The organism is Thalassotalea sp. PLHSN55 (assembly GCF_052030545.1).
Classification (GTDB): Bacteria; Pseudomonadota; Gammaproteobacteria; order Enterobacterales; family Alteromonadaceae; genus CANMXU01.
Genome location: NZ_JBPDIH010000003.1, coordinates 346,030 through 403,700, shown reverse-complemented (window position 1 = coordinate 403,700; position 57,671 = coordinate 346,030). Strand labels below are relative to the sequence as shown.

Annotated in this window: 33 protein-coding genes (2 of these 33 only partly in view); 20 read left to right on the top strand and 13 right to left on the bottom strand. The window is 39.5% G+C overall.

What is annotated here, in order from left to right; genetic code table 11:
- On the bottom strand, positions 1-507 hold the 5' portion of the coding sequence (gene queG, locus ACRRSQ_RS07575; RefSeq protein WP_440875107.1) for a tRNA epoxyqueuosine(34) reductase QueG. 657 nt of this gene lie to the left of the window's left edge; the window shows 507 of its 1,164 coding nt (coding positions 1-507); its start codon is at positions 505-507; its stop codon lies beyond the left edge, outside the window.
- Between the two features lie 11 nt (positions 508-518).
- Here queG and ACRRSQ_RS07570 point away from each other — a divergent pair, with 11 nt between their 5' ends.
- The 9 genes from ACRRSQ_RS07570 (at position 519) to hflC (ending at position 10,558) form a co-directional block, all read left to right on the top strand.
- Positions 519-2,045, top strand: a complete 1,527-nt coding sequence (locus tag ACRRSQ_RS07570; RefSeq protein WP_440875106.1) for an NAD(P)H-hydrate dehydratase — start codon at positions 519-521, stop codon at positions 2,043-2,045.
- Positions 2,046-2,531: a tRNA (adenosine(37)-N6)-threonylcarbamoyltransferase complex ATPase subunit type 1 TsaE gene (gene tsaE / locus ACRRSQ_RS07565; protein ID WP_440875105.1), complete on the top strand. Its 486-nt coding sequence runs from the start codon at positions 2,046-2,048 to the stop codon at positions 2,529-2,531.
- Positions 2,532-2,538: 7 nt separating this feature from the next.
- On the top strand, positions 2,539-3,855 hold the full coding sequence (locus tag ACRRSQ_RS07560; protein WP_440875104.1) for an N-acetylmuramoyl-L-alanine amidase: 1,317 nt from the start codon (positions 2,539-2,541) through the stop codon (positions 3,853-3,855).
- Between the two features lie 35 nt (positions 3,856-3,890).
- Positions 3,891-5,798 carry a DNA mismatch repair endonuclease MutL gene (mutL, locus tag ACRRSQ_RS07555; protein ID WP_440875103.1) on the top strand — a complete coding sequence of 636 codons (1,908 nt, stop codon included), beginning with the start codon at positions 3,891-3,893 and terminating at the stop codon, positions 5,796-5,798.
- Positions 5,799-5,822: 24 nt separating this feature from the next.
- A complete protein-coding gene (miaA, locus tag ACRRSQ_RS07550) occupies positions 5,823-6,758 on the top strand; it encodes a tRNA (adenosine(37)-N6)-dimethylallyltransferase MiaA (protein WP_440875102.1) in 936 nt (311 codons plus the stop codon).
- Between the two features lie 91 nt (positions 6,759-6,849).
- A complete protein-coding gene (hfq, locus tag ACRRSQ_RS07545; RefSeq protein ID WP_440875101.1) occupies positions 6,850-7,110 on the top strand; it encodes an RNA chaperone Hfq in 261 nt (86 codons plus the stop codon).
- A gap of 33 nt (positions 7,111-7,143) precedes the next feature.
- Positions 7,144-8,430: a ribosome rescue GTPase HflX gene (gene hflX, locus ACRRSQ_RS07540; RefSeq protein WP_440875100.1), complete on the top strand. Its 1,287-nt coding sequence runs from the start codon at positions 7,144-7,146 to the stop codon at positions 8,428-8,430.
- An 88-nt stretch (positions 8,431-8,518) separates the two neighbouring features.
- Positions 8,519-9,670: an FtsH protease activity modulator HflK gene (hflK, locus tag ACRRSQ_RS07535; RefSeq protein WP_440875099.1), complete on the top strand. Its 1,152-nt coding sequence runs from the start codon at positions 8,519-8,521 to the stop codon at positions 9,668-9,670.
- A gap of 3 nt (positions 9,671-9,673) precedes the next feature.
- Positions 9,674-10,558, top strand: a complete 885-nt coding sequence (hflC, locus tag ACRRSQ_RS07530) for a protease modulator HflC (protein ID WP_440875098.1) — start codon at positions 9,674-9,676, stop codon at positions 10,556-10,558.
- Positions 10,559-10,980: 422 nt separating this feature from the next.
- Here hflC and ACRRSQ_RS07525 read toward each other — a convergent pair whose 3' ends face one another.
- The 3 genes from ACRRSQ_RS07525 to ACRRSQ_RS07515 form a co-directional block, all read right to left on the bottom strand.
- Positions 10,981-13,329 carry an agarase gene (locus ACRRSQ_RS07525; RefSeq protein ID WP_440875097.1) on the bottom strand — a complete coding sequence of 783 codons (2,349 nt, stop codon included), beginning with the start codon at positions 13,327-13,329 and terminating at the stop codon, positions 10,981-10,983.
- Between the two features lie 131 nt (positions 13,330-13,460).
- Positions 13,461-15,830, bottom strand: coding sequence for an alkaline phosphatase D family protein (locus tag ACRRSQ_RS07520; RefSeq protein WP_440875096.1), 2,370 nt, complete (start codon positions 15,828-15,830; stop codon positions 13,461-13,463).
- A 420-nt stretch (positions 15,831-16,250) separates the two neighbouring features.
- Positions 16,251-17,744 carry a sulfatase family protein gene (locus ACRRSQ_RS07515; protein ID WP_440875315.1) on the bottom strand — a complete coding sequence of 498 codons (1,494 nt, stop codon included), beginning with the start codon at positions 17,742-17,744 and terminating at the stop codon, positions 16,251-16,253.
- A gap of 486 nt (positions 17,745-18,230) precedes the next feature.
- On the opposite strand from ACRRSQ_RS07515, the gene ACRRSQ_RS07510 reads away from it, so the two are divergent.
- The 4 genes from ACRRSQ_RS07510 (at position 18,231) to ACRRSQ_RS07495 (ending at position 24,399) form a co-directional block, all read left to right on the top strand.
- A complete protein-coding gene (locus ACRRSQ_RS07510; protein WP_440875095.1) occupies positions 18,231-18,959 on the top strand; it encodes a 3-keto-disaccharide hydrolase in 729 nt (242 codons plus the stop codon).
- Position 18,960: 1 nt separating this feature from the next.
- Positions 18,961-20,307, top strand: coding sequence for a c-type cytochrome (locus ACRRSQ_RS07505; RefSeq protein ID WP_440875094.1), 1,347 nt, complete (start codon positions 18,961-18,963; stop codon positions 20,305-20,307).
- 11 nt (positions 20,308-20,318) lie between these two features.
- Positions 20,319-21,770 (top strand): DUF7133 domain-containing protein, encoded by a 1,452-nt coding sequence (locus tag ACRRSQ_RS07500; protein WP_440875093.1) that lies wholly within the window; start codon positions 20,319-20,321, stop codon positions 21,768-21,770.
- A 334-nt stretch (positions 21,771-22,104) separates the two neighbouring features.
- The gene (locus ACRRSQ_RS07495) at positions 22,105-24,399 is read left to right on the top strand and encodes a CRTAC1 family protein (protein ID WP_440875092.1); all 2,295 of its coding nucleotides are present in this window, start codon (positions 22,105-22,107) and stop codon (positions 24,397-24,399) included.
- 644 nt (positions 24,400-25,043) lie between these two features.
- Here the strand turns inward: ACRRSQ_RS07495 and ACRRSQ_RS07490 are convergent.
- Positions 25,044-27,581: a hypothetical protein gene (locus tag ACRRSQ_RS07490; RefSeq protein ID WP_440875091.1), complete on the bottom strand. Its 2,538-nt coding sequence runs from the start codon at positions 27,579-27,581 to the stop codon at positions 25,044-25,046.
- A 12-nt stretch (positions 27,582-27,593) separates the two neighbouring features.
- Positions 27,594-31,172, bottom strand: coding sequence for a TonB-dependent receptor (locus ACRRSQ_RS07485; protein WP_440875090.1), 3,579 nt, complete (start codon positions 31,170-31,172; stop codon positions 27,594-27,596).
- Positions 31,173-31,949: 777 nt separating this feature from the next.
- On the opposite strand from ACRRSQ_RS07485, the gene ACRRSQ_RS07480 reads away from it, so the two are divergent.
- From ACRRSQ_RS07480 to ACRRSQ_RS07470, 3 genes are all read left to right on the top strand, one after another.
- Positions 31,950-33,767, top strand: a complete 1,818-nt coding sequence (locus ACRRSQ_RS07480; RefSeq protein ID WP_440875314.1) for a sulfatase-like hydrolase/transferase — start codon at positions 31,950-31,952, stop codon at positions 33,765-33,767.
- Positions 33,768-33,930: 163 nt separating this feature from the next.
- On the top strand, positions 33,931-35,853 hold the full coding sequence (locus ACRRSQ_RS07475) for a sulfatase-like hydrolase/transferase (protein WP_440875089.1): 1,923 nt from the start codon (positions 33,931-33,933) through the stop codon (positions 35,851-35,853).
- A 110-nt stretch (positions 35,854-35,963) separates the two neighbouring features.
- Positions 35,964-37,586, top strand: a complete 1,623-nt coding sequence (locus ACRRSQ_RS07470) for an alpha-L-fucosidase (RefSeq protein WP_440875088.1) — start codon at positions 35,964-35,966, stop codon at positions 37,584-37,586.
- A 140-nt stretch (positions 37,587-37,726) separates the two neighbouring features.
- Here ACRRSQ_RS07470 and ACRRSQ_RS07465 read toward each other — a convergent pair whose 3' ends face one another.
- Positions 37,727-38,668, bottom strand: coding sequence for a glycosyl hydrolase (locus ACRRSQ_RS07465; protein ID WP_440875087.1), 942 nt, complete (start codon positions 38,666-38,668; stop codon positions 37,727-37,729).
- A 234-nt stretch (positions 38,669-38,902) separates the two neighbouring features.
- On the opposite strand from ACRRSQ_RS07465, the gene ACRRSQ_RS07460 reads away from it, so the two are divergent.
- Complete coding sequence (locus ACRRSQ_RS07460; RefSeq protein ID WP_440875086.1) at positions 38,903-41,434, top strand: glycoside hydrolase family 2 TIM barrel-domain containing protein; 2,532 nt, start codon at positions 38,903-38,905, stop codon at positions 41,432-41,434.
- Between the two features lie 290 nt (positions 41,435-41,724).
- Here the strand turns inward: ACRRSQ_RS07460 and ACRRSQ_RS07455 are convergent, their stop codons facing one another.
- From ACRRSQ_RS07455 to ACRRSQ_RS07445, 3 genes are all read right to left on the bottom strand, one after another.
- The gene (locus tag ACRRSQ_RS07455) at positions 41,725-42,330 is read right to left on the bottom strand and encodes a GntR family transcriptional regulator (RefSeq protein ID WP_440875085.1); all 606 of its coding nucleotides are present in this window, start codon (positions 42,328-42,330) and stop codon (positions 41,725-41,727) included.
- A gap of 210 nt (positions 42,331-42,540) precedes the next feature.
- On the bottom strand, positions 42,541-44,157 hold the full coding sequence (locus ACRRSQ_RS07450; protein WP_440875084.1) for an apiosidase-like domain-containing protein: 1,617 nt from the start codon (positions 44,155-44,157) through the stop codon (positions 42,541-42,543).
- 100 nt (positions 44,158-44,257) lie between these two features.
- On the bottom strand, positions 44,258-46,183 hold the full coding sequence (locus ACRRSQ_RS07445) for a sulfatase-like hydrolase/transferase (RefSeq protein ID WP_440875083.1): 1,926 nt from the start codon (positions 46,181-46,183) through the stop codon (positions 44,258-44,260).
- 344 nt (positions 46,184-46,527) lie between these two features.
- On the opposite strand from ACRRSQ_RS07445, the gene ACRRSQ_RS07440 reads away from it, so the two are divergent.
- Together ACRRSQ_RS07440 and ACRRSQ_RS07435 are read left to right on the top strand one after the other, a co-directional pair.
- Positions 46,528-48,321: a sulfatase-like hydrolase/transferase gene (locus ACRRSQ_RS07440; protein ID WP_440875082.1), complete on the top strand. Its 1,794-nt coding sequence runs from the start codon at positions 46,528-46,530 to the stop codon at positions 48,319-48,321.
- Between the two features lie 34 nt (positions 48,322-48,355).
- A complete protein-coding gene (locus ACRRSQ_RS07435; protein WP_440875081.1) occupies positions 48,356-49,855 on the top strand; it encodes a sulfatase family protein in 1,500 nt (499 codons plus the stop codon).
- Between the two features lie 157 nt (positions 49,856-50,012).
- On the opposite strand, the gene ACRRSQ_RS07430 is transcribed toward ACRRSQ_RS07435, so the two are convergent.
- The 3 genes from ACRRSQ_RS07430 to ACRRSQ_RS07420 form a co-directional block, all read right to left on the bottom strand.
- On the bottom strand, positions 50,013-50,561 hold the full coding sequence (locus ACRRSQ_RS07430) for a PEP-CTERM sorting domain-containing protein (protein WP_440875080.1): 549 nt from the start codon (positions 50,559-50,561) through the stop codon (positions 50,013-50,015).
- A 33-nt stretch (positions 50,562-50,594) separates the two neighbouring features.
- Complete coding sequence (locus ACRRSQ_RS07425) at positions 50,595-53,114, bottom strand: right-handed parallel beta-helix repeat-containing protein (protein ID WP_440875079.1); 2,520 nt, start codon at positions 53,112-53,114, stop codon at positions 50,595-50,597.
- 576 nt (positions 53,115-53,690) lie between these two features.
- Positions 53,691-56,024: a beta-galactosidase gene (locus ACRRSQ_RS07420; RefSeq protein ID WP_440875078.1), complete on the bottom strand. Its 2,334-nt coding sequence runs from the start codon at positions 56,022-56,024 to the stop codon at positions 53,691-53,693.
- A 944-nt stretch (positions 56,025-56,968) separates the two neighbouring features.
- Here ACRRSQ_RS07420 and ACRRSQ_RS07415 point away from each other — a divergent pair.
- Positions 56,969-57,671, top strand: partial view of a hypothetical protein gene (locus ACRRSQ_RS07415; protein WP_440875077.1) — the 5' portion only. The gene runs 233 nt beyond the window's last position; 703 of the gene's 936 nt are visible here — the first part of the coding sequence; it begins with the start codon at positions 56,969-56,971; its stop codon lies off the right edge, out of view.

Here is a 57,671-nt window from a genome sequence, read left to right as displayed (position 1 = left end):
TTGTTTGTTGATCACTAAAGAATGTTTACCTACCCAGCCCAAACCGGCTTTTTCAGCCAGTGGTCGTTCAAGAATTGGCGCGGAATCAACAAAAGGGCGGAAGTTAAAGTCTTGGCAATGCTGATGAATTTTTTCACCGAGTTGCTTTAAGCGCTTACGCATGAGTTTGTGATAATCACGCCCTAAGGCATAACGACTAATGTATGCATGTTCGGGTTGTTTGAGGGTTTTGGCAAATTTTGCATCAGTGGGCAAATAATCTAACCGCACGCTAATGGCACGTAAGGTGCCTGCTACTAATTCTTTGGCGCGAGCACGCATTAACCCGTGCTTTGCCATGTAATCCATATCACCATGATAATTTTTTTCTAACCAACTGGCTAACGCTGCTTCATGCGCAGATAAGTCAACATCTGAAATGCCCACTTGAGAAAAGCCAAGTTCTTGTCCCCAAGACTTGATTTTTTCTGATAATTCTAGATAGTTGATAGTAGGAGTTTTAACCATGGAATATTTGCATGACGGTGACATTTTTAGCGAGTTTACCACAGCCTGCTTTTGACGCTAAGCAAGTTCAGCAAAATGAGGCACAAGTTGCGCAGCAACAAGACATTCGTATGTATGATTTGATGGAGCATGCTGGCGCTGCTGCATTTTCAGTCTTGCAGCAAGAGTTTGCATCGCTTCGCAAAATAATCGTTATTTGCGGCAAGGGCAATAATGGCGGCGATGGTTATATTTTAGCGCGCTTAGCACAGCATGCTGGCTTGAAAGTAACCGTATTTGTACTTGCTGAAAAAGAAGCCATTGTCGGTGATGCATCAACCGCGTTAAAACTCGCCAAACAAGCCGGTGTTGATATTAGTTTCCATCCCAATATTTCTTCGTGTTTACATTTTATTGAAAATACGAAAACCGAGGTGATTGTCGATAGTATTTTTGGCATTGGTTTTAGTGGTGTATTAGCTGAGCCTATGCAGCAGCTGATTGAAAAAATAAATGCTAACGTTGCGAAAAAATTCAGTATCGATGTGCCGTCTGGTTTGTGTGCAAATACAGGGCATGTTGACAGTGTCGCCGTACAGGCAAATGTCACGGTGAGCTTTATCGCCACCAAAAAAGGCTTACTTACAGGCCAAGCGCCAAACCATGTTGGTAAATTAGTTTTAGCCGACTTACATTTAGGGCAGCGATTTGCTCAAAGCGTTATAGCAAGTGCCGAGGTGCAAACCGAGTACAATTTACCTAAACTAGCTCCGCGTAAAGTAAGTGCACATAAAGGCGATATTGGTTTATTGATTGCTATTGGTTCAAATAATGGCATGCCGGGTGCGATACGTATGTCGGCAGAAGCTGCACTGCGCTGTGGGGCATCGTTAGTTTCCGTCGCCTGCCATGCTGACAATCACGGTTTAGTGATCGCTGGACGGCCTGAATTAATGTTAGCGCCAAGCAATGCTGAGCAATTACTGTTATTTCCACGCTTAGCAAAAGCTAAAGCACTAATTATTGGCCCAGGGCTTGGGCAAGATGCTTGGGCATTAGCACATTTTAATTTGGCAATGAGTTTAACTCAGCCGTTAGTGGTTGACGCTGATGCGTTAGTATTATTAAGCAAAGCTCAATATAAAAAAGATAACTGGGTATTAACGCCACACCCGGGAGAGGCGGCAAAGCTACTTGGTTGTGATATTGAAACCATCGAGCAAGACCGTTTTGGCGCGGTGAAAAAAATTGCGTCGCAGTATGGTGGGATCTGTATTTTAAAAGGTGCCGGCAGTTTAATTTCTGATGGAAAATCGGTTTGGATAAATACCAGTGGTAATTCAGGTATGGCTTCGGGTGGCATGGGGGATGTATTATCAGGCATAATAGCGGCTTTGATAGTGCAAATGCCGAATATCTATGCTGCCGCACGCTTAGCTGTGTTTATTCATGGGCAAGCGGCAGATATAATTGCTAAGCAAAATGGTTCGCGAGGCATATTAGCCAGCGATTTATTTTTGCCATTGCAACAGTTAGTCAACAGAGACAGTAACGAATAAATGAAAGAGCTTGATTATTTTTTGGCTGATGAAGCCGCAACAGTAAGTATTGGTAGCGCATTAGCTGATGTGATTAAACATCAAATAAAACAAGGAATGGTGGTTTACCTAAACGGTGATTTAGGCGCGGGGAAAACCACTTTAAGTCGCGGTTTTGTTCAAGGTATGGGCCATACTGGACATGTTAAAAGCCCAACTTATACCTTAGTTGAGCCCTACGATTTAGGGCAGTGGCGCGTATTTCATTTTGATTTATATCGCTTAGCTGATCCTGAAGAATTAGAGTATATGGGCATTCGCGATTATTTCGATGATCGCAGTTGTTGTTTTATTGAATGGCCGGAAAAAGGTACTGGACTCTTGGCTAATGCTGATCTTACTATTAACATAGCCTATAAAGAACAACAAAGAACTATTCACTTACTTGCTGAGTCGGTGTTAGGTGAACAAATTTTGTTGGCATTATCACACGTAGTAAAAGGTTAATTTATTCATGTTTGCTGGTTTTTTTGCACGATTTACATTGTTAGGGTTTTTACTGGTTAGTTTCAGCTTTGCTGCACATGCCGCGAACTCTATTGATAGTATTCGTGTTTGGCCTGCACCTGAAAATACCCGCGTAGTGTTTGATTTAAAGCAAAAGCCTGATTACAAATACTTTTCGTTAAATAATCCAGAGCGTTTAGTGATCGACTTTAAAAACAGTCGAAATGCTACGCAGCTGTCGCAACTGGCAAAAAATGACAAGCGTATCGCTAAAATTCGAACCAGCACCTCTAAGTCGAAAGGCACCACGCGTGTGGTACTCGACTTAGCGACGTCATTTCAAGTGGCTGTTTTCCCTCTTGCCCCCGCCGGGCAATATGGCAACCGATTGGTGGTTGATCTTTATGACAAAAACCGCCCGGTTATTGCCAAAGCAACACCTAAAAACAATTTGCGCGATATTGTGATTGGCATTGATGCGGGGCATGGTGGTGAAGATCCCGGCTCTATTGGTGGTAAAGGTACATACGAAAAACGAGTCACTTTAGCTATTGCTAAGCGTTTGAAGAAACTGATTGATAGCGAAAAAGGCATGAAAGCGGTGTTGATCCGCACTGGCGATTATTACATTCCAGTTGGCCGTCGCAGTGAAATTGCACGACAAAAACAAGTGGATTTTTTAGTCTCTATTCATGCTGATGCATTTCGCACACCTCAGCCAAGTGGCGCTTCGGTTTGGGTGGTATCAAACCGCAGAGTTGAGTCAGAAATGGCAAAATGGTTGCGTAATCGTGAGAAAAACTCAGAGTTACTTGGTGGTGGCGGTGGTGTTATTAAAAACACTCAAGACGATAATTTAGCTATCACGCTCGCGGATATGAACAAAGAGCATTCGCTTGAAACAAGTATGACCATGGCAAGCAATGTTATTAGCCAGTTACGCCGCATCACCAAAATGCATAAAAAAGAGCCGCAGCATGGTAATTTTGGCGTATTAAAATCGTCAGATATTCCGTCAATATTGGTTGAAACGGGTTTTATTTCTAACCATAACGAAGAGCGCAATTTAAATTCGAGTACGCATCAACAAAAATTAGCCAATGCTATTTATTCTGGCGTGAAAAGCTACTTTTTAGAGCGTCCGTTAATGGGCACTTATTTTGCCTCTATTGGTTATCGCAAACATAAAGTGGTCAGTGGCGAGTCACTGTCGGTGGTTGCTCAGCGTTATAAAGTCTCTGTTAGCCAAATAAAGTCGGCTAATAACCTTACCTCGAATGTCGTTCGTATTGGACAAACCTTAAAAATTCCTCGTGCTGGCTAAGGCCAGCTTTTTGTTAATCAGCCAAAAGCCATATTATGAGCATTGAAATATTACCTGCCCGTCTTGCTAACCAAATTGCGGCAGGTGAAGTGGTTGAACGCCCCGCTTCTGTTATTAAAGAATTAGTTGAAAATAGCTTAGATGCTGGCGCAACGCATATTCAAATTGATATCGAAAAAGGCGGTGCTAAACGTATTCGCATTATCGATAATGGCAGCGGCATTGCAAAAGACGAATTAACCTTAGCTTTAAGTCGACACGCAACCAGTAAAATTAAAGACCTAAATGATTTAGAAGCGATCAGCTCGTTAGGTTTTCGTGGTGAAGCGCTGGCGAGTATTAGCTCGGTGGCGCGATTAACCTTAACCTCTAAACCTGCAGTTCAAGAAAATGCGTGGCAAGCGTTTGCCGAAGGGCGCGACATGCAAGTGGTTGTGCAACCGGCCGCTCACCCTAACGGCACCACTATAGACGTTGAAGATTTGTTTTTTAATACGCCTGCACGGAAAAAATTTCTGCGTACCGAAAAAACCGAATTTAGCCATATTGAAGAAGTGATCAAGCGCATTGCGTTAGCGCGTTTTGATGTGACTTTTGTCTTAAATCACAACCATAAACTGGTACGCCAATATCGCGCTGCCAAAGATAAAAGCCAATACAGCAAACGCATTGCACAAATATGTGGTCAACGCTTTATCGACAACGCAATAGAAGTTGATTGCCAACATGATAATTTACACTTATCTGGCTGGTTGGCGGCGGCCAGTTTTTATCGTAATCAAAACGACCTTTGCTACAGTTACGTTAATGGTCGCATGATGCGTGATAAGTTAATTAACCATGCGATCCGCCAAGCGTATGCCGACTTATTGCCGCGCGACACTTACCCGGCCTTTGTATTATTCCTTGAACTCGATTTTCATGATGTTGATGTAAATGTGCATCCAGCAAAACACGAAGTTAGGTTTCATCAAGGCAGGTATGTCCATGACTTTATTTTTTCGGTCTGTGATAAAGCGCTGCAATCGTCACTTAATATTGAAACGCCAGCAATTGAAGGCGAAGAACAAAATGAATCTTCGCTAAGTTCATATCAGCAAAACCCAGCTGTTTTTGCGCCAAAGCCACAAGACTCTTATCAGCAGCCAAGTTATATCAAACCGCTGCAGAGTCGCCAGAATAATTCTGGTCAATATGCGCCGTCTAGCTCGCATTACTCTCATAAAATTAATGAGCGTGCGGCAAGTGCCTATCAAGACTTGATGACGCCCGTTGTCGACCCTGCCGCGGTTAATGGCGATACCGCCACGCAATGTGTTGAACAAAAACAGCCACTTGCACAGCAAGCACCCGATAAAAATCAGTTAAACGCTCAGCCATTAAAAGTGACGAAAAATTTTGGCAGCTTTATTGCGCCATCTTATATGGCAGTGCCAATAGGTGATGAATTACGATTGTTAGCGCTTGCTCAGTTAGAACAAAGTTGCAATGCCTTGTTTTTGCAGCAGCAGTGGCAACAAGGTTTGGTCAGTCAGCCGTTACTATTGCCAATAAAAATCAAGGTGACTAATGAGCAGCTTAGTTTTTTCAATCAGCAAAGCGAAACACTGAGTAAATGTGGTGTCGTATTTAAGGTGCTGTCGAGCAGCAGTATTCAAATTCGTCAGTTTCCTGCAGTGCTGCGCGATAAAGATATTCATGCCAGTATCATTGAACTTTACCATCAGCTGTCACTCAAAGATGAGCAAGTAAGTTTGACTGAGCAAGATTGGCAACAAGCAATCGCAGCGTTGATGACTACTGCACAATTTAATCAAGAATTGGCCAATAAACTGTTATTGCAGGCACAATCTTTATTTAGTGAGCAATTAGTAGAACAATTACTCTTGAATTCTGTTGCCATCGACCTTACATCAGAGATACATCAGTTAACTAACCTTTAATACAGGCGCGGGTTTTAGAAAATTATGTTATCAACGCACTCTCAGCCGCCGGTAATTTGTTTAATGGGGCCAACAGCCTCGGGCAAAACTGCGCTGGCAATGGAATTGTTTGATAACTTACCCTGCGACATTATTAGTGTTGATTCTGCATTAGTGTATCGCGATATGGATATTGGTACTGCTAAGCCAACATTGGCTGAACAAGCACAATATCCGCACCGATTGATAAATATAAAAGATGCTACTGAAAGTTATTCAGCTGCAGATTTTTGTGCTGATGCACTAAAAGAGATTGCTGATATTCGTGCTCAAAACCGTATTCCGGTATTGGTCGGTGGCACGATGATGTATTTTAAAAGCTTGATTGATGGCATCTCACCACTGCCTGCTGCTGATAAAACGATTCGCGCAAGTATTGCAGAGCAAGCTGAGCAACATGGCTGGGAATATATGCACCAGCAGTTAGCTAAGATAGATCCGCAGTCGGCGCAGCGCATACATCAAAATGATCCACAGCGGTTGACCCGAGCATTAGAAGTCTTCCAAATAAGTGGACACACTTTGTCACAATTAACTGAAATAAAAGGTGATAGAGTCGAAGGAGATGTTTTACAATTTGCTATCGCTCCGAAGGAGCGGTCGACCTTGCATGAGCGCATTGCGCTTAGATTTGATCAAATGATTGAGCAAGGGTTTGAGCAAGAAGTTGTGAACCTAAAACAACGTTCTGATTTACATGCTGATTTACCCTCTATTCGCTGTGTGGGTTATCGTCAGATGTGGCAATATTTAGACGGTGAAATAGATCACAATGAAATGGTATTTAGAGGCGTTTGCGCAACTCGACAGTTGGCAAAACGTCAATTAACTTGGCTAAGAAGTTGGCCAAATCTTCGTTGGTTAGAAATGGAAGATAAACAAAATTTGCAACATGTGCTGGCTGCGTTAAGCAATCTGTAAACATTGGTGTATAATTAAGTTTGTTACCAAGTAACCGATTAAAAATGAAAAGATTTATTTTTAACTAAAAATAACAAAAAGGAGCCAACTAATGGCTAAAGGGCAATCTTTACAAGACCCATTTTTGAATGCTTTACGTCGTGATCGCATTCCAGTAGCGATTTACTTAGTGAATGGTATTAAACTACAAGGACAAGTAGAATCATTTGATCAGTTCGTTATTTTGCTAAAAAATACGGTAAGCCAAATGGTTTACAAGCACGCAATTTCAACGGTTGTACCTGCAAGAGCTGTTTCAACTATGCCAGCTCCTAACAGTCAATCTGATTTCTCATCGGATCAACAAGATTAATGAATAATAGCTTAACTGTTTGGTATTGCTCATTTGTTTGACCGTTATCAAGCTGGTGAGCAGGCGATACTTGTTCATATAGATTTTCCTGATGAAAATGCTCGTGAAGACTTACAAGAATTTGAAATGCTTGTAAGTTCAGCGGGCATTAATGCGCTTAACGTATTAACAGGAAAGCGTAATACTCCACATACAAAATTTTTTGTTGGTAGTGGTAAAGCTCAAGAAATAGCAGAAGCGGTGAATTTATACCAAGCCGATGTTATTTTATTTAACCATAGCCTGTCTCCGTCACAAGAAAAGAACATTGAAGCTTTGTGTCAATGTCGCGTGGTTGACCGAACCACATTAATCCTCGACATATTTGCACAGCGTGCCCGAACTCACGAAGGTAAACTTCAAGTTGAACTTGCCCAATTACGGCATGTAAGTACTCGCCTGATCCGTGGTTGGACGCATTTAGAAAGGCAAAAAGGTGGTATTGGCCTACGTGGTCCAGGTGAAACCCAGTTAGAAACCGATCGTCGTTTAATTCGTGAACGCATGGTTAATATTCGTAAACGCTTAGAAAAAGTTGAGCGTCAACGTCAACAAGGTCGTCGTGCGCGAAATAGAGCGGAAATTCCAACGGTGTCTTTGGTGGGTTATACCAATGCTGGCAAGTCGACTTTATTTAACATGATCACCAATGCTGAAGTGTATGCCGCTGATCAGCTGTTTGCTACGCTTGATCCAACGCTTCGAAAAATTCATGTTGAAGAAGTTGGCCGAGTCATTTTAGCCGACACGGTAGGGTTTATTCGTCATTTACCGCATGATTTGGTCGCGGCGTTTAAGGCAACTTTAACCGAAACACGTGAAGCAGAACTTTTATTGCATGTTGTTGATATTTCGGACGAGCGCCGAAGTGAAAATATTGAACAAGTCGAAGAAGTATTAACGGAAATTGAAGCTGGTGAAGTGCCACAGTTATTAATATGCAATAAAATTGATAACTTAGATGATATTGAACCGAGAATTGACCGAGATGAAAATGGCATGCCAATTCGTGTTTGGTTGTCAGCTCGTGCAGGCATCGGCATCGAATTATTATTCGAAGCTTTGGCGGAGCGTCTTGGCAGACAAATCGTTAATCATCATTTAAAAATTCCACCGAACGCAGGTAAGTTTAGAGGCGAATTATACCAGCTAAATTGTATTGCTGATGAGCAATATGATGAACAGGGTAATTGCCATTTACAAATCAAATTACCGGCGAAAGAGTGGAATAGATTGGTTAAACAAGATAAAACGGTAATTGAAGGTTTTATTGAAAATTAATACCACTAATATATGATAAGGTTTTCATTATATTAGTACAAAAAAATAATTTTATTTTAGTATAAAAAACAACCTAGCGGAGAGCATCATGGCTTGGAATGAACCAGGGAATAATGATAAAGATCCTTGGAAAAACAAAGGTGGTAAAAACCAAGGTCCACCTGACTTAGACGACTTATTTAAAGAATTAGGTCAGAAATTTGGTGGCGTATTTGGCGGTGGAAAATCATCTTCAAATAATTCAGGTAATAACTTCTCAGGTGTTGTTTTTGCACTTGCCTTTATTATCGCGACCGTAGCCTACCTATTTAGCTGTGTTTACACCATTAATGAAGCCGAGCGTGGTATTAAATTACGTTTTGGTGAATATGTTGGTGTAGTTGAGCCGGGTTTAAGCTGGAAATGGACCTTCATCGAACACATTATTCCAATTGATGTGCAATCTACACGTAACTTACCTGCGTCTGGTTTTATGTTAACGCAAGACGAAAACGTAGTGCACGTTGAAATGCAAGTGCAATATCGTATTGATAACGCACGTGATTATGTATTTAATGTCACTAACCCAGACGATAGCTTAAGCCAAGCGCTAGACAGTGCATTACGCTACGTTGTTGGCCATGCAAAAATGGATGACATTTTGACCAGTGGTCGTGAAATGGTGCGTCAATCGGTTTGGGAAGAGTTAGAGAAAATCATTAGTACTTATAACTTGGGCCTAATTATTGTTGATGTTAACTTTAAAGATGCTCGTCCACCGAATGAAGTAAAAGATGCCTTTGATGATGCAATTGCCGCACAAGAAGATGAAGTGCGCTATTTACGTGAAGCAGAAGCCTATGCTCGTGGAATTGAACCTCGTGCACGTGGTCGTGTTAAACGTTTAGAGCAAGAAGCTAATGCATATAAAGCACAAGTATTGCTAGATGCTGAAGGTGAAGTGGCGAAATTCAATAAATTATTGCCAGAATACCAAGCGGCGAAAGAAGTTACACGTCAACGTATGTACATTGCGACGATGGAAAAAGTGTACAGCAATACCAGTAAAGTGATGGTTGATGTTGATGGTGGCAATAACATGATGTATTTACCACTTGATAAGATTATGCAGCAGCAAAATAACAATCAGCGCCCAACGTCGCAAGTAAACAGCACGTCGAGCTCAAATAATCGCCCAGCAAGTAATACTACGATATCTTCGTCTGGTCGTACTGATCGATTCAGCGACGGGAGAAACTAAACAATGAAGAATTTTATTTTATTAATTGTCGCAGCTTTATTTGTTTTAGTTGTTTCTTCAGTTTTTGTCATAAATGAAGGGCAACGCGGGATCGTTTTTCAATTTTCAAAAATTAAACGTGATGATGTAAGCGGTGAAATGCGCGTTTATGAACCGGGATTGCACTTTAAAATTCCGATGATTGAAAAAGTGAGAAAAATCGATGCACGTATTCAAACACTTGATGAAGCACCAGATCGTTTTGTAACGTCTGAGAAAAAAGATTTGATGGTGGACTCGTTTGCTAAATGGCGCATTGTTGACTTCTCAACTTACTACCTACGTACATCAGGCTCGCTAGACAAAGCACGTATTTTATTGAAACAGAAAATCAATAACGGCTTACGTACTGAATTTGGTACTCGTACGATTAGTGAAATCGTTTCAGGTGACCGTTCTAATATCATGGTTAAGGCATTAGAAAGTGCTGAAAGTAGCCGTGAAGATCTAGGTATTGAAGTGATTGACGTACGTATTAAAGCGATTAACTTACCAACTGAAGTAAGTAATTCAATTTATGACCGTATGCGCGCTGAACGTACTGCCGTTGCGAAAGAACATAGATCACAAGGTCAAGAGCAATCAGAGATCATTCGTGCAACTATTGATGCTAAAGTGACTGTTATGCTAGCAACAGCGCAAAAAGAAGCATTAGAAACGCGTGGTGAAGGTGATGCCCTTGCCGCAAAAGTTTATGCTGATGCATATAAACAAGATGCTGAGTTCTATAACTTCTACCGTAGCTTACAAGCCTACGAAAACAGTTTTAATAGCAAAAGCGATATTATGGTGGTTAAACCAGATAGTGATTTCTTCCACTATCTAAAAGATACCGCTATATCAAGATAAAGAAATCAAAAGCCATGAACGTTGATGGCGCCAGTAACATTTTTTGTGTAACTGACAGGTTTCAATAGCATTTTTCAAACGGTCTTCGAATTCAATGATAAATTGACTCAAGGCCGTTTTTTAATGTCTTATCAGTACCGTCCACTCGATGGACGCTCACCTCATTGCTAAGTAACTCCTTGTTTCGCTATGTTTTCGCTTTGTCAGGTTATTTACCTTGGTCATCACTCCATATATTGTCGTAGCAACAAGTGTGCAGTTATAGTGACTGACCCGCTAATCCTAGCTATTTTTTACTGCTTTGTTTTTAATTATCGTTTGTTTTTTTATATCAGACACAAAAAAGGGAGAATGAATTCTCCCTTTTTACAATATGAGTTTTTAGCTTAAACGAATATGAAAAGTCGCTTTATTTACTCGCTTTATTTGCTCTGTTTAGTAGCAAGTTCGCTGAAACGGCGTTCATATAATCCAGTATGCATTTTTCTCGCAGCATCGACCATGACTTGGTATGGAGTATCTGTGACCGAAACAAATCCAATATTATAATTTTCGCCGTCGTATGCGCGACCTGTAATGGGTGAGTCTAAATATTGAAACCAATGTGCGCCAACAAAGTAATTGTTGTCTATTACCGAGTTCATAAATTCAACGTACATACGCGCCCGGTCTTGTTGGCTTGATGCGGCGACTAGTCCCGGGTGAAAAAATCCTGAAGCTGTTGTGCCAATATGGAACTCACCTATGACTGCGGGCATATCTAAATCTTCGATAAATTTTGCAGTGGTGTCTGTTAACCCATGCTTGTAAAGGTTAACACTCATCACATCTATATATTCTGACGCTGCTTTTACTACGGCTTTCGGCATTCCCCAACCGGCAAAACGAACTCCCATATACAATTGATTTGGCAAGTGCTTTTCTAACGCGCCGTTAACCACAGCAAAATATTGCTTTGCGTACTCGTACAGTAAAAATTCATAGTCTTCTATGCGGGCTGCGTTAGAAGGGGCGCTATCAAAGCCTCCTTGTTGAAAATCAGCCCAAGAAGAGAGTGAGGTATGCCAGGCCTTGTTTAGCTGTTCAATGCTACCGTATTTGGCTTGCATTTTTTCAGTGAACATATTTTTGGTGGGCACCTCTGTACCATCGCGCTTTAAGGTATTAATAACAATGCCTAGTTCAGTTTCTGGCGCACCAGGTCTACCCCAGCTTTTTTCATTGTCCACGAAAATGCCGACACACCAAGGACTGCCTTTGGTTTCGTCTGCAATTTGTCTAATGGTAATATCAGCGCGTTCGGCAAATTTAGGGTCAAATACATCTGGTAATGCGCCCCAAAAATCGTTACCACTGGATACGGTTTTATAATCGCCGATTATCCAGCCATTGGCAAAATAAGGCATTTTTTCGTTGTCATAATAAACAGGGTCGACCCAATTTCCAAACGAGGTAAATCCCCAATTACGCATGCGATCTAAGGTAACGTCGCGCCAATTTTCAATATATGAGTAAGGGGTAGTTTCGCCATATTTTCGCTCTAAATTTGCCATATAAAAACTGAAGACTTCACCATGTTTTATTGGACCAGAGTGTACTTCGCGACGATAGCCATAACTGCTTGCCAGTGGGTCGTTGTAATCAGGTAACCATTGAAACATATTTTTACGAACGTCAGAGACAACATGACGTGTTGGGATCGATTGGGCCGATGGTGGATTTAGCCCTTCAGAGTCTTCCGGCGTTAAGTCGTCAGCACTTCGTTGTTTAATGGTTTCTTTAGCAAAGTCATAGCCGGTAACTGTGGTGCTATTAGACATACGTACATTGGCAATACCAGAGGTAAAAAACAAATACCCTTCAGGGTCTACTAACGACCACTTGTTATTAATTTTTTCAGTACGAAAATAGCCCGTTGCTTTTAATTTAGGGCCGTTTTTCCAGCCACCAAACTTGGATCGGTCAGCTAATAATTCGCCATCGCCTAGCTGTTCAAGTTCTTGATCTCGCTTGGCAAGTAATTCGTCGTATGAATGAATTTTTTCTGCAAAATCCATTTTGGCGGCTTGGCCGAATTCGTCGACAATATTGGTTAAATAATTGGCATCTAATGCTGGGTTTTGACGTAAACGAATATTATCAAGGGTAATTTCTTTATCGCTGAGGTTTTGCTCGATATTTAAACTGATTTTTGTAATGCCTTTCAGATTAAGGTTTTTTGTTCCCCACATTTGCACAAAAGCTACATCGTCAGACTGCCACGTGGCAGGATTGGAACGTAAACCTGAGCTTAAGTTAAGTTCCTGATATTCGGTTAATCCTGATTCAGGGCTACCTAAGTCATGCCCATCTAATAAGGCATAATACGTCTTAGATTTGCCGACTGGAATGGAAATGCTTCGGGTGAATGATTTACCACTAATATCTGAAATAATTAATCGTAAGTTAGTTGAAACCTGACCTTCATTGGCAATATCGAAAGCGATATTAAAATCACTATATTGACTCCAATCCCATGGCAGCTCAGGTTCAAAATTGATACTACTATAGGGATTGTTTTCGCCTTTTAGTGTCACTTTCAGTGCATTCGTACCGTCTGTTAATCCTATACCCGATTGCACAATTTGGCTTGAGGCATTACCGAGTTTAATACTGCTGTCTAATTGATTTTTTTCAAAACTATAGAGTGTAGCAAGTAGTTGCTTGTTGTCACTGGGAGCTTGATTGGCGACATTTTCAGTCGGTTTATCTGAGACACAACCGATAGACATAACCCCGATACCGAATACAAAACCCAATTTGGAATAATTTATTATTTGTTTAATTTTCATTATTGTTCACTTAGTTAAAATCACTACAAACCGAACGGCCTGTGCGTTCGGTTTACGTCTGCATGATAATGTTAGCTAATTCGGTTTTTGCCTATATTTTCATCTTGATGAATAGTGACTGGCCAACCAGGGAATTGGTTGTCGGCGTTATTATCATTAACGTCGACTAAGAAACGATAGGCCTGCACGGTATAAGTTTTTTCTTCAGTATCGAAGGTAATAAAACCAAAGCCACTGCCTTTTTCATGTGCCTTTATATAACGATTACCTGATTTGCCAACCACCGGATTACCCACAGCATAGACATAAACATTGTTACCAAAACTATCTAAGTATTCACCGGTTTGTGACAAGCCATGAGATGGGCGGTTAACCACTTTAATGCCGACCTGATCAGGGTTCCACCATCGAGGCCATCCAGCAGCAATCGCGGGGGTACAAAATGCCCAATTACTATCACGCTGTTGATGAACACCATATTGTGACAAAGTCCCTAAATGGGTATCTCCACAGATGTGCAATGCTTTTGACTCGCGCATTATTTCTACTGCGCGGTTACGAGCTGTCGCAGGCCAACTGCCACTATCAAAGTCATATTTTAAGTAATTTTTGGGATTAGGTTGATGGGTACAAACAGCTGCAAATACCGTTTGGCTCAATACTGCTTTAAGTGTATGGCCGCGCCAGTCTTTTGCCCACTGAGCTAAAAAGTCTTCTTGTCTTTTCCCCAATAATTGTAAATCAGCACGGTCAAAGTCTGGGTTGATAAAGCTTGGCTCTTCTCCCTCGCCGGTTTTACCTACTTCGATATCAAGTCGCTCAGGACCGCTTTTCCATTGGCGATCGGCGATAATGGCAAAGCCCACATTTCCGTAGACCATATCGGTATAGTAAACACTTACATCTCGTGCTGAAGGTGTACGTTCGTAAGGTTCCGGGTGATGCCCGGTATGGGTTTTATGCACAACATTAATTAATTCTGTTGGGCAGATATATCCGCCTGCGTTGTCGGTTCTGCCAGAGGCAATAGCACTGTCGCTCATGGCAATGCCACTTTCACCCCACAAATTACCTTGCAGAATATCGTGATCATCCGGTAGGCAAACCGTTGGCGCATTACGCATAGCCTCTCTAAATGACCAGCCAAATTGATAATATTTACGTAAATAATTTAAAATTGCAGGGGCGGCAGGAGCATGAATAACACCGAAACCACCGTGGTTTTCATAAATTTGGTCACCTGAGAAATAAACAATATCGGGATCAAGTTTTACCACGTTTTCAGCTACCGGCGCATAAGGAAAGGCATAATCATTTTGACAAGTCATGCCCGCCATTCGCATTTTTCTGCCTACCGGGTTAGCACGAATCAAGCCGCTATAAATATCTGGGGTTACCGTGCCATCGCGGTGTTGTTCATTGTAAATAACTCGAAATTTCGTATTTTGTTTTTCATTCCAATTGGCGATGCGAAAAGTTGCTTGCCAAGCGGCAGGGTCAAGTTGCGCGCGCGCGATAGATTGCCAGCGTCCATTTTGATTAACTTGCAGTTCAACGTCTTGGCTGTCATTTTCCCCCATTGGACCTGTTAACGCACTGAGTTTAAGCACAAAGCCTTCACTAGAACGTGTATCATTTAAGGTATACATGGTCCATAAAATAGGTCCAAATTTTTGCTCATTAATATGGTTAAAGCCATTGCCTTGCATTTGCCAATTTTCAAAACGATAGCGTGTTCCATTCGGTATTTTTGCTTTATCTGCTGAATGGGTAAAGTTACTAACCACAGCCACGTTACCATGGAGTTTTTCGAATGAGACAAGGTCGTTAACTTCACCAATAAGCTGATTATTATCGGTAAAATATGCTAATAATTTAAGCGCGACAACACCTGAACGTGGCTCGCCAGTAAGTACTAAGGTTATGCTTTTGGTGTTGATATTAGTACTAAATTGCTGACGTTTAGTACCTAAAACTAATTCATTTTTATGGATCCCAGCATCGAACCCTTTTTGTTCAAAACAATTACTACGGTATTCATTTAAATCGCTTTTTGCACCTACACGAATTGCAGCGCCGCCGTCGTTTTCACCGAGTTGAATTTTTTGTACTTCAACGGAAATACTAAACTTACCTTGAGCATTGACTAATTGATGGGTGAGTGCGTGAACACTTCGATTGCCGCCAGTCACTGAACATTCAACACCGCCATCAACAACGGCCCAGTTTTCCATTGGGTTGGCCCAATATTGACCACCAATAAAAGTGCGGTCAAAGGTATTTGCCCAGCTATCTTTTACGTTATTTTTAAGTACTTGGTCGTTATGAGGTTCTGGTTGCTTGGCTACCGTCGAATTGGAGTTTGTGCATGCAATAACACTAGTAGTTGCTCCAGCAACTGCAAGTTTTAAGGCGTTTCTTCGTGTTATATTATTATTCATTTTAACCTTCTTGAATTTACTAGCTGTCAGCATTAACCAATGGAGACCGTTTTAAACTGTTAAATATGAGCGGCAGTTAGCATTATATTTAATGAGTTTTGATACGATGCCTATTATTAATATTTAATGCACACTTGTTTAAATGTTAACAAAATACAATATTTTGTAAAGATAATTCACAATGCAATATGAAGGAAACGCTCATCTAATATGTAAGTATCTGTTTATTAGCTATGTTTGTGTTTTGACAAAGCATGTCGCTGCTAGGATAGGTATTGCAGATATCATTAGTTATGATTAAGCAGTGGCAAGCAACGATATAAGGGCAAAGCTAAGAAAAGGAAAAGTTAAGAAAAAGGCACAGCTAAGAAAGAGCGTTATTACGCTTTATTCCTAACTGTATTACGGACAACAGGTGGGTTAATCGTTAAAATGCTTGTTGAAAATAGTTTGCATTCTAAGGTAATTCCTATCAGTTTCATTATACGTTAACCGCTGTTTTTTTAGTTCGGCTTTTAGCTCGTCAATAATGGAGCGATAACGATTATCATGATAAACATTATTTAGCTCGTTAGGATCATTTCGTAAATCATATAACTCCCAACCTGCTGGTGTTACCATTTTGTTTGGTTCTTTTCCTGTAGTTTTACGCCAGTTTTTATCATAAAAGGTAAAAGGCAGGTCACGGTAATTATCGCCGTAAAAGAAAATTAATTTATAATCCTTAGTGCGCAGTCCTGTATGAGCAGGAACGTCATGATACATACGATGGGTCCAATAACGATATAAGGTCGCGGTACGCCAATTGTCTGGTGTTTTCCCGTATAATGCTGACTTAAAACTGCGCCCTTGCATGTATTGAGGGGTGGGTTTACCGACTAAATCCAACAGAAATGGAGCAAAGTCTGTGTTATTAATTAATAAGTCACTCCGCTGCCCTACATTGGGCATATTTGGGTGCTTAATGATAAATGGCATTTTAATAGATTCATCCCAAATCCATCGCTTATCTTGATAGTCATGCTCTCCTAACATCATGCCTTGATCTGAGGTATATACGATGATTGTATTTTCATATAAACCTTGGTCTTTTAATGCTTGAATCAGGCGTGCGATATTATCATCCACACCTTTTATGCACCTAAGATAACCTTTCACATACGCTTGGTGTGTATAGTCTTTATCGGATAAATTAGGATCGATATTATAATGTTGTCCATAATTGCGACGTGGATTACGTTTCGAAATAGATGTACCAATCTCGCTGACCAGTTCGTCGTTATAACCCCGTGTAGCCGGAGAGCCAAAACTCTTTTTAATACCATATAGGTCGACAGGTTCAGGTATGGTTTCTTGTGCTAAATAGTGATTATATCGATCAGCATACTCAAAGTAATCATGGGGCGCTTTGAACTGATGCATTAAGAAAAATGGTTTGCCCGATTTTCTGTTTTTTAACCAATTAATTGAAATATCAGTAACGATATCTGATGAATGTCCACGGTATTTTTTAGTTTCTAGTGGCCAAGATTTATTGCCTCTAACTCTAAACTCAGGATCAAAATATCGTCCTTGTCCGGGTAATACTTGGTAATAATCAAATGCTTTTGGTTCATGTTTCAAATGCCATTTTCCCACTAAAGCGGTTTCATAACCCGCTTTCTTCATTTCTTTAGGCAAGTATTGTTTCTCTTCGCTGATGCCTCCTTTTAAGTCTTGAACGCCATTGGTTTGGCTATATTGCCCTGTAATAATTGACGCTCTGCTCGGGCTGCAAATCGAATTAGTGACGAAGACATTATCGAATACCATTCCTTCCTGAGCAAGTTTATCTAAATGTGGTGTAGGATTTAGAGATGCCAAACGCCCGCCATACCTACCAATTGCTTGAGCTGAGTTATCGTCGGTCATAATATATAGAATGTTATATTGCTGCTACCTCAGTGTCTTCACAGAATTCAGTCGTTGTATTGCAGCCAAAAAATACAAGGGCTTGTAACAAAATAAACCAATACTTAAGCATTTCACATCCTGTTATTTATATATGCACGTACCACATCGCTTGTAATATTTAGCAATGGTTAATCAATACGTTTTTTTTCACTATAAGCTTAAAAGCAGTCGGTGAACCAGAATAAAATAAAATTGTTAAATGTTATCAATAATTATAAGGGTTTGAATTTTAATATTAATCTTTGATTTTGACCTTGTGTTTGTGACGCTTTTGTTTTGGTTATTAAATGTAAACTATTTATTTTATATGCAAAACGATGTTAACCTTGATTGATGCTATTGATTGGCATATAAGTCAAAAATACCAATGCAGATGAGATTTATTATGGAAATATGTATGTATTTCAGATGTTTGCTGTACTTATATAAATTTCTTTATGGAATATGATGAAAAGAATAATATACATATGGTTGATAGGTTTAGTGAGTTTAAGTTGCGCGGTAAGTGCAAATAAGATTGATCCTAAAGTAACCGAACAATGGACTCCAGTACCAGAAATCGTTACGCCGGGCAAAATTCCGTCGGATGCTTTTTCATTGTTTGACGGTACAGACCTCGATGCTTGGCAAGATAACCACGGCAAAATACCACAATGGCAAATTGAACAGGGGGTGGTAACTGTCAGCCCAGGCTCAGGTAGCATCAAAACAAAACAAAGTTTTTGTAATATGCAATTACACCTAGAATGGCGTTCACCTGCCAAAGCGCAAGGAAAAAAAGGACAAAAATTAGGGAATAGCGGCATATTTATGCAAGGCCGATATGAGGTACAAGTATTGGACTCATATCAAAACCAAACCTATAGCAATGGCCAAGCAGCAGCTATTTATAAACAGTCTGCACCCATGGTCAATGCAATGCGTCCAACTGGTGAATGGAATAGTTTTGACATTATCTTTACGTCTCCTGAATTTAATCATGACAAATCATTAAAAACTCCAGCATACGTAACCGTGTTACACAACGGTATTTTGGTTCAAAACCATTTTGAACTGCAAGGTAGAACTGTTTATAGAGGAAAGCCATCGTACCAAGCTCATGGCTGTGCCCCTATTGTTTTACAGGATCACGGTGACAAAGTCAGTTACCGCAATATTTGGGTTAGGGAATTATAGTATGATCAATACCATCAGATACTTATGCAAAAAGACAATGCTAAGTATGTTTGTTTTATTAGCGTCGACAAATGTTAATGCTAATTCACTCGATGATAAAATTGTCGCGCTTTCACAAGATAAAAAAACAACAACACAAGGCCAAACATTATTTAATCAAATGTGCGCCTCGTGCCATTCCAAAGATTTAAGTGGAGCATCTGGTTTTAATCTTAAAGACGGCGAATGGATACATGGAAGCCAACCTTCAAGTATTTTATCAAATATAAAAAAAGGCTTTGCAAAGGCTGGTATGCCAGGCTTTGATGCGGTTTATTCAGAAGCAGAATTACAATCCATCGTTGCATATGTGCTGTCTAAACGAGTCGGTTTTGATAAGTTAACTTATAAAATTTATCAGATGACTGATAAAAACGACAAAGTGATCAAAGCCAGTAAATTAATAAAACAAGGTAGTCTTGCCAATAATTTTGCTGATTTTCAGCTTCCTGAAATTCAAAACTATATTATTGAGTTTGAAGGTGATTTTTATACATTCAAGGATCAAGTTACCCAAATTTGGGTTCAGTGGGGCAAGCGAATAGACCTGACGGTTGAAGTTAATGGTAAACAAGTTAAGCGCGAAGGTGAGTGGGATCCCGTCTGGAAATTAGCCCGTGGAAAACAACATCTAAAATTGAGCTACCATTCGGGCAAAAATAAGCTTAATCAAAGAAACCTTCCTTTAATTGTCACCAATGATGATTTATCGATTAAGTTGTTTCCAATATCAACTCGTGCTCGAGCAATAATGGCAGAAAAAAAGGTTGAGGTGAAGGCGGTTAGCAAAACCATAGTACAACGTAAAAAGGTGATGAAGGTACCACCGTATTCTGTTTCTGTTGGTTTGCCCGCCAAAATAAATTATGCCTTTAATACGCGAACATGTGCCATTGTGGGTTTATGGCAAGGAGACCTGCTTAATGTCGGTCCAAATGTTGGTGGCAGAGGGCAAGATGGCAGTTTACCGTTAGGCGACTGGGTATTTCATTCACCTAACAGCGTTAATCATCAAGCGACCAACACTAAATGTATGTACAAAGGCTATCAAATGATTGACCAAGAGCCGGTATTTAATTATCAAATTGCAGGGGTTGAATACGCACTAACAGCGCGTGCTACTAATGATCACCGTATTGATTTTCACTACCAAATTACGTCAGCAACAAAAGCGCCATTAACAATTAACCTACCACAACGCAATAAACTGAGTTGGCTTGTATCCAAGGGTAAAATAAACGATAGCAAGGCGTTTATTACACCAGATACTCAAGGCGGCTTTACTGTTTCTGCTCAGATTAATAAATAGAAGATTTGACGATGTTAAAAATAAAATTCCCGCTTACCGCCATAGCTTTTTCGTTAGTGTCACTATGTAGTTTTGCACAAAATGCCCCTACAAAAATATACAAACCGGATGGATATAGCATAGAAACAATTGAAACCCCAAAAGATGTGCGTTTTCATATTACCGGTTTAGACAGCGCCAAAGATGGCACAGTTTATGTCGCCACGCGTTTTGGTGATGTGTGGCGTTATACCAATGAACAATGGTTTAAATTTGCCGAAGGGCTTCATGAACCAACCGGTTTATTAATAGATGACGATGGTTCGGTACTTGTTGCCCAAAAACCAGAGCTAACCCGCCTGACAGATACCAATAATGACGGTATTTCTGATAGCTACGAATATGTGGCCGGCGATTGGGAATTTCATGATAATTATCATGAATTTACTTTCGGTCCAGTAAAAGACGACAAAGGTAATCTATACGGGACCCTCAATCTAAGCCATGGTAATCCGAATGCTTTTTCACTTGGCGCGATGGGAAGTGCAGGTGGCTACCGCGGCTTTGCTTTTCAAGTTAATCAAGCGGGTGAATTTATTCCTTATGCTTGGGGTTTACGCTCTCCTGCTGGTATTGGTGCTAGCCCGCAAGGCGAAGTGTTTTTCACTGACAACCAAGGTGATTGGGTACCAACGTCTAAAATGCACTTATTACAAAAAGATAAATTTTACGGGCACCCAGTATCACTCATTGAAATTGAAGGTCACACTAAAAAAAGTATTTCGGCGCTGCCGCTAGAAACATTAGCAGCAATGAGCGAAAAACCTGTTGTTTGGATACCTCACGTAGAAGTGGCAAACTCGCCAGGTAACCCTGAGTGGGATACAACCGCTGGAAAATTTGGACCTTTTTCGGGGCAGATTTTTATTGGCGACCAAACTCAGTCAAATATCTTTCGAGTACTATTAGATAAAGTGAATGGTGTTTATCAAGGTGCAGTCATTAACTTTATGAATAACTTTCAAAGTGGCAACATTCGCGTCAATTTTGACAAGCATGGACAACTTTGGGTAGGACAAACAGCAAGAGGTTGGGGCGCAAAAGGCGGTAAGCCGTTTGGTTTACAGAAAGTTGTTTGGGATGGAAGCAATCCATTTGAACTATTAGATATTAAGCTCACTAAAAAAGGGTTTAAACTCAAATTTACCGAAAAACTAGACGTAGACAGTGTTATCGCAACACATTTTAATGCCCAAGAATGGAATTATCATTATTCCAGTAATTATGGTTCGCCAAAACATAACCAAAAGCGCTTAAAAATAAGTCAAGTGAACTTGTCACAAGACGGCTATGAAGTCGACATAGAACTACCACTGACTGCCGATAAAGTTGTGCAAATAGACTTTACTAACATAAAAGATATTAACGATCGTCAGGTAAGTGTCGGTAGCGTTTACTATACATTAAATCAACTTATTCAATAAGCATATAAACTTGATAAGGCTAGCCCTAATATGAGTACTAGCCATATAGAAACTTTGTAAAAACATATAATAAGGTTACTCACTTGCTACACGATAGCATTCAGTTGTAGCAAGTTTTAAACTCGCCAAAAGCATTAAAAATGCGTCTTTGGTGACGCTAGTTTTCATTATCTTCGGTATTGATATTCAAGTTATTTTTGATAAGGCATAAACAAAAAAATTTTCTTCTGTTATTATTGTAAACAATTAACATTATTCATAAATTTTTATTAAAAATAACTGGCTCAATATAACCGGCTGAGAAGAAATTAATTCTGAAAAGTTAAGGACTATTATGACCACCTATAGCAACAAAAGAGCACTGCAATTTTTTGCTGTTGCAACAGCAATGTATTCATTAAGTGCATGCAATAATATAACAACGCCCGATGAAAACTTGATATCGAGCTTTCAAACTCAGTCATTAAATTTTGTTGAAAAAAATATCATCATTAATAACCTGCGTGATTTCAAAGTTCCGTACACTGTTAATGGAACTTTGTTAAAAAAACTCGTCATCGAGGTAGATGTTGATAAAGGTTATGGCAGTTTAAGCTTATATGCAGACGATGAATTATTAATTGATAATATTGATGTGCCTAAAGCGGGTAAGCAAACCTTAAATGCCTTGGTAAATTTCAATAAATTGGGCCAACAAACGCTTAGATTTTCTGGCCGAAGCAATAACATTACCATAAGCGCGGTGCACTTCGAGGACGTTAATGAGCTAGTGTTACCAAACTTTAAAGATGTTTCAAAAGCAATCGGGTTAGTCACGGAAGAAACTTACAAATATGGCGGACCGTCGATTGGCGATATTGATAACGATGGCGATTATGACTTTGCTTTAAATAATCATAATCATATCCCCACGCAGTTAGTGACTAATCAGGGGAATGGCAAAGTTTCTATTAAGCGTTTATTTCCAAGTCCGCAAGACTTCCATGGTTCATCTTTTGGTGATTATGACAATGATGGTGATTTAGATTTAATGGTTGCCTTGGGCGGCGCAAATGGAACTAGCCCAACGTCATATGCACTTTTTAATAATGATAATGGTAATTATATCAATGTTTCTGCCAAGGCAGGCATTGCGACACCTGCACGCGGACGAGCACCTCGTTGGATTGATTTAGACCTAGATGGCAAATTAGATCTGGCTTTATTTAACGCTAAAACGCCAAATTACGACGGTCCACAACAAATTTTTTACCACAATAATGGCGATGGTACATTCAAGAAAATAAACATTAAAGGTGTTGAAGATTCAGCGGGTGAGCGAGTATTAATTACTGACTTTAATCATGACGGAAAAGATGACTTTGTTGTTTTCTCACCTGTGTCGTTATGGCAAAACAATGGTGATTTAACCTTTACCGATGTGTCAGAGAAATGGTTACCAAACGCAATTAAAGGAAAGAGTGCGGTGATCACTGCAACCGATGTTGATGTCAATAACGACGGTTTGTTAGATCTCTATTTTGCTCGTGGTAAAACGCATTATTTATTATCAAAAAAATCGATCGATTTTAACCCCAATAAAAAGAAACTTGATATACGAGATGATGGCGAAAAAGGCACAACTGCCATTAGTTTTCAAAGTGACGGTGCGATAAAGTTATCAGATATGGAATTAACCTACCGTCAGTATAACGGTGGCTATGCAATATTCTTAGGTAAAGATAAACAGAGAAAAATTGTTAAAGCTAAAGGTTTTCAAGTCTCACAGTTACCAGCAGAAATGAAATATGCTGACGACTACCTTGATATCGATGTTGATGATGCACTAGGCTGGCCGGAAGAACGTAAAGAAAATGGTTTGTATATCGGTTACTTAGGTAATGGACAATGGCAAGCCGAGTGGGTTAGAACACAAAACGTTTATTGGACGGTGACTTTTTCCCTTACGGGGTTAAATGATGTGAATTACGACTGGCAAGCTAATAACAGAAACGAATCTGATGTGCTTATTATTAATCAAGGCGACCATTTTGTTGATGGTTCTGCTCAGTGGAATATACCAACAGGTGGAGATCACTGGGGGGTGACTCATGGTGATTTAAACAACGATGGCCATGAAGATATGTTTGTTTATCGCTATGGTTTTCTTCGAGAAAGAATTGCCGATTTAGTGTTATTAAATAACGGTAAAGGTGCATTCGAACAGTTTACTGCTCATGGCGCGAAAGATATCAATGATCCTGGGCACGGAGATATGGGGCAAGCATTTGATTTTGACTTAGACGGTAAAATAGATTTACTCAATGGTAGTGAAGAAGAAGGCCATTGGTATTTATACCAAAATGACACTAAAGAGCTTGGCAATTATGCCTTAGTACATGTTGACTATAGCCCTAAAGATAATATCGATCCTGTTTCAGCCGTGGTTACACTAACCACAGGTTCGGGTAAACGTTACCTTAAACGCGTCGGTTCTACTGGCGAGTCGTTTTCTCAAAGTCTGATCAATATTGTGCATTTTGGCTTGGGATCAGAAGAAATCATTAAGTCGATTGATATTAAATGGCGTAATGGTGAAGTACAAAAAATAAAAGATGTACCAGTAAATAAGTTATATAAAACCCACTAAAGCACGACCAATTTCTGGTTATTCTCGTTGCTAGTGTTCTACTAGCAGCGAAAGTAACCAGCACATATTCTCTAGCCTGCCAGAACGCCCCTAATCACCTCATTGCACCCCTAGCTCATTTATATCAATTGTTCCTAGCCACGGTGACAGCCACAGTCACACTTTCAGTCTGCGATAACTTAGTGATTGAATTCATTATCACTTGTCATTACCCCGTATCGTGAATCAATTTATATTGAAACGTTAGGGTTCCTTTTTGCTGATCATGAAGACATCAGTACATTCAATTTTGCACTTGCGCGATTAACTCTTTGTAAGTGACTTAAGTTTTGCACTGAACTTCTTAAGGCATTAGTTCGATAAGCTTTATTTGGCTTGTTGATAACGCCAGAGGAGCAATTCACATAGTAGGGTGGGCAGTTAAAACAGGTAAGGATACAGCGATTGGTAATCATTAATGAATGAGCTAATTAACGAACTAATGATGAATGATTTAACAGATATTAAATAGTCAGTAGTGAATAATAAAACCACTTGGCGGGCAAAGCGATGAAAGGATGTCGACTATTTTTATAGTAGCTTTTATATAAAAAAGGCCTTGTTAATCACAAGGCCTTTTGCTGTTTAAGTTAAAATATCATTTACTACTCGGGTACTGGATAAATGCGAACATTATCAATATTAAAGGTAGTATTAGGTGGCATAGTGATATCAAGCCTTACGTCATCTGCCAGTGACCAGTCAAATTCAGTATCGCTAGCTAGTGGTTTATTATTACCAAAATAAACCGTTTCACTATCCGTTACAAAATGGAAGCGCAAATCCTGCCATTCTGTCGTCGATTTAGATAACCTGTTTTTTGGACTTGCGATGAAGTTACCTGATGTTTGGTCAACAAGCTTAAGTTCTAGTGCTTCTAAATTAGAAGTATCTGCACCGGTATTTTGAAAATCAAATTCAACAATATAACGAATACCTGACTTAAATGTACCTTGTTTAATACCATTAGGTAATAATCGAGCGCTATTCCAATTTGCACCATTGGTAAGTTCAAGGCCATATCGCGTTTGAGTGTTGCTATCATCTTGATTGGCTTCTTCGGTAACCGCAATCGTTGAATCAGCGTCAGACATCGCCCAGTTAGCAGCAGTACCGCTATTAAAGTGGCCATCATTACCTTTCACTAAGTTTCTTGCTTCAGTCGAGCGATATTTAACTAATCGAACATCATCAAATGTGATACTTTGTTTACCTGATAACTTAATTTCGATAGGTTCATCTTCTTCGAAAAAGTTATCGGGTAAAAAGTCAACGGTATGTAATGTTTGTGAATATACGCCGCGCATTGTCGAAAATACTGGGGTATAAACATTGGCATTAGTAAATGCATTTTTAATTGAAACAACGATGTTTTCCCATTTACCTACACCACCTTCTGCTACCGGGCGTGATTTACTTTGCCATGAAACATAAAAGCTATCGTCTTCCGTTATTTCATCTTGCTTAATACCATCTGCATGTAAACGAATACCCACATCATTCACTAAGGTTTCAACGCCGTAGTTACCTGTAAATGCACTGTCAGTATTAACGACAACACCCGCTGGGTCTTCAGCGTTAGTACCGTTACTTGTTTTCCAATGCTCGCCTAATACACCGTCTTCAAATGTACCATCAATAACGAGGTTTACGTCTGCACCTTTGATCGTTAGTGTGAACATGCGTTCAGCTGAAGTTAACGTGCCATCAGTGATTTTGTAAGCAAAGTTAAATTCTTCAGTTTCACCTTTTTCAATATATAAAAATGCATATGGGTCAACAACGATAGAGCCGTCTGCGGCCACTCCAATACCAAATACTTCGGCTTCAGGTGGAACCACAACATCGATAATTTCCATCGGGTCGCCATCTAAGTCTAATACCCCTTCAAGTAAATCAAATGTTGTAATATCAGCATGAGCAAAAATCTCTTTCTCTAATGGACCTTCAAATGCTGGCTCATTTTGTAAATTTGCCCCTTGAACTCTAAAGGTTGCAGTACGTTCAGTCACATTATCGGCATTATTACCATCAGTTACGGTAAAGTTATAAGTAACAATACCAACTTCACCTCTAGCTAATTGATCGGCAAATTTTGTTGGATCGAAGCTAATTTCAAAACCAATAAGTCTACCGGTGATAGGATCTTCTACTCTCATGGTATTCGTAAAAGAAACCTCGTTACCGTCGGCGTCTACCGGTTGTGTTACACCATCAAAGGTAATATTAGTAATATTAAAGTTAATATTTATGTTTTCTTGATTATATGAAGTATCGGTGTGATAAACGTAGTAGTCGTCTAAATCACCCACTTCTCTAGCAAAGGCTTCGTTTTGATAAATATCCTGGTCGTAAATGCCTTCAAGTACGTTAACGGTGACTTTTTCTGACTTTTCAGAAACATCAACTTCATGAGGTGCTAATGGTTGTGTTTCGCCATCAACCATTACAGGGCTGCCATCTGCTTCTAATTCAAGAAACTCAGGAGCGACATTTTCACCGACAATTTTTGCTAAAACATAGTGTCTAACTGAGTCGATACCGTCAGTAACATCAAAAGAAATATTTACTACAGATACTTCATCTTGATAAAGAATCGGCACAAATTCCTTAGGTGTAACGGTTAGCACCGTTTGTTTCATCTCAAATCCGTACAGAATTTCATCTGTTATTGGATAGTTTTGAGCTTTCCTAATAATCTTTCTATCTTCAAACAATAAATCAGCTTGTCCAATTTCATAACCTAAAGGCGTTAAAATTGGCTCACAAATTTCAGGGTAGTTGGCTGCAGCAACTATGGTATCGCTACAGTCAGGGCCAACCCAAACGTATTTGAAGTTTTTAATGGATAAAAGCTGTCCATCATCGGCATCGGTAAAACCTTTTAATAAATCAATATCAAAATGAACGGCGCCATTATCAAACGTATCAGACTCATTGAACGTGTATTGCGCTTGCATTACATTTTGGTCAGTCGAGATATCATAAACTTCTTGCAACGTACTGTATTCTGTTTCAAGTAATTCGGGCATCGTAAGCTGCGGGGCTTGGTTTGCTGCTTCGTCACTGTCTGAGCTGTTACAACCTGCTAACATAGTTAATAAGGTCGGTACTACCCAATGTTTTAATTTAAAATTCATCATAATTCCTTATTCTTAAAAGTTAACTCGAACGCCTAAACGGTATGTTTTGCCAGTTTTGTACTCAGCTCGAGTGCGAGAGCTATTAACACCACCCTCTAAGGCATTACCTTCGTCGAATATTTCTTCACCAATAACTATGCTGTCGCTAGTGAAGTAATCACGTACCGCTTCGTCTGTTAGGTTAATCGCTTGGAATGAAACAAGAATATTTTGCGTCGCTTTATAGTTAATAGATAAATCTAAAACACCACGACCTTCACGCCATATGTGACCGCCATCAATAAATGAACGCACTAACTCATCCGATTTACCACGATAAGCCAGTCTCACTTGGTGTCCATCTTGCTCCCAGAATACGGTTGCGTTGTAGCTATGTTTAGGTGTCCATGCGGCAGGTAACGATTTTAAAACAATAGTTTCATCAAGAGATGAAGCTTCTACTGCCGTTTCACTTTCAGAATAGGTGTAACTCATTTGAGTACCTAAACCGCCAAAAATACCCGGTAAGAAATCATAAGTTTGGTTATAACTAAGTTCGGCGCCCTTAATTGTTTGAGATGCACCATTACGACTGGTTGTTACACTGAATTTTTTACAGTAATCAATTAATTGATCACTATACCACCAGTCTTTATTAAGCGAAGCTACGTTACCACGGTCAGGGAAACATGCTCCAGCGCCTACGCCATCAATCGTTTCTTCATTGAAGTCTGCTTGCACTTGATCTGCCGATTTCAATAAGTTTGCCGCATCGAAGCCTTGCGTTGTATCAAGGTAACGTAAATCCGTTAAATAGGTCGTTAAGTTCTCTTGACCAATAAAGTTAGTCATATCCTTATGGAATAAGGTTGCGGCTAACATACCAGCTTCATTGAAATACCACTCAAAAGATACATCAAGGTTAACCGACTCTTCAGGCTCTAGCTTAGTATTAGAAAGCGTTACTGTTGAGCCTTTATTGGTGTAGTCAGCGCCCCAAATACCTTCTCTTACTTCGAAGCCTGGTTTTAACAGATCGATCGGTGGTCTCGACATCGTTTTTGATGCAGCAAAACGAGTAATGATATTCTCATTCACTTGGTAGTTAATATTTAAACTTGGTAAAAACAGCTCGTAAGAATGCTCACCTGAAGTTTGGAAGATATCTGTACTGCGGTCTTCAGCTAGTGCAGGGTCAGCGCTGTCACCCCAAATATAACGAGGCACATGGCTGGAATCTAAGTGACGGTTAACTTTCCAGTGGGCAATGTTTTCACGTTCGGTATCAGGATCATAACAAGGGTAGTTATCTCCTGCACCTTCCCACCTTACATCATCACTAAAGTCGTCTGGCGTACCGTTGTAATCCCAGCCTGTGCCGTCAATTCGGTTATGCTTACCACCTTGAGAACCACCATTTGGATAGGTTCTGTCTATATTACATGGTGACAGGTTTTCATTTCTAAGTTGTGCAAATAAAAATGGGTCATAAACACGATCAAGTGGGTCGCCGGCGAAATAATGTACACCAGAATAACCTGAGGTGCTGACATCCGTTCTTACCCAACGTAAGCCAACATCACCGGTTAAGTTATCCATAGGTTCAAAACTAAACTTCACGTAAGCCGCTTGGTTTTTAAGTTCAGCTTCTCGACTTTTAGATGGGTCTACTGTGTATCGTAAACTCTCAGTAGAGTTTGCTAATTCAAATAGTTTTTCTGCAGAAACTAGCGGCCAACCGTCAGTAACATTACTTTGCGGAATACCTAAACTAGCCATAAAATCACTATATGGAAATTCTTCATCCGACAAGTAGTTTGCTACAGGAACAGCACCAAGACTTTGACCTGGTTGAACAACACGTGTTCCGGTAATATTGCCGTCAGGATCGTAAATATCGACAATAATTGCTTTACCTGCGTTTTCAAAGTCACCTTCTTGGTCGTCTACCATTTTGGTGCGTTCAGAGTATTTCGCACCAAATTCAAACTTGGTTAGCCCATAAAAATCAAGTTCCCAATCAAAATCAATAAAAGCGGTTTTTTGTTCATCTTCAATCGCTTTATCACGAATTCTAACGTTGTTCGTTCCTTGAGCAGTAAAGTCTTCAGGGTTAAATGCGGTACTTGTTCTACCATCATACTGTTGTGTTGGGTCTTCAGCCGACACATACCCTTCAGAGCCAACAATTACACAGCTACCACTTGAGCAGTCATAACCGGCAGGTTTAATACCTGTATGCGGCGTACCATATTCACCTGCCCATTGCTTACCGTACTTACCACCGATTAAATTAACCACGTAAGTTGATTCTGGCTCTAATTCAGTTTTTGAATAGTTAACACCAACATCAAATTTAAAATCATCGGTTACGTATTGCTCAAGTGTTAAGTTAAGTACATGGTTTGTAGTACTGTCTGCGCCAGTTACACGTCCATAACCACCATCAGCAAAACGGTTCAAGCTTTTTACTAAGGTTTTGTTTTTGGTATCAATGGTCCACCAATCTTCTTGAGGATCCGAGAATGATGGCGCATAAATAACGTTTTTGTTGTTTTCAATTCGCTTCAGTTCATTGTTCGGTACACCTTCAACAAAGTTTTTAGACTCCGCAATTGATCTAACCGAAATATTATCGTTCGATGTAACGACATCTTGTTTACCATAAATGGCATCAAAACTAATGTTGGTACTGTCTGTGGGCAAAAATTGCAATGAAAGGGTTGCACCTTGACGGTCACGTTTATTCTGGAATAACGAGTATTTTAGATTACTTGCAATAAGCGCATGCGTATCAGTGACAATATTACCGTCTAAATCACGGGCTTTATCAACAGCAAACGCTTCATATTTACCAACATCTAACTGGTCTTTGCGCACTGATGATGTTTCATCATAAGCGGAAAATAATACCCCAAAGCTATCGTCTAGGAATTTGTGAGAGATTGTGCCTGAAATTTTATAATCATTTTCATCAGCAAAGTCATTGTAGCGACCTTGAACCGTAGCGGTTCTGATGTTTCTATTTACATCAAGTGGTTTAGTCGTATTCAATTGAACCGTTGCACCAAGTGAGCCTTCGTCGTGATCAGCACTTGGCGTTTTAATAACGTTAATGTGCGATAGAATATCTGATGAAAATGTACTTAAGTCGACCGATTGGTTTTCATCTGAACTTGTTAATGTAACACCGTTCATGGTGATAACGTTCTGATTTGGATTGGCGCCACGAACGGTGATTTTAGTACCTTCACCATCGGCTGATTGCACCGAAACACCTGTTACACGAGACAGTGCATCAGCAATGTTTTGATCGGTCGATTTACCAATATCTTCAGCATAAATAGAATCACTAACGTTACTTGAGAAACGTTTAGCATTCATAGATTTCATCACACTGCCACGGAAACCCGTGACTTCAATGACTTCTACTTCGTCATTTTTAGCTTTTTGTTTATCTTCATCTTTATTAATTTCTACTGCTGCAGTCGCCGCTTTTTTATTCTCAATAGTTTCGGCTTTTTCTTCAAATGCCGCAGCACTGAAGCTTACAGTAGCCATTATCGCAAGCGATAGTGTACTTAGTTTAAACCCTTGTCTTTTTATCGACATGATATGTCTCCCTCAAAGGATATGGATACAAGTAGTCGTTTAAGTTAAAGCAACTACTCGTTCCTTTGTTTTTTGTTTTTTGTATTTTGTATTTTGTATTTTGTATTTTGTATTAAGTTTTACACAACAAAACTTAATTTTAATATCCCACTAAGCACACAATGTGTCAATGTAAATTGTTAACAATAAATAGTTTATTATTGATTGTAGTTAAACATTAGTGTTTAAATATGAAATGTGTTTATTTTCATATCTTAGGGTGACGTTACAGGGGGGGTGTTTTTTTTGCTTAATATACAAGTGGTTAAGTGAAGTTGTCTTGTGGTGCAACCCTTGGCTATAGTTGTGAAACAAACTAAGTATAAGCATTTAAGGTCGACATAAATAAAAAATAAAAATTCCCTGTAAACAGGGAGGGAGTGGAAAAATCACGGAAAAATTAGAAGTTTTTACCAAAATAGAACCATTGAAAATTAATTGGCGAAGCGTGTTTATTGTACGTTTTCACAATAAGACAAGGCTAATATTTCATCAAAAAAGAAGTGGTTATTCTCCATATACGAATAAGAAGAATGAAAAAAGGATGCGTTACATAGTAACGTACAAAATATAAGTCAGCTAAACAGGCTTTTGTTTCCAATTAAAATAATACAGTTAATACGTTAGGAAGTTTTTATGTGCCACTATTTACGCAATGTTATAACGTTTGTCTTGTTGGCTATTGCACCTTTAACATTGAGCTTGGGGGCTTTAGCTGAACAAAATAAGCCTAACTTTGTGTTTCTGATCTCAGAAGATAATTCACAGCATTACCTAAAATTATATAACGCTAATGGTGCTCGAATGCCGAATATTGAAAGTTTGGCGGAACAAGGACTTATTTTTGAACACGCATATTCAAATGCGCCAGTTTGTTCGACAGCTCGCACCACTTTAGCTACCGGTATCTATGGACCCAAAATAGCGACATACTTACATCGGGCATTTAAACAAGCTCAGTTACCTGATGGATTTGTCCCTTTTAGTCAATCGTTAAAAGAGGCGGGATACTACACAAGTAATAATGCTAAAACTGATTATAATTTTGTTGGTTTAAAGCAGCGCTGGAATATGTCTTCAGCTCAAGCAACTTGGCGTGATCGCCGTCAAGGGCAACCATTTTTCCATGTGCAAACGTTCCATAAATCACATGAATATTCATTGCACTTTCCATTAGCAGACGTGTCAAATAAAGCGACTAAGCATGATGTAAACAAGATTAAGTTGGCGCCTATTTTTCCTGATACTCAATTGTTTCGTTATACCCATGCTCGGTACTTAGATAATTTACAAATGGTTGATAAGGAAATAGGCAATGTATTGAAGAAATTACAAGCTGACGGTGTGTTAGAAAATACCTTCATTTTTTACTTTGGCGATCATGGTGGTGTGTTACCGGGCAGTAAAGGTTATGTATTTGAACGCGGCTTACACGTGCCATTAGTGGTGCGAGTGCCAAAAAACTTTCAGCATTTACTCGCAGCAGATATGCAAAACCCGAGCAATACCAGAATATCAGGATTTGTCAGTTTTGTAGATTTTGCGCCAACCTTATTAACACTTGCTGGCCTACCAAGCAGCAAACACCATGACGGTTCAGCCTTTTTAGGCAAAGACATTTCACTTGCTACATTAAATCAACGACAAACGACATTTGGCCATGCCGACCGATTTGATGAAAAAAGTGACTTGGTGCGAACAATTCGCGTTGGAAACTTCAAGTATATTCGCCACTATCAACCTTATTATCACGACAGTCTATTTAACGAATATAGATATAAGCAACAAGCCTATCAACAATGGAAAAACCTATACTTGGCAGGAAAATTAACGCCAGTACAAGCGACATTCTTTCAAGCTAAATCACCAGAAGCACTTTATGATATTAGTGCCGACCCGTATGAAACCAATAACCTTGCTGGCAATCCTAAATACCAAGGGCAACTTAAAAATCTTCGTCAACAGTTACAGCAGCAATTAAAAAGTTGGCCAGATCTTGGTTTTTATCCTGAATCTGAAATTGTTGAGTCAGCACTATCAGACCCTATCGCATTCGGTAGGAAACATAAAAGTGATATTGCTAAATTAATCAGTATTGCCGATCTACAACTTATGAGTTTTGAACAAGCAAAACCAGCATTAATGGATGCGCTTAATTCAGACAATAGTTGGCAACAATATTGGGCACTAATTACGCTTAGTTACTTTAATCAGCAAGCCAGCACGGTAAAAGCCGATGTATATGCTTTATTAGCATCATCAACTAATAGTCAGGTCAAAGGCAGAGCCATAGAGTTTTTAACAATCGTCGACAATTATGATCCCGTAGCGCCAATGCGCCAAGTTATTGCCAATGCGCACAATAATATTGAGCGAGTCGCGTTATTAAATATCGCCGCTTACTTGCATGAAAAAACAGGGGCTGTTTTTCCTCGACCTAACGTGAATAGCTGGCCAACGCCGAAAAAAGGTAGCAAAAGCTATACCTCAGACCGATTACTCGATAGTTGGCTAACAGCGCGTTGGCAGTATATTAGCGATAAAAAAACTCACTAAGATTTAGCTAATTTAAGGGAATCATCGAAAAGATTTACAGGCAGTGCCGCGCAAAACTAAAAATTACAGTGTGAATGAGACGATTGGCAAAAATATGTTCAGTATTTTCATCAACAACAATAGCGTGGCTTTGCTTAACACAACACTTAATAAAGGAAGTACCATGAAAGCACAATTAGCGTTACCAATAAGTGCACTCGCTTTAGCACTTGGCATAGTCAGTTGCTCTGTACCGACAGAAACCAAGGAAAAAGAACCTATTATTAGCCAAAATCGTATTGCCAAAAATATGGCTAAACCGATTAATAACACCGCACATGTCAAGCCGCACATTTTGTGGATATTAACGGATGACCAACGCGCAGACTCTGTTGCTGTGGTAAACCAAGCACTAACAGGGCAAAAAGAAAGTGAACTAGGGTACGTTGAATCACCGCATTTAGATGCCTTAGCAGAAGAAGGCGTATTGTTTCCGCTAGCTTACAATCAATCGCCTGGCTGTTCACCTTCTCGTTATTCTATGGCAACTGGCCAATATCCGCATCGCAGCGGTCGTTATGGTTTTGAATATTCACATCGACAAAATACGCATGCGAAACAGACAATTCCCGAGATATTGCGCGCCAATGGCTATCAAACCATGCTGGCAGGAAAATTAGGTTTGCGCATTAAAAATGGTCCTAATATCAAAGGTATGCCTGTTACTTACGATCATGAAGTTGAACGCTATGCCATTGAGCGTGCAGGTTTAGGTGATTGGGGAAAAAAGACGGTTCAAGATTGGAATACCGGCAAAACAACGTCGGTCACCGAAAATTTTTATTTTCCTAATGGTGACATCAATTCTTTTGATTATTTAAAAAATGGCGAATATGTCAAAGAGCAAAATCCAATTGATGAAAAGCTTGAGATAATTCGTTCGTATACGCGTAGATCACAAAATTTAATTATGGCGGGTGAAAGCCCTATGCCTGAAGATAAGACACTAGACGGTCAAATTTTAGCTGCTTATCAAAATTATCTAGGTCATCAAAATAAAACGTATACTTCTATGCTAGGTGACAAAATCCAAGGACCTGTTGACAATAAACCTGTGATGGTTAGCTTAAGTTTTCATTTTCCTCATACCCCTGTATTGCCGCCAAAGTCATACCAAGACCGATTCGAAAAAATTCCTTATAAGATCCCTGAATTTAGCCAATCTGAAGTTGCAAAATTACCTGCGCAATTGAAAAAACTCTATAACGCGATGAAAATTGACGGTTTAAGCAAAGAAGAAAAATTAAGAACGATTCAAGACTATTATGCCTTTACCGCTTATGGCGATTCACTTATCGGTAAAGCCATTGACGATTTTAAAGCATACAGTAAAAAAACTAATCGACCTTATTTAATTATTGCAACGGTGGGTGATCATGGCTGGCATCTAGGTGAACAAGGCATAGAAGCTAAATTTGCACCTTGGAATAAATCAGGTCATGGTGCCATGATAGTTGTTGACTCATCAGGCGAGTATTTCCCTAAAAATACCATTCATCGAGAATTGGTTGAATACGTTGATATCGCACCAACAATCTATGCAGCAGCCGGTGTTGATATGAACGATAAGCAGCACTTAGATGGTTTTGATTTAGCACAAGTGATCCGCAAAGATGCATTGAAACGAGATTATGTTTTAGGCGAAATGAATCAAATTATCGGAGATCGCGTCTATTTGCGCTCTAAAGACTATGGATTTTCAATGAAAATACGCCCTAAAAATGATAAGCCGGGTATTAGTCATAAACCAGGTGAAGACATTATGTGGGCGGTAAACGCGTCAGACAAAGCGGTTGAGCTTGCGCTATACGATATGAAATGCGATCCAAACGAACGTAATAATGTCGCCTATGCGCCTGCTTATAAAGCAATCACTCAAGCGCTGAGACGCAAAGCTCAGAATATTTTTCTAGGTGACGGGCGATTAGAAGTTGACTGGAAACAAGTCAATGTTGACCACGTTAGTAATTTTGCTGCTGGCGCTCATAACGGTAAATTAACAGAGCTTGAAAATTTGCCTAAACCAGCATGTAGTTCGTTTTTTTAACGAACTCACTTTTGAATATTTATCGCGATATATAACGAAAAGCCAAGTGAATGTTATTTAAGCTAAGTTTGTTGCGTTAAAACGCTATATTTAACACTGGATACAAAAAAATGAAAAAAACATCCCTCACATTCGCCGTTAGTGCGCTGATTTTTACTCTGTCAGGCTGTAATAAAGAGCAAGCGACTAAGGAAGTGTCGCATAATACTCAAGTGGCACCTGCCGCTAATGGGCTTGCACAATCACCGTATACCGAGGACTGGGAGTCTTTAGGTAAAATCAATGAACAACCAGACTGGTTTCAAGACGCTAAATTAGGCATATATACTCATTGGGGACCTATTGCTACCGCCAATATTGATATGAAACCGGGGGCTGGTTGGTATGGGCTCAATTTATACATGGACCAAGTCTATGATTGGAAAACAGGGCAAATAAGGACAAACGAAAAAAATCCTACGGGCTTTCCTTCTTCGATTTTTAAACAACATACCAATAAGTATGGTCACCCTGCTGAGTTTGGTTACAAAGATATTATACCGTTATTTAAACCAACGGGTTTTAATGCGCAAGAATGGGCTGAATTATTCAAAGCATCGGGGGCCAAATTTGCAGGCCCGGTGGCTATGCATCACGATAACTTCGCCATGTGGGACAGTAACGTTACTCGCTGGAATGTTAAGGACTTTACCGGTATCGATGTAACCGGGGAGTTAAAAACGTCCATAGAAGGGCAAGGGTTAAAGTTTTTAACTTCGTTTCATCATGCTTTTACTTGGGTTTATTATGCAAACGCCTATAAGTTTGACGCCACGGTTGAAACAGCTGATTTGTATACTGACCAACATCAGTTAACAGATTTCAAACCTAGTAAGCGTTTCCATGATGAATGGTATGCAAAACTCAAAGAAGTGGTTGATAATTATCAGCCAGATGTCGTGTGGTTTGACTGGTGGGTGGAAGAGCTAGATGAAGCTTATCGGAAGAAATTTATTGCTTACTATTTCAATAAGGGTAAAGAATGGGGTAAAGACGTCGTCATTAGTTATAAAAACACCTCATTCCCAGAAACGGTTGGCGTACATGACTATGAACGTGGTCGACCAAATCAAATAAAAGATAAGTTTTGGATGACAGATACCTCACCTGGCGCTTGGTTTTTCCGACAAGATGCTAAGTTTGTTACGCCAAACGAAATCATCGATATTCTTATCGATATTGTTGCCAAAAATGGCTTGATGCTGCTTAATGTGCCACCAAATCCAGATGGTTCAATTCCACCAGAAATGAAAGACATGCTTCATCAAATGGGTGATTGGTTAGCCATTAATGGCGAAGGTATTTATGAAACCCGTCCTTGGCGTGTTTTTGGTGAAGGTCCTACCCGCATACGTGGCGGTGGTCATAAAATTGAAAAACAAAAAATCGTTTATACCGAAAAAGATATTCGTTTCACGAAAAAAGGTGATGATACGCTTTTTGCTTTAGTGATGGATGCACCTACAGAAGATCTGCTGATTGAAACCTTGAGCACCAACTTAAGCGTGCTAATTGGTAACATTCAATCAGTAACTTTGTTGGGCAGTAATGAGCCCGTTAAGTGGTCGATAGATGGCAAGGGTTTGCATATTGAAAAACCTCAAACGATACCGAGTCAATTTGCACTTGTTTATAAAATTTCTTTGGTAAAAGACGCAGAGTGGGGCATTGGTGGAGAGGATGACCCAACCTAGTTTGTTCCTTTAAATTCCTAATACATATTACGCCAATAAATGCTTATTCGTAGCAATGGATATGCATTTATTGGTTAATATAGTCCAAGCCACTGTTGGTTGCTAATACCTTCAAAAGAGTAGGTATTTCTTACGCCCAGTTAAGGTGAGTAAGTTTCATCTTCAAGTTGCCATACTCTAACCCAATCATATTGCGTGGTGCGTTGCTGCCAAGTGCCACTTGCAATTAAACCACCATCTTTAGGTACCGGGTTCCAATCGTAAGTTTCAATAGCCATTTGAATCCACATAGGTACATTAAATTCGGTTGGCGGTGTTATGCTATAAGCGTACTTACCATCTAGGTAAAAACGTACCTCAGTCGACGATTTCCACCAAGCTCCGTAGACAAAATAACGGTCTGAATTTTTTTCGTCTAAGTCGATACTGTTTTCTTTTTGAATGCGTTTTTGACAGGAAGTTACGCGATGAAATGCGTTTGAATGAAAAATATGATCAAAATTTTGCGCCCATTTTTCAGCATTAGGCGATACACGGCCAACATTTTCTTGAATATCTAACTCATGTTTTGTTTTGCAATTTGAATTTTTTGACATGAGCCAAAAGGTTGAAGACATCTCTGTTTGGTTTGCCTTCATTCGAGTTTCATAATACCAACCAACTTGGCCTGGATTAATCGAACGAATAATCGCGCCTTGATATAAATAGGTTTTGTTATTAATCACTTTAGCTTCTGGCAGTTTTGACACCGTTACCTGCAATTTACCGTTATCAACATTAATTGCCGATGGGTCAAATAAGCCCGGTGCTCGACCAAGCCATACCCAGCCATTCTCAACGGGGTTTGTTTGCCATTTAGTCAGATCAATCGACTTGTCATTAAATTCGTCAGACAAATTAACGACAGGGCGCCATACTTTTGCTAATGGTTTGGGATCTTGCCCGGATTCAAAGTAAGGAGCGGCGGATACTGCAGCATCTGCTGCCTGAACGTCATGAATGTATAAGGTGGCATAACTCATTAAAAGTGATAATAAAATTCGGTGCATATTTGATTTGATATTTTTGTTAATTGTTGACATTATATTATTTGATGAACATATTTTATACCAGTTCAAAGTTAAAAAATCGGCTATTATGATTTACCTGTAAAATCACTATTGTATATGTAATCATATAAAGAGATTTTGTAAGCTTCATTATAGTAATACTGAAAAGTCACGGTTCGACTATTCGGCAATGTTTAGCGTCGTTGCCGGTGAGTGAAAAACTCGTATTGCCTGATGAAAAAAATAAAAAATAAGTGGGAGTTAATTGTGACTATTAATAAAACATTCAGGTTCATTTTATGGAGCCTTTTGTTTTCATCAGCTGCGCAAGCGGCAAATATTAATCGAGAAATCGATTTTAACTTTGATTGGAAGTTTACACTCGTTGACAGTACTACGCTGCCAACAAAGTTACCACTGAATGATTCCCAATGGCGAGAAGTGCGTTTACCACATGACTGGAGTGTGGAAGCCTCTTTTGATGAATCTTTAGAAGGAGCCACAGGCTACTTGCCAGGCGGTGTTGGTATTTACCAAAAGCACTTTAAAACCAATATTGATCCAAGTAAGCAAAGTGCTTTTTTGCTATTCGATGGCGTTTATAACAATGCAACCTATTGGCTAAATGGACACCAATTAGGTGAAAATCCCTATGGTTATTCACCGGTTTATTGGGACTTAACTGACAAATTAAAAACTGATGGTAGCGATAACGTACTAACGGTGCATGTTGACCATTCTCGTTATGTTGATAGTCGCTGGTATACAGGTAGTGGCATTTATCGAAATGTTAAATTAGTTTCGGTCGATAAACTACATATTCCTATTTGGGGAACATTTATCACCACCCCTGAAGTTTCATCTGACAATGCCAAGGTTCAAATCGACGTTACCGTTAATAATACCGGTAATAAACGTGCGTCATTTAAATTAGAAACACGTATCGTCGACAACGAGGGGCTTGTTGTCGCACAAGACATTGATAAAGCGCGCTTATCAAATGGCAAAAATAAAACCTATACCCAAACATTGAAAGTTAAAGCGCCTAAACTTTGGGATACGGAAAATCCTAATTTGTATACCGCGATCACTACCATTACACAAGCTGGCAATGTGATTGATCAGTACGAAACACGCTTTGGCATTCGCGATATTAAATTTGAAGCGAATAAAGGTTTTTTCCTTAATGGCAAACCTACCTTTATGAAAGGCGTTAGCCTTCACCATGACGGTGGACTTGTTGGCGCGGCCGTACCAAAAGGGGTATGGAAACGTAGATTGCTATTGTTGAAAGAGGCTGGCGTAAACGCAGTAAGGGTTGCTCATAACCCCTATTCTCAAGAGTTTTTAGATTTATGCGATGAGATTGGCATATTGGTTCAAAATGAATTTTTTGATGAATTCGACTACCCCAAAGATAAGCGCTTAAATAAAAATGATCGCCACAACGATTATATTTCACGTGGTTACACCGAACACTTTCAAAAATGGGCCAAGAGTGATCTAACACGTACCATGTTACGTGATAGAAATCATCCAAGTGTTGTTCAGTGGAGTATTGGTAACGAAATTGAATGGACGTATTTAAACTATCGATACGTAACTGGTTATTGGGACCCAGAAAAACCAGAAGAAGACAATAATAACTTTTGGGGCGGTGCACCAAAATTCACACCTGAGGAATTAAAAACACGTTACGACGCATCCCAAAAAGGGGAATATAAACTACACGAAACAGCAAAAAAATTAGCTGATTGGACAAGAGAGCTAGATACAACGCGTCCAGTGACAACCAATTTAATTATTCCACAAACGAGCTTAGTCACCGGTTATGCTGATGCTGTTGATATTCTAGGGTTTAGTTATAGAAATGTGACCATCCCTTGGGCGCAAACGCATTTTCCTGACAAAATTATTACCATTAATGAAAACCCAGGTACTTGGGATGATTGGAAACAAGTATTAGAGCATCCCGGCGTTTTTAGTGTTTTCATGTGGACCGGTATTGATTATATGGGCGAGTACCATAACAAATGGCCGGAAAAAAGTGGTTGGGGTGACATGCTTAACCTCGCGGGCTTTAAAGTACAAGGCTGGAACTATTACAAAAGTATTTGGGTAAACGAGCCACATCTGTCAATTGGTACATTGCCTTTAAATAGCTCTGGATTTAAGCAAGACAAATTTTCTGGGTTAGCCAAGCCTAAAAAGCAAGGGAGTTATAGGTGGCGTAATTCAAATATGCACTGGAATTATCAAGAAGGGGAAAAGGTACTTGTTGAGTTAACCACGAACCATTCGACTGCCGAGCTTCTGCTAAATGGTCGTTCTTTAGGTTATCGCAGCATGTCTGAAAGTGGTAACCGCATTATGCGCTGGGTTGTGCCATTTGAAGCTGGCACGTTAACGGCAAAAGCGGGTTTTAAAGGGCAAGAACAGGAAGTGGTGTTAGCCACGACCACTAAACCGACCGGTTTTACTTTAACTACGGATAAAACCGAGTTAACTGCTGATGCTTACGATGTGGCGCATCTAATTGTGCAACTTCACGACCAAGCTGGACGTGCGATTAAAACGGAAAATATGCAGGTAACCTTTGAGCTTGAAGGCCCTGTAAAACTGCTAGGTGTCGATAATGGCGCATCAGCAAATGTACAAGACTTTCAGTCAAATGCATTAACAACTGATAAAGGCCGTGCACTGGCAATTATTCAATCTACCAAAGAAAAAGGTCAAGTTAAAATTACGGCGAAAGCAAAAGGGTTTGCACCACAAACGCTGGTGTTAGCAATGAAGTAACGGACTATTGGTGAGGCCACTATGCAGTTGAGCTCAGTTTAACTTAGCTGAAGAAGCACTGTTTAGTGCGGCCTCAAAGGTTTAATGAAACGTTACTGCAGATTGGTATTTTTAGGGTAATCTATATTACGTGGCATGACTGAGCCAACGATAAGGTATTGTGTAAGATGGGGCTTGATCCATTGGAACAAACTGAGCTTGGATATTAGGTGTAAATACGGTTATCGCAACCTGCTAAGCTGCGTTATCCAAACTAACGCCTTTGTCGATACTAAGCAACGTTGTCAAAACTAAGCAATGTTATCCAAAATTGCATCGATAGCAGTTTTGGTGTCTTGGTTTTTCATTGCATTTAAAATGAGTGCGTGTTCATCGACATCGGATTGAAAGGTTTTTGATATGCCTTTATGCATGTGAATACGAAAAACAACCGGTTGCCATAGGTTATGCAAATCATCGCCACCGGCTAATCGAACAAAATAACCATGGAAATCAATATCTGCTTTAATAAATTCAAGGTATTTATTTTGCTTACAATGATTGTTCATACGTGACAATATTGTCTCTAACTCATCATAATCTCGAACTGATGCGCGCTTTTTAAATGCTCTAATAGCATACTTTTCAATAGACGAACGAATATGTAATAGCATCTTCTTCGTCTTTTGATTCAATGGCTCAAGCACATAATAACCATGACCTTCAGCATTATTTAATAACCCTTCCTTATATAGACTCATTAGCACACGTCTAATAATGGTGCGCGACAAACCCAAATTACTGGCTAATGTTGATTCGTTCATTTTAGATCCCGGTTCATATTCACCGGCGATCAGTGCGCTTCTTAAAACATCAGTTACCTGTTCTTCAATTGAATAAATTAATCGTGTATTCATTATTTTCTCCCTTCACTTTCAGTACATGATACGAGTTATTATATATGAATTTTACTTGTCATATTTGAATAGTATAGCGCTTTTTCCTTGCAGAGTAACTAAATTATTCTTTAAAGGGAAAAGGTCGATAGACCGATAAGTAAGTCATGAGCAAAGATCTATAAGTACAATTAGAGCATTGAATGAGTATGGGGGAGTAAGATGAGTGTTTTATTCCGGCTTTTTCAATAACGTAGCTATCACTATGGTATCTGCTACACCGCGCCAAGGAGATTGGTAGAATGAAAATTGGTCTTTGATAATACCTTTTTCTTTTATTTCTCCTGTTAGTGTATTTAACCATTGATATCGATACTTCTTTCCGTCTTTGTTTAAAAAACCTAAGGCAATCGAGTAGTTTTCTTTAGGCACATATAACAAAACCGTGCCTGTTTTTGCATTGGTTAAGTTATAACCTGATGAGTTTTGATGAGGCTTAGGCTCAAAGTCAGCAAATGTATAATTATCCATTAGCTTTTTCATTATCGCAAAGTAGTGAAACTTAGGCTGAGCAAAGTCTTTTCCTTGTTCAAATGGATTATGAATAACCACGTTCCATGAAGTGCCTTGCCAATAATAGGTGTTATAGACACCAGCAAATAAACTTAAATAATTTCGTCTTAATGCAACTTCTGCATTTTCATACGCGCCAGGGAAAACTCGAATGGGTGAAAATTCGTAACCACCGTGTTCAATATTCACAATGGGTTTATTAGAAAACTTTCTACGTACTTCAAGCATTTTTGAATAGAGTGTGTGTTTCCAATCTTGGGTTGAAATAAAGTCAACCTTATCTGGGTGCTGCGCACAAAAGCTATAATCATGAACGGTAACTAAACGATTAAACGCATCGAGTTCTCGTGCGCGATCTACACGGTCTGCAATATAATTTTTGGTGGTATTTTTATAAAACAATGCTTCTTTAGAAATGTCCCAAATAATATTCGGGAAGGCTTGGTAGCGCTTAATAACATAATCAAAATAACGATCATCTTCAGCTGAGCCTAACTCTGGCCAGTTTACTAGCTTATTCCATACATAAATCATCAAGTGGTTGACGATTTCTTTATCATGCATTGCTGACATAATTTTATCGTAATGTTGAAAGAACTCGATATTAAGCTGACTGTAATCAGGGTTTTGGTTGCTGCCGAGAAAAGGAAAAATATCTTCACGCCCGCCATATTCAAATTCAGGATGCTGAGCAAGCTTAGGGTCTTTTTGCCAAGAAACGTCGTAAGAATAAAGCGTCGTTACCACCTGATTAAACCCATTATGTTTAATCACATTAAGCAGGTGATTGGTTTTTGTTAAGTCTGTTTGCTTGTAATCTAATGCAAATAACCAATCGGCTTCAAATGCTAAACTGAAATAGGGTTGTCCATCTTCATAATAAAAATGCTGAGGATTACTTTTATTTAACGTAAGCGCGCCATGACGATTAACGTTCGTGTTTTTCGTTACCGTCACAACTCCTTTTTTACCATTAAACTCAGAAAGTTGGCCGCCAATTTTATAAGTGTAATTGCCTTCTTTAGCATTGGAGTAACGCAAAACCCATTTATTATCGCCATTATAAAATAAAGGTATACGTTGGTTGTTGCTAAAGTCAGCATATATATTCAGCTCAAAAGGCTCCTTAATGAATGCGTCACTTTTAAACACAATATCAGTTACCTGCCATTGTGAAATAACTACGACCTTTTCACTATAGTTATGCTGGCTAATACCGGCAAAAACTGGAGTATTCAAAGATAAAATTATTAAAACAAATATGCGTATCAACATTTGGGACTCTTAGCCTATTCTTTGTATTAACTTCACCCGAAAACTTACGCTGGTATTTCACGCCTGTCGTAAGTTTGGGGCAGGGATTAATGCCTAGTTGTTAATGGGGAATTATTGCTGTTGGGATATCAGCTTTTTTGTCATCAGCCCCTAATGCAAATGTACTTAAGTGGTAGCTATTTTCTTGTGACCAATCGGCTTCAACACGGCGGTCACCTAATACGATATTGCCCAGTTTATTTCTAAACCAATGAGTTAGTGCTCGATACTCTTTATTATTGGCGACATTATTTCTTTCTAGCGGGTCATATTTAAGGTCGTATAAAACCGGCTCTACCTTGTTAAGTGGCGCTTTTAAGCCCCACTTAATATTTGCCCCTAATTGGTCGGGCCTTAAATTGTTATTACTATGTGGTCGAGTTCGCATTGAAAATCGAAAACGCTCAGTATGTAGGTACGCACGAGGACCGTAAACAAGATTAATTTCACCTAAAATATAGTCTCTTTGCACTGTGCCGTTAATAACATCAACAAGATTAACGCCATCTAAATAATCAAACTCACGCGCTGAAACATTAACACCACCCGCTGTTAAAATTGTTGGTGCAAAATCAACAAACTCAACAAGTTCATGACTCACTTTATTTTCAGGTATTAATGCTTTGTTTGATGAGACAACGATAGCGGCATTGTTAACTGATTGCACCCAAGGGCCAAATTTTGCTTCAATGCCTTGTTCACCCAAATGCCATCCATGGTCGCCAACTGTAAATATAATTAAGTATTCTTGGTTGTTTTCAATACTGTATTTTTTAAACGTCTCAATAGCGTCGCCCATGAGGTAGTCACCATATGCACAAAATGCATAATAGTCTTGAATGGCTTTTTGTTTTTCTTCATCAGTGAAAGCATCTACTTTCATGGTGTTATAGAGTTTTACTAGTTGTGGCGGTAATTGACCAAGTTCTGCTTTTTTTTCAAAATCAGGAATGTCATAAACTTTATCTTTGAAGCGATCACGGAATGACTTAGGTGGTAATACAGGGGTATGCGGCAAATGAAAACCTAAATTAATAAACTGAGGCTTTGAGGTGTCTGCACCTTGTTCCGTTTTTCCCCAACTTGTTTTAAACGGTTTATTGGCGTTTGTTAAATAATTTTTCATTTCTTTGACGATATACGCGTCAACCGTTTCACCAGCTGGCTTAGGGTTTACGCCTGACAAGATAAGGTCTTTATTGCCACCGCGTGTATAGGAACGAATAATGTCAAATTCTTGATTTGTTTTTTCTTTTTGAAATAGGTCTTGCTCAGTTAACGAACCTTCTTTACGTTTTAAAAAATAAGTGCGTTTATCACCGTTTGAATATAAAACGTTTTCTGTATAACCCGCGATAACGTTATTTTCGTCGTAGCCGGCTTTGGTAAAGATGTCGCCTAAATTATTTTTTTGAATATCATGTTTAAAGTGTACTTTGTAATCAAATAGCTTGGCGTCATGAAAACCTTGTCCTGGTCCCCATTTATATATGTAACTATCAGATTTGCCAAATACGGCTGTTGCATAGCCATTGGTGCGCATAGACTGTGATACTGTCGGTTTGACAAAGTCAGCAGCTTGATGGGTAAGTTCAAACGCATAGTGGCCATTTCTAAATGGGTATCGACCTGAATGCATTGAGCCACGAGATGGCCCACACACGGGCGAATTATTAAAGGCTTTGGTAAATAAAACACCTTCTGTGGCCAGTTGATCCGCTACTGGAGATTCAACATAACCCAATGGACTGTTCTTAGTACCATACACAGCTTGATTGTATGCTGAAATTGAATCAGGGCGCTGGTCATCGGTAATAATCCACAAGATATTGGGCTTTTTGGCGGTTTTTGATGAACCCACTAATGAGGTATTCGAGGCTAATTGTTTTTGAGTCGCATTTGCTTTGGTTGCGTTTGGCAACACATTTGAGCAAGCAGCGAGAAAAAATACCAATATGGCATATACCAGCATGTGCAAGATCTTCATAAAATTACTCCAAAGTATAACTGCATAATAAGTCACTAACCGTTGAACTGAACAATCTTTGCTTTACATCTGATTGACTATCTTCTTATATAAATAATATACGCTCGCTGATATAGTGTACAGTTAATTGTTTACAATAATGCTTTTGACGAAACGACTGTTGGTTATTTTTCTCACTGAAAAAAGGGAAATGATCAAAATATTGGTGCTGTCTGTGCAAAACATACAGCTGAGTTAATATAATTTCAATTAGCAGATATTAACTCTTGGATCAGCACGGGATATCAACCAATACGTTCTTGTGAACTTACTAATAATAAACAAATAATTGAGGTTAACAATAAATGAATAAATGGTTTGCAAGGGGCGTGACGATAGCGGCAACTACAGTCTTAATGTCGGCATGTAATAGCCATCAAGTTGCTAAAGAGTCGCCAAAAATAGATAAACCGACCAATGTTGTGTTAATTCTCATTGATGATTTAAGCCATTATGGTGTTACGGCGTATGGTGCAAATAAGCTACATAGTTTTGATGGTGAGTTTACTGATAGGATTTTCAGTACTGACAATATTGACAGCTTAGCAGAGTCTGGTTTACGTGTTGATAACGCATTCGCTTACCCTATTTGTGAAAATACACGTATTGCTTTAATGAGCGGTAAACGAAATGACCGTAACTATTTAAAACCCAAATCTCAACATCATTCAGATATCACTTTTGGTGATGCATTTAAAAAAGCAGGCTATGCCACTGGGCTCTTTGGTAAATGGAAACAAACCCGAGGCGCTAAGGAAATTCCAGCTAAAACATACATCAGTGAGTTTGGTTGGGATGAATATGTAGCGTTTGATGTTGTTACTGAGGGCCAGCGTTTCATCAATCCTAATTTGGTTGTTAATGGTAAAGAAGTTAATTACAACGGTCGAACTGACTTAGATCCACATACAGGTAGACGCTGGTATGGACCTGATATTGTTAATCGTCATGCCCTTAATTTTATTGAAAAAAATAAAGATAAAGCTTTTTTTTTATATTACCCAATGATGCTAGTGCATGATGATCATAAACCCACACCTGATACTAAGCCTGATGCTATATTCGATAACTTTCCTGAAGAGGCGGTATACAACAATCAAGGTGGCGACGACAGGCTCTATTTTCCAGATATGATTGAATATGCCGATAAACTTATCGGAAAAGTCGTTGAAAAACTAGAGCAAACAGGTGTGCGAGAAAATACACTGATTGTCGTGATGGGAGATAATGGCACTAAAGAAGTTTTTGGACATATTCTACCTGACGGTACTATTTATCCTGGTCGCAAAGGGGGGAATACTGACAGTGGGCTGCATGTACCACTGATACTTAATTACCCAAACGTGATCCCTGCTAGTCACGATGGCAGTTACAGAGCATATCAAGGTTTAGTTAATTTAACTGATATTTACCCTACCATTGCCGATGCGGCTAATGTCGCTATGCCAAGAGCCGAGCAAGTCGACGGCATTAGTTTTTGGCAACAGGCCAAAGGCAAAAAAGGGCAGCATAGACAACATATTTATACCTGGTTTATTGGTAACAATACCTATAAAGATGTCGACGATTTAGGCATTATTTACGCCTTCAATAAAGAATTTAAGCGCTACGCACCAAGTAAAGAATTTCCGCAAGGGCGATTTTTCGACTTACGCACCGATCCGCTTGAGCGTGTCGGTGACACCGTTATTACCGCTAAATTTGGTGTTAAACGTTATAGTGGCTTAGCTATCGAACATTTAACGCCAGAGCAATTGGCCGGCTATCATCTTTTAGGGCAGGTGATTGAAAACAATAAACTCATCCCCGTTAAAAGCCTTACGATTGAATCTCCGGATATCACCATGTCAGTGGGCGAAACTCAGCAATTAAATTATCAAATAACGCCAAAAGAAGCCAAGCGCACAGGTGTTATTTGGCAATCGAGTGATCCGAAAGTGCTGTCTGTGAATAAATTTGGTGAAGTAACAGCAAAAGTAAAAGGCAAAGCCTCAATAACTATCTATTCATGGGATGATGCATACCCATTAGCAGCGAATAGAAAAGAGACGTTTTATAAAAATGGACACCAAAGCAGTGTGACAATTACGGTGGAATAAAGTGAAAAATACAATCGTTAGAAAATTTTGGCTCATGGCCATACTATCAAGCTTAGCAATAGGCAATGTGCATGCTGAAAATACTAAACGTCCGAATATTGTTGTCGTAATGGCCGATGATATTGGCTCGGGCGATATCAGCTACTTTACCGAAAAGGTACTTAATAAACAGCCAGTTTTAACCACCCCCAATATTGATACGTTAGCCAAACAGGGGATGTGGTTTGATGATGGACATAGCGCTACAGCACTTTGCGCGCCAACTCGATACGCAATAATGAGTGGTAAAAACAATTATCGTTCGTATGCGCCCTGGGGCGTATGGGGCATGTTTCAAGCCAATGCTATTTCACGCAATGAACCTACTATTGGTCGAGTGGCGCAAGAAGCAGGTTACAAAACAGGCTTTGTTGGCAAGTGGCACTTGGGCGGCGACTTTAAACTAAAGAATAGCAATAAGCTCTATCGAGGCGGCGAAAGTAAACCGTTGCCGCAAGTGGATCTTAATAAAATGGTTGCTGGTGGCCCTAAAGATATGGGATTTGATTATAGCTTTATGTTGCCCGATGGCATTCAAGGACCTATCTACTTAGCCTACGAGAATGAAATATGGGCACCGTTAGATGCTAACTCGAAGATAGTACATATTAATAGCAAGAATGTTTATCACCCGAAAATGATCTCTGATAAGGGGGCTGGAATGGGAGATACACACTGGCGAACAGAATACATCGGCAATATTATTTCGCAAAAAGCGGTCGACTTTATTCATCAACAACGTCGTGAAACACCTTTTATGCTTTACTACGCAAGCCCTATGGCACACTTACCGCATATGCCACCAACAAATTTTGATGGTGTAAAGGTGGCGGGTACTACTGGTTCATCACATTTAGATATGGTGAAGGAAATGGATTTGCAAGTCGGTAGAATTATTTCGGCCTTAAAAGCGACGAATACCTTAGACAATACGTTATTTATTTTTACGTCCGACAATGGTGGTTTACGAATAAGTGATACGGCCAAAACAGGTCATAAAGTCAGTGGTCGTTATCGAGGCAGTAAAAATGACCCGTATGAGGGAGGGCATAGGGTACCGTTTATCGTCCATTGGCCTGAACAAGTTAAAGCGGGAAGTTTTAGCCAAGAGCCTGTCGTTGTACAAGATATATTGGCAACCATAGGGGCGGCGATCGGAAATTACCAAGATAAAAATCAAGCGCCTGACTCAAATAACTTATTGCCACTTTTAACAAGCAAACCTGGTTTTAAATCGCGAAAATACTTAATGCTGCAATCGGGTAATAGAAACGAAACAATTTTTCGCCAAGGAGACTGGAAACTCATCATGAAAAGTAACCGCAAAGGCACAACATTTACGCCACTTGCTTTGTTTAACTTAAAGGATAATGCAACGGAAGCGGAAGCAAAAAATCTGATTAATCGCCCCAAATATAAACAACATGCGATGCAAATGCTTGCTCAATATAGCGAAATACGTAAGTCTGGCATAGCGACAGCATGGAATGAATAACATAGCTAACATCTAGCAATACCTAGCTAAGTTGAAGTCAAAGGGCGGTGAGTTTTGATTTAAGTTATTTGCGTTAATTTAGCCTTGATTTAACGTAAAAGGGCGTTGGATAATTCATCCAACGCCCTTTTTATAATGGTCTATTAATTAATACTCGCTACGCGCGTTTACGTAATCCAAACATCACAATAGCGGCTAAAAACAGCATGCCCAATGTCGCAGGCTCAGGCACTGAAACGTTTACTTGTTGTGAAGAAACCGTGGCGTCTACCGGGGTAATAAAGTCTGCAGCAAGCACATTCGTTAGCATAAAGTCTGACGTTCCATTAGCCACAGCGGTAACGTCAAAAGTTGCAATAACAAAGTCGCCACCGATAAAAGGAATGAAATCTAGAAACGATAGAGCAACCCCAAACGATTGTGCACTGAGGTTAAAAATAAAGGGGTTAATGGCGATGAGGTCCCCTCCAACATGTGCTGGCGAAATATCACCAAAGATATCAACATTGTCGATAGAAAATAGGCTTGTATCAAATTCAACGTCGAGGCTTAACGTGTCAAAAAAGTCAAAGCCACTACCGATAACACTCACTTGCAGTGTATCGCCAAGACTGACATTGTTGTCACTTACTTCAAGCGTTATTAAGCCCGCTCTAGCAGACAAGCTCATAGTTAATGCAATCATTATAAATATTGTTTTTTTCATTATGTTACCTTGTTATTAAAATGTAGTTGTTCATTATTCAGTTGCGCAACGCGCTCGAGTACACAGCGCCATCGTTGCTCGAGCATCTAAAATATTCACAACACCGTCGTCATTTATATCAAAAGCCAAATCAATCGACTGGCGCGTTTGGATGGCGCGAACTAAGCCATTAATATCATTGATATCGACGTCTTTATCGCCGTCGTAGTCACCCTCAACGGAGCTAGCAACAATATCGAGGTGGTAAACAGTAACGAGCTCATTTTTACTGGCGCCACTAGGTCTAAATACTGCTAGCAATTGATAAAAATGTCCTTCGGGTAAATCAGCGGTAGGAGTTAAGCCTGCTAAAGAGAATGTTGCACTGGCGGTACCGTTTTGTTGACCAATGGCCGACTCATCATCAAATACAATGGCTTTTCCTGCCACCGGCGTATAACTTGGTGTTAGTTCTCTTAAAAAGAAGCGTACACCGCGAATAGCATTGAAGATTGTTACTGTGTTGCCGGTACCTGCCTCATAATTAACAGTAAAGGTTAAGCTTTCATCTGTGGTAAAGGTTGTTGTGGTATATTGGTCACGGTCAACAATACTGAGCGATGCTTCTACAGGATCTGGCGTCGGCTCTGGTTCCGATGGGCCTTCATTTTCAAAAATAGGATCATCATTGGGGTTTGATGGACAGCTTGCACATACATCTTCAATCGCATTAATACCCGCAGTCCAAGCGGTTCCACCGAGTTCATAAGCTCCTACATCTGGTGCAGGGCCAGTAAAGGGTTTATCCAAATTTTCAATGGTTCGCGCTTGATCAAGCAAGAATGAATTTGAATTGGGCATGAAATTGTTATTACTCGGATCAACAAGTTGTTCAATCTCTTGCTCAATAATATTGCTATCTAAATCGTAGGCTCCACTATGAATCCAATCTAGGTTAGTGCTGAAGTTATTCCATACACGGTTGTCTCTTGGGTTACGGTTATTGATCCACTCGCCCATCGCTTGACCGACATTAATAAAGGTATTGTGATAGATATGATTATCCCAATTATCCCAATTAAGTTGCACTGCACTCCAAGGCATATTCCAGACAACATTGTGATGTACCAAAAAGCCTTTACTGTCGTTATCTAAATAAATACCTGCGATGCGATTATCATGAAAATCACTAATTGCAGCGTCATGAAACCAGTTGTGATGAACGTGAATGTTTCTTAGGTTAGCATTACCCACAGTGTAAAAAGGACCGCCATCGTTATTGATTAACCCTGTACGCGAAACATCGTTATAGGCAACTTCACTGCCTGTACCGACCACATAAATACCATCGCGTGCGGTATCTGAAATGGTATTTTTCAGCACTTTTACGTTATCGCCTGCGGATCGGATCGGACTCGTATGCATGCCCAGCGTATTAAAGTACTGAATGCGGTTTTTTTCAATCACGGTATTGTCACCTCGATCACCAAAACCAGCGACAGCAATTGCATTTGCGGAGCCAAATTTAATCTCGTTTTCTTTAATGACCGTATTTCGACCTGTGATTAAAAAAGAGCCTTCGTAAATCGACGATCCGTTTTCCACGTCGACGCTGGCATATCGTTCAAGAGCGTGGGTAACTTTACCTTTAGTAAATTGATTAAAGTCACCTGCGATTTGAATATATCCACCCATTACATCAATGCCTTCCACATCGATATAATTCCCGTTTAAGGTGATAGTTTTTACTCGGGCAGTGTACTCAATATCGCCAGTTACAGGCATTTGTCCATTGGTGGAATGAAAATAAACAATTTGGCTTTCGTCGTCGTAATACCATTCTCTTGGATGATCTAACAGTTCAAAGTGATTAAACAAATAAAAGCGGCCAAAACCACCACCTGCAGTCCATTTCGCAGGAGAATGATTAGAAAACGGCCATTGGTCAGTGATTTCAGTAAACGACAATTGGTTCTCGGTATTAGCGGTTACCGTTCTTGTCCAGCTAGTGCCTGAATGTTGGCCTAAATACCACATTAAGGCGTTACTCAGATCTGCCTCAGGGAGTGTTTCTGTAGGAATACTGCTGGTTGTACCTTTGCCTGTAACTACCGAAGAATCTAAGGTGTAAGGGTTATTGTCGACATCATTTGGCCAGCGAGCAATTTGCATAAGCTTATCGTTTTGATAAACCTGTCTAAATGATGCGGCAACATTCATTTGGACATTAGCCTGATAAATATCGCCAGAATAATGTGTCCAGTTTGTAATGGCATTGGTTCCTTTGATCAGAACTTGCTCGCCATTTTTCGCTCTTATTTTTATTGGGTTATCTTCAGTGCCACTTTTAGATATGGTCATTGATTGACGGTAAATACCACCTTCAATAATCAAAGTATCACCTGGCGCTAATACACTATTTGCTTGTGCAAATGTTGCAAACGGCGCACTTTCAGAGCCATTATTATTATTATCGCCATTAGTACTTACGTATAGTGTTTTAGCACAAACACCTAACGAGCCACTAAAGGCTAAGGCGCTCACTAAAATTTTTTCAGCAAAATTTAATTTCATTGTTTTTACTCTTATTATTTAAATGAAATAAAGTCAGTCGGTTCGTTATCTACGCAAACCAACAATGTGTTTTGTCAACAATATATAATCAACAAAATACATTAACATCTCGTTAACGGCTTTTAAATAAGAATAAAAATATTTATATATAATTTTATTGGTGGGTTGTAAATTTAGCTTTAGTTAAACATCAAAACGCAGGCGCTAATCTATAGGTTAACTCAGTTAATTGCTGCGAGTCAGGTTAGAAGGTAAATGGTAAGTTGATGAAAAATAAATAATAATAAATATAGGTTACTAATCTTTTCAATAATCGTAGATTCATAAAGTAACGCAATGCGTGATTGCATAAGAAAAGCAAAGTTTATATATGATAATTAAATGATATTAAACAGAGCTGATACGAAAGGAAGGTAACGTGGTTATTTAGCAGGATAACTTGATGGTAACCTGTTGGGGTCATGGAATTTATTTGTGTATTTAGAGTATTGCTACGTTTGAGTCTCCAAAAAAATGGCATAGCCGTGTTATCGGGTATGCCATTGACAAACGTTGATTCTATATAGAGTTTAGTGCTTAGCGCTTACCGAAGCGACGCGGGTAAAGCTCTTCATTTATCTCTTTTGCAGCGTCAACCATCGTTTTATAAGGTACATCGGTGATGGTTACAAAACCTGTGTTGTAGTTTTCACCGTCATACGCACGACCCGTTAGTGGTGAATCTAAATATTGAAACCAATGTGCACCAACAAAATAAGGGTTGTCGACAACCATTCTCATGTACTCTTTATACATACGAGCACGGTCGTTTTGATCTGAAGCTAGAATTAAGCCCGGATGAAATAGACCTGTATCACTTGTTGCGCCAATATGATATTCGCCAATAATACTTGGCATATCAGCTTCAGCTAAAAAGCCCCACGCTTTTTCATGTAAACCTTCTCGATAGAAATTGTAGCTCATCACGTCAACGTATTTTTTCGCTGCTTTTATCGCTTCTGGAGTTTTGCCCCAGTGCGCCATGCGAACCCCCATATACATATGGTTTGGTAATACTTTTTCTAACGCATCATGTACTGTTTTGAAATACTTGGTGGCATAAGCTTCTAATAGCATTGAAAAATCGCCAACCATTTCATCTGTTAGCTCACCAACTGTATAACTATTGCTTAGCGTTTCCCATGAATCAATCGTACTATTCCATGCACTATTTAATGCGGTGACAGACGCATATTTTTCTTTTAATAGTCGAATAAATTCGTGTTTAGTTGGGCTATCGGCTTCATCAACAGACAGGGTATGAATGACAATGCCATAGTGACCGCGTGTGGTTTTAACATTTCCCCAACTTTTTTCGTTATCAATAAAAACACCGATGCACCAAGGGTTGTTCTTTACTTCTTCGGCGATAACTTGTGTGGTTATTTCAGCACGTTTTTTAAACTCTGGATCAAACGGATCCGGCATTTTGGACCAAACATCATTGCCGGATGATATTTTTTTAAAATCACCAATAATCCAACCGTTGGCAAAATATGGAATTTGGTTCATTTGGTAAAACTCTGCATCAGTCCAGTTACCGGTCGAAGTAAAGCCCCAGTTTTTAAACCTTTTGATGGTAATGTCTCGCCAAGTTTCATTATATGAATCTGGATGTGTCTCTCCGTAACGTCGCTCTAAGTTTGCTTGATAAAAGCTAAAGGTTTCACCATGATGAATAGGCCCTCTATGCACCGAACGACGATAACTATAATGATTTGCTAAATCATCATCATAGCTAGGTAACCAAGTAAATAAGTTATGACGAACATCTGAAGAAACATAACGCGTTTTTTGCGCTGCTTTGGAAACAGGACGAATACCTAAAGAGTCTTCGGGGGTTACGTCATTCGGGTCGATATACCGAACAGAGTCGTCTTTAAAGTCAACACCCGTGGTGGTGGTAGTATTGGCGATGCGAATATTTGCTAAAGCCGACGAGAAAAATAAGTAGCCTTCGGGGTCAACCATTGCCCATTTGCCGTCAACTTTTTCCGTTCTAAAATAGCCAGTAGCTTCAAGTTTAGGGCCACTTTTCCAGCCACCAAATTTCGAACGATCGGCCATTGGGCCTTCAGCATTTAACTGTGCAATTTCTTTGTCTGCTAATGCTTTTAATTCGGCTTCAGAGTGTATCTTGTTGGGAAATTCTATTTTAGCGTTTTGGCCAAACTTATCTGCAATTCCTACGAGGTAATTGGGATCAATCTCGGGGTTATTACGTAATCGAATATTATCAATAATCAAGCTTTTGTCTTGATTCATCATCTCCACGTTGTAAGTAATGCTCTTAACTTGCTCTAATTGAATTTTCTTACGACCCGTTTGCCAAAACATTTTTACATCGGTTGAATTCCAAGCCGGTGGATCTTCACGTAAACCACTGTCAAACTCAAGTTGCGGACCTTTAAGTTCTGCGTAATAGGTCGCCGATGAATGCGCAGGAATGCTCACGCTGCGTCGGTGCATGGCGCCCGACTTGTCTCGAACAACAATATACAAGTGCACAGAAACGTCGCCCGGGTTTGTAATGTCGGCAGCTAAATTGAAATCACCAATATTGCTCCAATCCCAAGTTTGTTCGGGCTGCATGGTAATTGATGACATTTGTTCTGAAGCGTCAAAGTCAATTTTTAATGCGGTGTTGCCAGACGAGACTCCTTGTCCATTAACTAAAGTGGTAATGGCGTTGTCACTCGTTAACCAAGTTGGTATGGCTTGTTCAAAATCAGCAACAATTATTTGCGCGTCACTTATTTTCTGGTTATTGGGAGATGCTTGTTTTACTTGTTCATCTTGGTTATCACCACCACATGCACTGAGCAAAAGAGGGAGAGATAACAGCTTGGAATATTTTACAATGTTCTTCATGGTAGCTGCCTATTTTTATAATTTTAACGGGTAATTATTTATTATTCGTATCTACTGCATTATTCATTAATAAAATACGTTGTTTATTGATAATAGTTAACAATCTACCATGTGGGATATTTATTTAGTAGTGTTTTATGAAGTCACTCGTTGGTAAATATCCTTCAAAGGTTGCCGTAAATCCGTTGGTAAATTAAAACCGGCAACTCACTTTACCGTTAATATTGATGATGTGCTTTAGAGGCCAAAATTTTGTTGAATTGATGATCGTATAGCGTTATCGCTAACCTGCTTTGCAAAAATTGAGCGGCAAACTCAACAGTTAGAAAATCGAATATTTGACCATAATGTGCTTAGCGCTTGACCGCTTTAGAGACCAATTTGCGACTACTTTTTAACAAAGGTTTTTCAGTAATAAGGTCGAGATTTTATTAATTTAACTAGAGGAAGGTGCTAGGCGATTATCTATCCTAATCAATAGCTTTATGCGGATCTATTGGTGAAAAATAGCTACTGAGTTATCTTCAAAGGGCAACGCTTGAACAGTCGACTGAGCCAAATCAACATAATAATAACTGCGCAGCTAATCATAAAAATTTTAGATTATTTTCTGTTTAACGCCTCCTTAGCTGTGAAAATAGAAACCAAGTGCAGTTATCGTCTGGGCAATTTTGTCTTAAATAACTCGCACCTTCAAAAGCTAGATTATCAAAAAATCAGTAAACCCATCATCGAGTAAATCACACACAAAAAGTTGAAATAATCTATATTTAAATATCTACATTTGGATGTGAACCAAATAGGGTTTTTAAGGTTGAGTAAACTAAAGATATCCACAAGCACTATTTTAAATTAAAAAACTTAATGGGTAACACATCAAGCATGGGTCGAAAACAAAGTGCAATGGTTGTTAAATAAAATAGTTAACAGGCAGGTATAACAAAATGTGCAACAAATTTTATCACACAAAGCTAAAACTAGTATTGTTAGCCAGCTTATTGCTGCTATCCGTTTTCAAACAAGTTATTGCGCAAACGACCGGCTGGAACTTTAACAACTACCGTATTGCCATTAGTGCCGACGGCAACAACCAAGCCGACGATAAACACAAGTGGCCAAAAGCTGATCCTGACGACTGGGGCGGAACTCCCGTTGCATTAGCAATGATTGCAAAACTTAAGGCTCAAAATAATGTAGTCCACTTTTCTTATAATAATTTTATTGATGCCCCTCCCCATACGACTGCCGTGAATGAAATGGCCGATGGGGTTAATGGTGCAATATCACGGTGGCATTATAACCCTAAGCTATTTTTTGATGTCAGTAACAATGCCAATAAAGCGCTTGAACATTTAGTTCAACAAATTGTAATTTCAACAAAAGATAACCCGCTTTATTTTGTTCATATGGGGCCTGCTGAATTTTTTTATCGAGCCATTGAGCGGGTACTGAAGCTCGATAAGGCTGACAGTCTTAACTATGTTTTTGTACTGTCGCATAGCGGTTATAACGACAATCATTTGCGCAGAGGCGATGCTAAGTTTGATAAATTTCCCGTTGCTGCAGCTCAGAAACACCACACGATAAAAGAAGCTATCACGCTAAGTGGTGATCGTCTTAACTACAAGCTAATTCAAGATCAAAACG

Coding starts and splice junctions, on each gene's coding strand:
- ACRRSQ_RS07560 (WP_440875104.1), top strand. CDS start 2,539: ATGTTTGCTGGTTTTTTTGCACGATTTACATTGTTAGGGTTTTTACTG.
- miaA (WP_440875102.1), top strand. CDS start 5,823: ATGTTATCAACGCACTCTCAGCCGCCGGTAATTTGTTTAATGGGGCCA.
- mutL (WP_440875103.1), top strand. CDS start 3,891: ATGAGCATTGAAATATTACCTGCCCGTCTTGCTAACCAAATTGCGGCA.
- tsaE (WP_440875105.1), top strand. CDS start 2,046: ATGAAAGAGCTTGATTATTTTTTGGCTGATGAAGCCGCAACAGTAAGT.
- hflC (WP_440875098.1), top strand. CDS start 9,674: ATGAAGAATTTTATTTTATTAATTGTCGCAGCTTTATTTGTTTTAGTT.
- ACRRSQ_RS07435 (WP_440875081.1), top strand. CDS start 48,356: ATGGCCATACTATCAAGCTTAGCAATAGGCAATGTGCATGCTGAAAAT.
- hfq (WP_440875101.1), top strand. CDS start 6,850: ATGGCTAAAGGGCAATCTTTACAAGACCCATTTTTGAATGCTTTACGT.
- ACRRSQ_RS07470 (WP_440875088.1), top strand. CDS start 35,964: ATGAAAAAAACATCCCTCACATTCGCCGTTAGTGCGCTGATTTTTACT.
- ACRRSQ_RS07490 (WP_440875091.1), bottom strand. CDS start 27,581: ATGATGAATTTTAAATTAAAACATTGGGTAGTACCGACCTTATTAACT.
- ACRRSQ_RS07510 (WP_440875095.1), top strand. CDS start 18,231: ATGAAAAGAATAATATACATATGGTTGATAGGTTTAGTGAGTTTAAGT.
- ACRRSQ_RS07465 (WP_440875087.1), bottom strand. CDS start 38,668: ATGTCAACAATTAACAAAAATATCAAATCAAATATGCACCGAATTTTA.
- ACRRSQ_RS07520 (WP_440875096.1), bottom strand. CDS start 15,830: ATGAATAATAATATAACACGAAGAAACGCCTTAAAACTTGCAGTTGCT.
- ACRRSQ_RS07500 (WP_440875093.1), top strand. CDS start 20,319: ATGTTAAAAATAAAATTCCCGCTTACCGCCATAGCTTTTTCGTTAGTG.
- ACRRSQ_RS07445 (WP_440875083.1), bottom strand. CDS start 46,183: ATGAAGATCTTGCACATGCTGGTATATGCCATATTGGTATTTTTTCTC.
- ACRRSQ_RS07455 (WP_440875085.1), bottom strand. CDS start 42,330: ATGAATACACGATTAATTTATTCAATTGAAGAACAGGTAACTGATGTT.
- ACRRSQ_RS07450 (WP_440875084.1), bottom strand. CDS start 44,157: ATGTTGATACGCATATTTGTTTTAATAATTTTATCTTTGAATACTCCA.
- ACRRSQ_RS07475 (WP_440875089.1), top strand. CDS start 33,931: ATGAAAGCACAATTAGCGTTACCAATAAGTGCACTCGCTTTAGCACTT.
- hflK (WP_440875099.1), top strand. CDS start 8,519: ATGGCTTGGAATGAACCAGGGAATAATGATAAAGATCCTTGGAAAAAC.
- ACRRSQ_RS07495 (WP_440875092.1), top strand. CDS start 22,105: ATGACCACCTATAGCAACAAAAGAGCACTGCAATTTTTTGCTGTTGCA.
- ACRRSQ_RS07430 (WP_440875080.1), bottom strand. CDS start 50,561: ATGAAAAAAACAATATTTATAATGATTGCATTAACTATGAGCTTGTCT.
- ACRRSQ_RS07570 (WP_440875106.1), top strand. CDS start 519: ATGACGGTGACATTTTTAGCGAGTTTACCACAGCCTGCTTTTGACGCT.
- ACRRSQ_RS07525 (WP_440875097.1), bottom strand. CDS start 13,329: ATGTCTATCGGTTGTGTCTCAGATAAACCGACTGAAAATGTCGCCAAT.
- ACRRSQ_RS07440 (WP_440875082.1), top strand. CDS start 46,528: ATGAATAAATGGTTTGCAAGGGGCGTGACGATAGCGGCAACTACAGTC.
- ACRRSQ_RS07485 (WP_440875090.1), bottom strand. CDS start 31,172: ATGTCGATAAAAAGACAAGGGTTTAAACTAAGTACACTATCGCTTGCG.
- ACRRSQ_RS07505 (WP_440875094.1), top strand. CDS start 18,961: ATGATCAATACCATCAGATACTTATGCAAAAAGACAATGCTAAGTATG.
- ACRRSQ_RS07425 (WP_440875079.1), bottom strand. CDS start 53,114: ATGAAATTAAATTTTGCTGAAAAAATTTTAGTGAGCGCCTTAGCCTTT.
- ACRRSQ_RS07420 (WP_440875078.1), bottom strand. CDS start 56,024: ATGAAGAACATTGTAAAATATTCCAAGCTGTTATCTCTCCCTCTTTTG.